This window comes from Bacillus sp. 491mf, assembly GCF_900112415.1.
Lineage (GTDB): Bacteria > Bacillota > Bacilli > Bacillales > Bacillaceae_G > Bacillus_A.
On the sequence record NZ_FOLV01000005.1, the window covers coordinates 1 to 57,671 of the forward strand.

Annotated in this window: 68 protein-coding genes and 1 pseudogene (1 of these 69 running past the window's edge); 15 read left to right on the forward strand and 54 right to left on the reverse strand. The window is 37.2% G+C overall.

Features of this window, described 5'->3' with window-relative positions:
• Nucleotides 1–197: 197 nt before the first annotated feature.
• A complete protein-coding gene (gene proI / locus BM211_RS07085) occupies nt 198–1,037 on the forward strand; it encodes a pyrroline-5-carboxylate reductase ProI (RefSeq protein WP_090996072.1) in 840 nt (279 codons plus the stop codon).
• Nucleotides 1,038–1,067: 30 nt separating this feature from the next.
• On the opposite strand, the gene sdaAA is transcribed toward proI, so the two are convergent.
• The 3 genes from sdaAA to rnz form a co-directional block, all read right to left on the reverse strand.
• Nucleotides 1,068–1,946: an L-serine ammonia-lyase, iron-sulfur-dependent, subunit alpha gene (gene sdaAA / locus BM211_RS07090; RefSeq protein ID WP_090996075.1), complete on the reverse strand. Its 879-nt coding sequence runs from the start codon at nt 1,944–1,946 to the stop codon at nt 1,068–1,070.
• A gap of 18 nt (nt 1,947–1,964) precedes the next feature.
• The gene (gene sdaAB, locus BM211_RS07095) at nt 1,965–2,624 is read right to left on the reverse strand and encodes an L-serine ammonia-lyase, iron-sulfur-dependent subunit beta (protein WP_090996078.1); all 660 of its coding nucleotides are present in this window, start codon (nt 2,622–2,624) and stop codon (nt 1,965–1,967) included.
• Nucleotides 2,625–3,081: 457 nt separating this feature from the next.
• Nucleotides 3,082–4,005, reverse strand: coding sequence for a ribonuclease Z (gene rnz, locus BM211_RS07100; protein ID WP_035429473.1), 924 nt, complete (start codon nt 4,003–4,005; stop codon nt 3,082–3,084).
• Nucleotides 4,006–4,194: 189 nt separating this feature from the next.
• On the opposite strand from rnz, the gene BM211_RS07105 reads away from it, so the two are divergent.
• Both BM211_RS07105 and BM211_RS07110 read left to right on the forward strand, forming a co-directional pair.
• Nucleotides 4,195–4,443: a DUF3932 family protein gene (locus BM211_RS07105; protein ID WP_090996081.1), complete on the forward strand. Its 249-nt coding sequence runs from the start codon at nt 4,195–4,197 to the stop codon at nt 4,441–4,443.
• Between the two features lie 266 nt (nt 4,444–4,709).
• Nucleotides 4,710–5,024 (forward strand): hypothetical protein, encoded by a 315-nt coding sequence (locus BM211_RS07110; RefSeq protein WP_090996084.1) that lies wholly within the window; start codon nt 4,710–4,712, stop codon nt 5,022–5,024.
• Nucleotides 5,025–5,303: 279 nt separating this feature from the next.
• Here BM211_RS07110 and BM211_RS07115 read toward each other — a convergent pair whose 3' ends face one another.
• A complete protein-coding gene (locus BM211_RS07115; RefSeq protein WP_090996087.1) occupies nt 5,304–6,542 on the reverse strand; it encodes a DNA polymerase IV in 1,239 nt (412 codons plus the stop codon).
• Nucleotides 6,543–6,675: 133 nt separating this feature from the next.
• On the opposite strand from BM211_RS07115, the gene BM211_RS07120 reads away from it, so the two are divergent.
• The 3 genes from BM211_RS07120 (at nt 6,676) to BM211_RS26720 (ending at nt 8,125) form a co-directional block, all read left to right on the forward strand.
• Nucleotides 6,676–6,876, forward strand: a complete 201-nt coding sequence (locus BM211_RS07120; protein ID WP_035429481.1) for a hypothetical protein — start codon at nt 6,676–6,678, stop codon at nt 6,874–6,876.
• A gap of 25 nt (nt 6,877–6,901) precedes the next feature.
• Entirely contained in the window at nt 6,902–7,822 is a 921-nt protein-coding gene (locus tag BM211_RS07125; protein ID WP_090996090.1) for an MBL fold metallo-hydrolase, read from the forward strand.
• Nucleotides 7,823–7,921: 99 nt separating this feature from the next.
• A complete protein-coding gene (locus BM211_RS26720; RefSeq protein ID WP_218160794.1) occupies nt 7,922–8,125 on the forward strand; it encodes a hypothetical protein in 204 nt (67 codons plus the stop codon).
• Here BM211_RS26720 and BM211_RS07130 read toward each other — a convergent pair.
• The gene (locus BM211_RS07130) at nt 8,103–9,221 is read right to left on the reverse strand and encodes a tripeptidase T (RefSeq protein ID WP_090996093.1); all 1,119 of its coding nucleotides are present in this window, start codon (nt 9,219–9,221) and stop codon (nt 8,103–8,105) included. The genes BM211_RS26720 and BM211_RS07130 overlap by 23 nt on opposite strands.
• A gap of 398 nt (nt 9,222–9,619) precedes the next feature.
• Here BM211_RS07130 and prli42 point away from each other — a divergent pair, with 398 nt between their 5' ends.
• Nucleotides 9,620–9,712 carry a stressosome-associated protein Prli42 gene (gene prli42, locus BM211_RS26380; RefSeq protein WP_090914459.1) on the forward strand — a complete coding sequence of 31 codons (93 nt, stop codon included), beginning with the start codon at nt 9,620–9,622 and terminating at the stop codon, nt 9,710–9,712.
• A gap of 26 nt (nt 9,713–9,738) precedes the next feature.
• Here the strand turns inward: prli42 and BM211_RS07140 are convergent, their stop codons facing one another.
• The 20 genes and pseudogenes from BM211_RS07140 to BM211_RS07235 all read right to left on the reverse strand — a co-directional run bounded on the left by BM211_RS07140 (nt 9,739) and on the right by BM211_RS07235 (nt 28,180).
• Nucleotides 9,739–9,978, reverse strand: coding sequence for a DUF3894 domain-containing protein (locus tag BM211_RS07140; RefSeq protein WP_035429487.1), 240 nt, complete (start codon nt 9,976–9,978; stop codon nt 9,739–9,741).
• 90 nt (nt 9,979–10,068) lie between these two features.
• Nucleotides 10,069–10,656 carry a L,D-transpeptidase gene (locus BM211_RS07145; protein ID WP_090996098.1) on the reverse strand — a complete coding sequence of 196 codons (588 nt, stop codon included), beginning with the start codon at nt 10,654–10,656 and terminating at the stop codon, nt 10,069–10,071.
• 17 nt (nt 10,657–10,673) lie between these two features.
• A complete protein-coding gene (locus tag BM211_RS07150) occupies nt 10,674–11,642 on the reverse strand; it encodes an aromatic acid exporter family protein (protein ID WP_035429491.1) in 969 nt (322 codons plus the stop codon).
• Nucleotides 11,643–11,968: 326 nt separating this feature from the next.
• On the reverse strand, nt 11,969–12,691 hold the full coding sequence (locus BM211_RS07155) for an amino acid ABC transporter ATP-binding protein (RefSeq protein WP_090996101.1): 723 nt from the start codon (nt 12,689–12,691) through the stop codon (nt 11,969–11,971).
• Nucleotides 12,684–13,343, reverse strand: coding sequence for an amino acid ABC transporter permease (locus tag BM211_RS07160; protein ID WP_035429495.1), 660 nt, complete (start codon nt 13,341–13,343; stop codon nt 12,684–12,686). The genes BM211_RS07155 and BM211_RS07160 overlap by 8 nt, the downstream gene beginning before the upstream one ends.
• Nucleotides 13,344–13,379: 36 nt before the next feature.
• Nucleotides 13,380–14,159, reverse strand: coding sequence for a transporter substrate-binding domain-containing protein (locus BM211_RS07165; protein ID WP_035429497.1), 780 nt, complete (start codon nt 14,157–14,159; stop codon nt 13,380–13,382).
• Nucleotides 14,160–14,393: 234 nt separating this feature from the next.
• A complete protein-coding gene (locus BM211_RS07170; RefSeq protein ID WP_141771607.1) occupies nt 14,394–14,807 on the reverse strand; it encodes a BrxA/BrxB family bacilliredoxin in 414 nt (137 codons plus the stop codon).
• A 144-nt stretch (nt 14,808–14,951) separates the two neighbouring features.
• Entirely contained in the window at nt 14,952–15,359 is a 408-nt protein-coding gene (locus BM211_RS07175; RefSeq protein WP_090996107.1) for a YjdF family protein, read from the reverse strand.
• A gap of 277 nt (nt 15,360–15,636) precedes the next feature.
• Complete coding sequence (locus tag BM211_RS07180; protein ID WP_035429499.1) at nt 15,637–16,098, reverse strand: NUDIX hydrolase; 462 nt, start codon at nt 16,096–16,098, stop codon at nt 15,637–15,639.
• Between the two features lie 77 nt (nt 16,099–16,175).
• Nucleotides 16,176–16,880 carry a DUF421 domain-containing protein gene (locus tag BM211_RS07185; RefSeq protein WP_035429500.1) on the reverse strand — a complete coding sequence of 235 codons (705 nt, stop codon included), beginning with the start codon at nt 16,878–16,880 and terminating at the stop codon, nt 16,176–16,178.
• A gap of 276 nt (nt 16,881–17,156) precedes the next feature.
• Nucleotides 17,157–17,408 carry a hypothetical protein gene (locus BM211_RS07190; RefSeq protein WP_090996110.1) on the reverse strand — a complete coding sequence of 84 codons (252 nt, stop codon included), beginning with the start codon at nt 17,406–17,408 and terminating at the stop codon, nt 17,157–17,159.
• A 177-nt stretch (nt 17,409–17,585) separates the two neighbouring features.
• Nucleotides 17,586–17,726: pseudogene (locus BM211_RS07195) on the reverse strand (DinB family protein); the annotation flags it as partial.
• 64 nt (nt 17,727–17,790) lie between these two features.
• Complete coding sequence (locus BM211_RS07200) at nt 17,791–19,104, reverse strand: dihydrolipoamide acetyltransferase family protein (RefSeq protein ID WP_090996113.1); 1,314 nt, start codon at nt 19,102–19,104, stop codon at nt 17,791–17,793.
• A gap of 15 nt (nt 19,105–19,119) precedes the next feature.
• Entirely contained in the window at nt 19,120–20,103 is a 984-nt protein-coding gene (bfmBAB, locus tag BM211_RS07205; RefSeq protein ID WP_035429503.1) for a 3-methyl-2-oxobutanoate dehydrogenase subunit beta, read from the reverse strand.
• Between the two features lie 13 nt (nt 20,104–20,116).
• A complete protein-coding gene (gene bfmBAA, locus BM211_RS07210; RefSeq protein ID WP_090996116.1) occupies nt 20,117–21,118 on the reverse strand; it encodes a 3-methyl-2-oxobutanoate dehydrogenase subunit alpha in 1,002 nt (333 codons plus the stop codon).
• A 70-nt stretch (nt 21,119–21,188) separates the two neighbouring features.
• On the reverse strand, nt 21,189–22,610 hold the full coding sequence (gene lpdA / locus BM211_RS07215) for a dihydrolipoyl dehydrogenase (RefSeq protein WP_035429505.1): 1,422 nt from the start codon (nt 22,608–22,610) through the stop codon (nt 21,189–21,191).
• A gap of 5 nt (nt 22,611–22,615) precedes the next feature.
• Nucleotides 22,616–23,719: a butyrate kinase gene (buk, locus tag BM211_RS07220; protein ID WP_035429506.1), complete on the reverse strand. Its 1,104-nt coding sequence runs from the start codon at nt 23,717–23,719 to the stop codon at nt 22,616–22,618.
• Between the two features lie 87 nt (nt 23,720–23,806).
• Nucleotides 23,807–24,907 carry a leucine dehydrogenase gene (locus BM211_RS07225; protein WP_035429507.1) on the reverse strand — a complete coding sequence of 367 codons (1,101 nt, stop codon included), beginning with the start codon at nt 24,905–24,907 and terminating at the stop codon, nt 23,807–23,809.
• Nucleotides 24,908–25,011: 104 nt separating this feature from the next.
• Nucleotides 25,012–25,911, reverse strand: coding sequence for a phosphate butyryltransferase (gene yqiS, locus BM211_RS07230; protein WP_035429508.1), 900 nt, complete (start codon nt 25,909–25,911; stop codon nt 25,012–25,014).
• 196 nt (nt 25,912–26,107) lie between these two features.
• Nucleotides 26,108–28,180, reverse strand: a complete 2,073-nt coding sequence (locus BM211_RS07235) for a sigma-54 interaction domain-containing protein (protein WP_035429509.1) — start codon at nt 28,178–28,180, stop codon at nt 26,108–26,110.
• Between the two features lie 138 nt (nt 28,181–28,318).
• On the opposite strand from BM211_RS07235, the gene BM211_RS07240 reads away from it, so the two are divergent.
• The gene (locus tag BM211_RS07240; protein ID WP_035429510.1) at nt 28,319–28,552 is read left to right on the forward strand and encodes a DUF2627 domain-containing protein; all 234 of its coding nucleotides are present in this window, start codon (nt 28,319–28,321) and stop codon (nt 28,550–28,552) included.
• A gap of 198 nt (nt 28,553–28,750) precedes the next feature.
• Here the strand turns inward: BM211_RS07240 and BM211_RS07245 are convergent, their stop codons facing one another.
• A complete protein-coding gene (locus tag BM211_RS07245) occupies nt 28,751–29,479 on the reverse strand; it encodes a glycerophosphodiester phosphodiesterase (RefSeq protein WP_090996119.1) in 729 nt (242 codons plus the stop codon).
• A 178-nt stretch (nt 29,480–29,657) separates the two neighbouring features.
• Here BM211_RS07245 and BM211_RS07250 point away from each other — a divergent pair, with 178 nt between their 5' ends.
• Nucleotides 29,658–29,804, forward strand: coding sequence for a YycC family protein (locus BM211_RS07250; protein WP_081904752.1), 147 nt, complete (start codon nt 29,658–29,660; stop codon nt 29,802–29,804).
• A 392-nt stretch (nt 29,805–30,196) separates the two neighbouring features.
• Here BM211_RS07250 and spo0A read toward each other — a convergent pair whose 3' ends face one another.
• The 14 genes from spo0A to accB all read right to left on the reverse strand — a co-directional run bounded on the left by spo0A (nt 30,197) and on the right by accB (nt 45,094).
• Complete coding sequence (spo0A, locus tag BM211_RS07255) at nt 30,197–30,991, reverse strand: sporulation transcription factor Spo0A (RefSeq protein ID WP_035429512.1); 795 nt, start codon at nt 30,989–30,991, stop codon at nt 30,197–30,199.
• A gap of 346 nt (nt 30,992–31,337) precedes the next feature.
• Complete coding sequence (gene spoIVB / locus BM211_RS07260) at nt 31,338–32,639, reverse strand: SpoIVB peptidase (RefSeq protein ID WP_035429513.1); 1,302 nt, start codon at nt 32,637–32,639, stop codon at nt 31,338–31,340.
• A gap of 119 nt (nt 32,640–32,758) precedes the next feature.
• Nucleotides 32,759–34,498 carry a DNA repair protein RecN gene (gene recN / locus BM211_RS07265; RefSeq protein WP_035429514.1) on the reverse strand — a complete coding sequence of 580 codons (1,740 nt, stop codon included), beginning with the start codon at nt 34,496–34,498 and terminating at the stop codon, nt 32,759–32,761.
• A 472-nt stretch (nt 34,499–34,970) separates the two neighbouring features.
• Nucleotides 34,971–35,420 carry an arginine repressor ArgR gene (gene argR / locus BM211_RS07270; RefSeq protein WP_028411221.1) on the reverse strand — a complete coding sequence of 150 codons (450 nt, stop codon included), beginning with the start codon at nt 35,418–35,420 and terminating at the stop codon, nt 34,971–34,973.
• A 155-nt stretch (nt 35,421–35,575) separates the two neighbouring features.
• Entirely contained in the window at nt 35,576–36,415 is an 840-nt protein-coding gene (locus tag BM211_RS07275) for a TlyA family RNA methyltransferase (protein WP_035429515.1), read from the reverse strand.
• 3 nt (nt 36,416–36,418) lie between these two features.
• Nucleotides 36,419–38,311, reverse strand: a complete 1,893-nt coding sequence (gene dxs / locus BM211_RS07280) for a 1-deoxy-D-xylulose-5-phosphate synthase (RefSeq protein WP_035429516.1) — start codon at nt 38,309–38,311, stop codon at nt 36,419–36,421.
• Between the two features lie 245 nt (nt 38,312–38,556).
• Nucleotides 38,557–39,450: a polyprenyl synthetase family protein gene (locus BM211_RS07290; protein ID WP_035429517.1), complete on the reverse strand. Its 894-nt coding sequence runs from the start codon at nt 39,448–39,450 to the stop codon at nt 38,557–38,559.
• Nucleotides 39,450–39,680 (reverse strand): exodeoxyribonuclease VII small subunit, encoded by a 231-nt coding sequence (locus BM211_RS07295; RefSeq protein WP_035429519.1) that lies wholly within the window; start codon nt 39,678–39,680, stop codon nt 39,450–39,452. Before BM211_RS07295 ends, BM211_RS07290 begins: the two co-directional genes overlap by 1 nt.
• On the reverse strand, nt 39,670–41,028 hold the full coding sequence (gene xseA, locus BM211_RS07300; protein WP_090996122.1) for an exodeoxyribonuclease VII large subunit: 1,359 nt from the start codon (nt 41,026–41,028) through the stop codon (nt 39,670–39,672). Before xseA ends, BM211_RS07295 begins: the two co-directional genes overlap by 11 nt.
• Before the next feature lie 27 nt (nt 41,029–41,055).
• On the reverse strand, nt 41,056–41,916 hold the full coding sequence (gene folD / locus BM211_RS07305) for a bifunctional methylenetetrahydrofolate dehydrogenase/methenyltetrahydrofolate cyclohydrolase FolD (RefSeq protein ID WP_035429521.1): 861 nt from the start codon (nt 41,914–41,916) through the stop codon (nt 41,056–41,058).
• A 179-nt stretch (nt 41,917–42,095) separates the two neighbouring features.
• Entirely contained in the window at nt 42,096–42,479 is a 384-nt protein-coding gene (nusB, locus tag BM211_RS07310) for a transcription antitermination factor NusB (RefSeq protein ID WP_035429522.1), read from the reverse strand.
• 347 nt (nt 42,480–42,826) lie between these two features.
• Entirely contained in the window at nt 42,827–43,219 is a 393-nt protein-coding gene (locus BM211_RS07315) for an Asp23/Gls24 family envelope stress response protein (RefSeq protein WP_035429523.1), read from the reverse strand.
• A gap of 22 nt (nt 43,220–43,241) precedes the next feature.
• Nucleotides 43,242–44,594 carry an acetyl-CoA carboxylase biotin carboxylase subunit gene (gene accC / locus BM211_RS07320; protein ID WP_035429950.1) on the reverse strand — a complete coding sequence of 451 codons (1,353 nt, stop codon included), beginning with the start codon at nt 44,592–44,594 and terminating at the stop codon, nt 43,242–43,244.
• 17 nt (nt 44,595–44,611) lie between these two features.
• Nucleotides 44,612–45,094 carry an acetyl-CoA carboxylase biotin carboxyl carrier protein gene (accB, locus tag BM211_RS07325; protein ID WP_035429524.1) on the reverse strand — a complete coding sequence of 161 codons (483 nt, stop codon included), beginning with the start codon at nt 45,092–45,094 and terminating at the stop codon, nt 44,612–44,614.
• A 564-nt stretch (nt 45,095–45,658) separates the two neighbouring features.
• On the opposite strand from accB, the gene BM211_RS07330 reads away from it, so the two are divergent.
• Nucleotides 45,659–45,871, forward strand: coding sequence for a hypothetical protein (locus BM211_RS07330; RefSeq protein WP_035429525.1), 213 nt, complete (start codon nt 45,659–45,661; stop codon nt 45,869–45,871).
• Nucleotides 45,872–45,875: 4 nt separating this feature from the next.
• Here BM211_RS07330 and BM211_RS07335 read toward each other — a convergent pair whose 3' ends face one another.
• From BM211_RS07335 to BM211_RS07375, 9 genes are read right to left on the reverse strand one after another with little or no spacing between them, the layout of a single operon-like run.
• Entirely contained in the window at nt 45,876–46,433 is a 558-nt protein-coding gene (locus BM211_RS07335; protein WP_090996126.1) for a SpoIIIAH-like family protein, read from the reverse strand.
• 12 nt (nt 46,434–46,445) lie between these two features.
• Nucleotides 46,446–47,084 (reverse strand): stage III sporulation protein AG, encoded by a 639-nt coding sequence (gene spoIIIAG, locus BM211_RS07340; RefSeq protein ID WP_035429527.1) that lies wholly within the window; start codon nt 47,082–47,084, stop codon nt 46,446–46,448.
• Entirely contained in the window at nt 47,077–47,706 is a 630-nt protein-coding gene (spoIIIAF, locus tag BM211_RS07345; RefSeq protein WP_090996129.1) for a stage III sporulation protein AF, read from the reverse strand. Before spoIIIAF ends, spoIIIAG begins: the two co-directional genes overlap by 8 nt.
• A gap of 12 nt (nt 47,707–47,718) precedes the next feature.
• Nucleotides 47,719–48,891, reverse strand: coding sequence for a stage III sporulation protein AE (spoIIIAE, locus tag BM211_RS07350; protein WP_090996132.1), 1,173 nt, complete (start codon nt 48,889–48,891; stop codon nt 47,719–47,721).
• Nucleotides 48,892–48,902: 11 nt separating this feature from the next.
• Complete coding sequence (gene spoIIIAD, locus BM211_RS07355) at nt 48,903–49,289, reverse strand: stage III sporulation protein AD (protein WP_081904754.1); 387 nt, start codon at nt 49,287–49,289, stop codon at nt 48,903–48,905.
• A 20-nt stretch (nt 49,290–49,309) separates the two neighbouring features.
• On the reverse strand, nt 49,310–49,513 hold the full coding sequence (gene spoIIIAC / locus BM211_RS07360) for a stage III sporulation protein AC (protein ID WP_020061584.1): 204 nt from the start codon (nt 49,511–49,513) through the stop codon (nt 49,310–49,312).
• A gap of 12 nt (nt 49,514–49,525) precedes the next feature.
• Entirely contained in the window at nt 49,526–50,041 is a 516-nt protein-coding gene (spoIIIAB, locus tag BM211_RS07365; RefSeq protein WP_035429533.1) for a stage III sporulation protein SpoIIIAB, read from the reverse strand.
• Nucleotides 50,038–50,961 carry a stage III sporulation protein AA gene (spoIIIAA, locus tag BM211_RS07370; RefSeq protein ID WP_035429535.1) on the reverse strand — a complete coding sequence of 308 codons (924 nt, stop codon included), beginning with the start codon at nt 50,959–50,961 and terminating at the stop codon, nt 50,038–50,040. The genes spoIIIAB and spoIIIAA overlap by 4 nt, the downstream gene beginning before the upstream one ends.
• Before the next feature lie 21 nt (nt 50,962–50,982).
• Nucleotides 50,983–51,264, reverse strand: a complete 282-nt coding sequence (locus BM211_RS07375; protein WP_035429538.1) for a YqhV family protein — start codon at nt 51,262–51,264, stop codon at nt 50,983–50,985.
• A 186-nt stretch (nt 51,265–51,450) separates the two neighbouring features.
• On the opposite strand from BM211_RS07375, the gene BM211_RS07380 reads away from it, so the two are divergent.
• The gene (locus BM211_RS07380; protein WP_035429539.1) at nt 51,451–51,771 is read left to right on the forward strand and encodes a hypothetical protein; all 321 of its coding nucleotides are present in this window, start codon (nt 51,451–51,453) and stop codon (nt 51,769–51,771) included.
• A 37-nt stretch (nt 51,772–51,808) separates the two neighbouring features.
• Here the strand turns inward: BM211_RS07380 and efp are convergent, their stop codons facing one another.
• The 4 genes from efp to BM211_RS07400 all read right to left on the reverse strand — a co-directional run bounded on the left by efp (nt 51,809) and on the right by BM211_RS07400 (nt 54,618).
• Entirely contained in the window at nt 51,809–52,366 is a 558-nt protein-coding gene (efp, locus tag BM211_RS07385; RefSeq protein ID WP_035429541.1) for an elongation factor P, read from the reverse strand.
• Nucleotides 52,367–52,386: 20 nt separating this feature from the next.
• Nucleotides 52,387–53,448 (reverse strand): Xaa-Pro dipeptidase, encoded by a 1,062-nt coding sequence (pepQ, locus tag BM211_RS07390; RefSeq protein WP_035429543.1) that lies wholly within the window; start codon nt 53,446–53,448, stop codon nt 52,387–52,389.
• Between the two features lie 3 nt (nt 53,449–53,451).
• Nucleotides 53,452–53,892, reverse strand: coding sequence for a type II 3-dehydroquinate dehydratase (gene aroQ, locus BM211_RS07395; RefSeq protein WP_035429545.1), 441 nt, complete (start codon nt 53,890–53,892; stop codon nt 53,452–53,454).
• A 240-nt stretch (nt 53,893–54,132) separates the two neighbouring features.
• Nucleotides 54,133–54,618 carry a YqhR family membrane protein gene (locus BM211_RS07400; RefSeq protein ID WP_035429548.1) on the reverse strand — a complete coding sequence of 162 codons (486 nt, stop codon included), beginning with the start codon at nt 54,616–54,618 and terminating at the stop codon, nt 54,133–54,135.
• A gap of 239 nt (nt 54,619–54,857) precedes the next feature.
• On the opposite strand from BM211_RS07400, the gene BM211_RS07405 reads away from it, so the two are divergent.
• Both BM211_RS07405 and BM211_RS07410 read left to right on the forward strand, forming a co-directional pair.
• Nucleotides 54,858–55,778: a DUF1385 domain-containing protein gene (locus BM211_RS07405; protein ID WP_090996140.1), complete on the forward strand. Its 921-nt coding sequence runs from the start codon at nt 54,858–54,860 to the stop codon at nt 55,776–55,778.
• A gap of 84 nt (nt 55,779–55,862) precedes the next feature.
• Complete coding sequence (locus BM211_RS07410; protein WP_035429552.1) at nt 55,863–56,267, forward strand: SA1362 family protein; 405 nt, start codon at nt 55,863–55,865, stop codon at nt 56,265–56,267.
• Nucleotides 56,268–56,296: 29 nt separating this feature from the next.
• On the opposite strand, the gene mntR is transcribed toward BM211_RS07410, so the two are convergent.
• Nucleotides 56,297–56,725 (reverse strand): transcriptional regulator MntR, encoded by a 429-nt coding sequence (gene mntR / locus BM211_RS07415; RefSeq protein ID WP_035429554.1) that lies wholly within the window; start codon nt 56,723–56,725, stop codon nt 56,297–56,299.
• 375 nt (nt 56,726–57,100) lie between these two features.
• Here mntR and BM211_RS07420 point away from each other — a divergent pair, with 375 nt between their 5' ends.
• Complete coding sequence (locus tag BM211_RS07420; protein WP_035429557.1) at nt 57,101–57,418, forward strand: PadR family transcriptional regulator; 318 nt, start codon at nt 57,101–57,103, stop codon at nt 57,416–57,418.
• 5 nt (nt 57,419–57,423) lie between these two features.
• Nucleotides 57,424–57,671, forward strand: the 5' portion of a protein-coding gene (locus BM211_RS07425; protein ID WP_035429559.1) for a DUF1129 domain-containing protein. It continues 424 nt past the right edge of the window; the window shows 248 of its 672 coding nt (coding positions 1–248); its start codon is at nt 57,424–57,426; the stop codon falls past the right edge of the window.

A 57,671-nucleotide genomic window follows, 5' to 3' on the forward strand; every position in this document is an offset into this window, starting at 1 on the left:
CCTATAAACTGTAGGGCAAGGTTATGTCCGAACAGTATAATCTACGCCTGTGGAGACTGTGTAAGACGCAGTGGGACACCCCACTACGCAACGGTCTATGAAACAGGAAGCCCCTTCTTCAATCAGACCGTGAGGTGGATAAGGAGGGGTTATTCACACAAACTATTCGCATACGCATAGTAAAAGGGGGACACATCATGTCAATACAAAAAATCGCTTTTGTCGGCGCAGGCTCAATTGCCGAAGCTACAATTGCTGGATTATTACAAGCCCAAGTTATAAAAGGAGAACAAATTGTTGTTAGTAATCACTCTAATAAAAAAAGGCTGCAAGAGTTGCATCATCGTTACGGTGTACATGGTACACATGATAGAAAAGAGCTGATTACTCACGCTGATATTATATTTTTAGCAATGAAACCGAAAGATGTTGTGGAGGCTCTTACTCCATTACGAGATTATATTACCAAAAATCAATTAATCATTTCATTACTAGCTGGCGTATCCACGACATCCATTGTCACTTTACTGAAAAAGGATGTTCCTATTATTAGGGCAATGCCAAATACATCATCAGCAATTTTAAAATCTGCTACTGCCATTTCTCCTTCTGCTCATGCAAAAGATGAACATATTATGCTTGCAAAAACGCTTTTTGAAACAATTGGTCTTGTGTCTGTTGTAGAAGAAAAGCATATGCATGCTGTTACCGCTTTATCAGGAAGCGGTCCAGCTTATATTTATTACGTTGTGGAAGCAATGGAAAACGCAGCAAAACAAATTGGCTTAGAGGAAACTGTTGCAAAATCACTTATTCTCCAAACAATGATTGGCGCCGCAGAGATGTTAAAAACAAACGAAAAGCACCCTTCTATATTACGAAAAGAAATTACATCGCCAGGAGGAACGACAGAAGCTGGCATTGAAGTATTGCAAAGCTTTCAATTTCAAGAAGCACTAATTCAATGTATTACAGAAGCAACAAAACGTTCTCATGAGCTTGGTGAAACGTTAGAGAAGTTTGTAAGTGAAAAATAAAAAACCTTGCTGAGTTAGCAAGGTTTTTCCCTATTCGCTTTTCTTCCCAAAAATTTCTTCCTGTAAACGACGGCCGGTCGGCGTTGCTGCAAGACCACCTTCTGCGGTTTCACGAAGTGCACTTGGCATCGTTTGTCCAATGCGATACATTGCTTCAATTACTTCATCACACGGAATAACACTCGTTACACCAGCTAATGATAAATCAGCTGCAATCATCGCATTTGATGCACCAGCTGCGTTACGTTTTACACACGGTACTTCTACAAGTCCTGCAACAGGATCACATACTAATCCGAGCATGTTTTTAAGTGCAATACTCATTGCTGTTGCTGCTTGCTTTTGTGTACCTCCAGCCAATTCAACAGCAGCTGCAGCTGCCATCCCACTTGCTGAACCAACTTCCGCTTGACACCCACCAGCAGCCCCGGCAATGCAAGCGTTGTTCGCTACAACCATACCAAATGCACCAGCTGTAAATAGAAATTCAATCATTTCTTCACGCGTTGGGTTTAATTTTTCTTTTAATGCAAATAGCACACCTGGTACCGTCCCCGCAGAACCAGCTGTTGGCGTTGCACAAATAATCCCCATTGCAGCATTTACTTCATTCGTTGCGACAGCTTTACTTACTGCATCTAAAATTGTATCCCCAGACAAACCTTTTCCACTTTTCATATACGCCTGTACTTTCACTGCATCTCCACCAGTAAGTCCAGTCGGAGATTTCACACCTTGAATTCCGCGCTCAACTGCTTTTTCCATTACAACTAAGTTTTTTTCCATACCAGCGATTACTTCTTCACGAGAAAGCTTTCTTGTTTCCATTTCACATTGAATCATAATCTCTGCAATTTTTACATTTTTCTCTTCTGCTTGTGCAACTAGTTCCGCTACATTCCGAAACATGATGTGTCCCCCCTGCTATTAATCCATAATTGTTACTTGACAAATATTTTGCTGCGCTTTAATTTCATCGATGATTTCATCTGCTAACAACTCATCTGTTTCAATAACCATTAGCGCTTTTCTTCCCTTTTCCTTACGCGAAACACTCATCATACTAATATTAATTTCGTGCTTTGCAAGAATAGATGTAACAGAAGCAATTGTTCCGAAACGATCATTATTTACAATTAGAAGCGCCGGACTTGTACCTGTTAACTGCAAATCAAACCCATTTAGCTCCACTACTTCAATTTTCCCACCGCCGATTGAACAAGCAACGACTTCAATTTCATCTTCATCTTTATATAAACGAATTTTCGCTGTATTTGGATGGACTGCTTGTGCTTCTTCTTCAATAAACGTAACGTTAATTCCACGTTCTTTTGCAATTTCAAGCGCTTGCGGAATGCGAGGATCATCCGTTTCAAATCCTAGTATTCCTCCTACAAGTGCTACATCCGTGCCATGACCTCGATATGTTTTTGCAAACGAACCGTATAACGAAATGGTAACGTTTTCTGGTTCATGGCGAAACAGTTGACGAGCAACTTGCCCCATTCTTGCTGCACCTGCTGTATGCGAACTAGATGGTCCAATCATAACCGGACCAATAATATCAAAAACTGAACGATATTTCATAATAGTTCCCCCTAAATCTTCATTACAAAAAAGTTACTTACTAATAGTCTATTAAATTGCTGTTTTCTTTGCTTTTGTATATGTTCTAATAAACTTATATAATTCATTCAAAACACTTATATAAATTATTCATTAAATTGACACACACCATCAGCTATCATAATATATAAGCGCTCTCTTGTCACTTGTTGATTTACTACTTTTCTTTACAAAAACAAACAAAATATAATCTTATACTGTACAATTATAATGAATACGCTTTCATTATAACCCCTTTTTTGCAGATTTTAAATTTTTTTATATTTCAAATTAAGGACATACTTTTTTTCACATATGCAGTTCAAGCGTAGTTTCTTCTTTTTATTTTAAAAACATTGGTATATCAACGCTTCTAAAACAAAAAGGAGTGTCACATAGTCAAAAATTCGACTTATGAGACAGCTCCATTGTTTTTTCGTTATCTTGATACGAGAAAACGTTTCAAGTCCGCTGCAATTTCCGTATTTGGAAATACTCGCTTTGCTTCTTCAAGAAGCATATTACATGCTTCCCCTTGATAACGAGAACTAATATGAGTTAGAATCATTTGTTTTACATTTGCTTGCATCGCAATATTTGCCGCTTGTTCTGTTGTAGAATGGTAATAATCATGAGCTTGCTGTGAATCTTCCGCACCGAACGTCGCTTCATGTACAAGTACATCAGCATCTTGTGCTAATTGAATACTCGCTTCGCAATAACGTGTATCTCCTAAAATTGTAATAATTCGCCCTTTTTGTGATGGTCCGATGAAATCCTGTCCACAAAGTACACGTCCATCTTCAAGCTCTACAGTTTCTCCATCTTTTAAACGCTTAAAGAGTGGTCCTGGTTTAATTCCTTCTTCTAATAATTTATCTACAAGAAGATGCCCTGGAATATCTTTTTCTACAATGCGATACCCAAAACATTCAATACCGTGTGATAATCGCTTCGTTTCCACAAGAAATTGTTTATCTTCATATACAATACCTTCTTCGGTAATTTCGATAATCTCTAGTGGGTATTTCACATGTGTTGTACTTACTGACAAGGCGACTTCAACAAACTGTTTAATCCCTTTTGGACCATATACAGTTAACGGCGTTGTCCCTCCTTGAAACGAACGGCTTCCTAACAAACCTGGCAGTCCAAAAATATGATCCCCATGTAAATGCGTAATAAATATTTTCTCGATGCGACGCGGACGCACTGATGTATGTAAAATTTGATGCTGCGTTGCTTCGCCGCAGTCAAATAGCCACGTTTCACCTATCTCTTCCAATAATTGCAAAGCTATTGCTGATACGTTTCTTCCTTTTGCCGGAACGCCAGCTCCTGTTCCTAAAAATACAAATTCCACGTTGCATCCTCCAAGCATTTCATAATCTCTATTGTTATCTTACGGAATATAAACAAAAATGGCAACTCAACTTTATATGAACAGCCCATATAGACAACTACACAAAACGAACGTTAACAATTTTTAAAAACACATTCATTCGTGTTTTGTAGTAAAATAATAGTATCATTTATAGAAGGTGGCTAAACCATGAAAGAAGCATTTCGTTTACAAACTGACTTTTCTTCTTCTTTTGATCGTTGGGTAAGTTTATTTATTTCTGAAACACCAGCAGAATTACAATGGTCTACGTTAAAAGAGTTAATTCATGAATATATAGCATTGCATACAGTTCAAACCGTACCAGAATATATCCCTTCTTCTATCACATATTATGCACAGCGCATTTCTACTCCAACCAATACAGACATTGTAATTTACGAAAGCTTTTCTATATAAAACATAAAAAGATATCGGCTTCCGATATCTTTTTATGTTTTATATGAATAGGAAATACAGATTAAGTGCAGTACTTATGCACACAAATCAATTATCCAAAAAACATTGATGCTGCCTCCGTTACCTTTTTATTTAAAATATTTAGGCAAGAAGAATATCAAATATTAACATAAGTTGCCATCATAAATCCTTATAAATATCAACAATATAAACCATAGGGAGTGGCGTTAATTATCTATCCCTAATTTTTTTACAAGGAGTCGAAAATGAACATTTTAAATTGGTTGATATCATTATTCAATTTCGGAAGAGGAACGCGCCGAGTGTTTCAATTATTTGGAATTAGACGAACTAATAGAAACTGGATTTGGATTTCTTTACTAGGTATAGGAACAGTTTTTGGATTAGTAGCAAGCCGAAACTTCAATATGATAACACCGTTGCAGCGGTTATTTCGGGACATGCAAAATAGAACAAGAGCAATTATGCCAACAAATTTAAACTTGGCAAGTATGGAAATCGCTAATGAAATAACTCCAAATAGCAAAAAAAGTACTAGTATTAACCAAACAAGAGTATAAGATTGATTACGTTTCTTAAGAAGAACAAATATACTAAAAATCTCGCAGAAGATATCTCCTGCGAGATTTTTAGTATATACAAATACATTTTCATTGTTCAACGTATAAATCGCTGCCATGTAGAATATAACATGATGACCTGCATTTCCCTTTATGTGGCAGGAAAGGGCCCCAACCGCTTTTATGCACAGCCAGACGCTCTCGTCCTCCTCTAAAAAAAGAGTTTTTATATCGGTTTTTAACTTGTATATATAGTACATAAACTTACATACGAATTTTTTATGTAAATTTATTCTCTAAATTTTGTTGAAATGTTCTCTCTTGTTGCCGAAGCAATTGACTACCAGGCTGAATAATCTTCGTTCCATATTTATCATTTAATTGCTCCATCACTGTCAAAAGTGGTTCTACTTTCGCATCTTCTTCAAATGAAAATAAATCAAGCTGCTTAATTGCTTCTGTTTTCCACTCTAATTCACAAGCAGTTATTCCAAGTAATCGGACAGGGTCACCATCCCAATGTTTTTTCCATAACCGTATTGTCGCCTGAAAAATATCCCGCCATTCCCAAACTGCATTTTCTAACATTTTACTGCGCGTAATCGTTCGGCGATTATAATATTTAATCGTAATTTGAATATTATATGCAACAAGGGTACGTTTTTGTAATCTCCTGCTAACAGATTGAGACAAGCGCTCTAACGTACTTAACAACTCCTGCTCTTCGTCTACATCTTTTGGCAGCGTTATAGAATTTCCAATCGTTTTATATTGCCCCATTTGACTTGGATCAACATCTCTATTATCGATACCATTTGCCCGTTGTTGTAAATCCAATCCATGATTTCCAATTACAGAACGAATAATAGAGGCTGTTCCAGTAGCTAAATCCCCAATCGTGTGTATATGTACATCTTTTAATTTTTCTGCTGTTTTCTTTCCGATCCCATGCATTTTCCCAACTGGAAGTGGCCAAAGCACCGCTTGTATATCACGTTTACGAAGTACTGTAATACCTAGAGGTTTTTTCATATCAGAGGCTGTTTTAGCTAGAAATAAGTTTGGAGCAATCCCAATGCTACACGGAAGTTGTAATTCTGTAAGTAATGTTTGTTGAATCATTTGAGCAATTTCTAACGGCGAACCGAGCCCGTAGCAATCTGTAATATCCAAATATCCTTCATCAATTGAGACTGGTTGAATTTTTTCTGTAAACCGTGCCAGAATTTGAAACAATGCAAAAGAAGCCTCTCGATATAACTCAAAGTTTGGATGTTTTATAATGAGATCTGGGCATAGCCGCTTTGCTTCCCAAACAGGCATGGTTGCACGAACTCCCTTCGCCCTTGCTTCATAACTACACGTTACAATAATGCCCTTTCGTTCTTTCGCATTGCCAGCTATCGCTAATGGTTTTCCTTGCAACGATGCATCACGGGCAATTTCAACAGATGCATAAAAACAATTCATATCAACATGTAAAATGACACGGCCATTTTTCGGATACATTTCACGCATCTTTCTCACCACCAAAGGAACGTTTGTTCTTTATTTTATCAAAAAACTTGTAAAAAAATCAATATTTAAAAGGATGGAATCGTTACTATATAGAAGTATGTCCACACGGGAATTTTAAGGAGGCAAAATAGAAATGACTACACATCTAAAACCCCTTTATCTCATTTTACTTTCTATTTTCTTTTTGTTACTCATCTATTTCCTACTTCCAATCATAGGAATTAATGCTTACTGGCTTCTTTCATCTCTATTGTCTTTTTCAACTTTGTACATTCTTCCATGGATTTTTCTGTACTGGTTTATTCGTCTTGTAAAGGCAATAGAATCAAAATAACGAACACACTTAAGGAGAGAAGAAAATGAACGAAGAATTTGATAGCAAACATTTTAGGCTCGAAAAAATTCGTAACGGGATCTATGCGGCAATTGCAAAAGAAGGTAGCGGTGCTGCAGCAAATGCTGGCTTTATTGATTTAGGGGATACAACTATTGTTTTTGATACATTTAATACCCAACAAGCTTCTGAGGATTTAAAATATGCAGCAGAAGCGATAACAAATCAGCCCGTTACTTGGGTAATCAACAGTCATTGGCACGGAGACCACATTCGAGGGAACCAAACGTTTAAAGATAGCACGATTATTTCAAGTGAAATGACATATGACAAAATGAAGACTACTCATCCATCAAGAATCACAAAACAAAAAAATGATATTCATGGTCTAAGAAATTATATTCAATCTTTACAGAACCAAGTAACGCAAACTTATGATATGAATTTAGAACATCAAATTAATTTTTTAAGTGAGTTAGAAATTTCATTACCTACACTCGAGTTAGTACTACCTCAACAAACATTTAAAGATGAAGTTATGTTCCTTGGAACGAAACGTAGTGCAAAGCTTTTCACATTAGGAGGGGGACATTCCCTTTGCGATGCTATGCTATACATCCCAGAAGATAAAGTGATATTCATGGGTGATTTATTATTTGTTGATTGCCATCCTACATTTTTTGAAGAATCAAATCCGCAAAATTGGATTCGTATTTTAAAAGAGGTTGAACGGATGGATATCGATATAGCTATACCAGGTCATGGCTCGGTAGGTACAAAGCTGAATTTCTTACAAATAATCGATTATATACATAACTTAACTGTCACTGCACAAAAACACAATGAGATCGAAACGATTCCGTTACCTAACGACTACAAAAATTGGCCTTCTCCGCAAATTTATCACCAAAATGTAAAAACACTAAAAGAACTATTGCATTGTTAAGCTGTACAAATCCATTTTAATTTTCCGACGTAAAAGCCGCGCTATGGAGAAAAAAATTGACTTGTACTCATTTTCTCCCTTTATTTTAAAATCTCGCATGTGGCAGGAAAAGGCCCTGACCGCTACTATGCACAGCCAGATGCTCTTGCCCATCTAAAAAGAAAAGGGTTTATATGTCTTTTTTCAACTTGTATTTATATGGCTGAAAATCATTTACGTAAAGCAATAAAAAACGCATGGGTTATTTCACCCATGCGTTTCAACTTGGTCGATTCTTTGATTACTTCGCTACTTCCTCAATAATCGCAACAACCAATTCTGCTGTTTTCACTAGTTCTTCAACAGGAATTTTTTCGTTTGTTGTATGAATTTCTTCGTAACCAATTGCTAAGTTTACTGTTGGAATACCGTGACCTGCAATTACGTTTGCATCGCTACCGCCACCGCTTTGGTGAAGTGATGGTGTACGACCGATTTTTTCAGCAGCACGTTTCGCAACCTCTACAACGTGGTCGCCATCAGCAAATTTAAATCCTGGGTACATTACTTTTACTTCTACTTCTGCTTCTCCGCCCATTTCTTTCGCTGTAGATTCAAATGCTTCTTTCATTTTGCGAACTTGCTCTTGCATTTTTTCGTCTACTAAAGAACGTGCTTCAGCAAAGATTTCTACATAGTCACAAACGATATTTGTTTGTGTACCACCTTCAAAACGACCGATATTCGCAGTAGTTTCAGAATCAATACGGCCAAGTGGCATTTTCGCGATGGATTTTGCTGCAATTGTAATTGCAGATACACCTTTTTCTGGTGCTACACCAGCGTGAGCTGTTTTCCCGCGAATGATTGCATTTACTTTCGCTTGCGTTGGTGCTGCAACAACGATTTCTCCAACTTTTCCATCGCTATCTAATGCATAACCATATTTCGCTGTAATGCGTTCACGATCTAATGCTTTTGCACCAACAAGACCTGATTCTTCACCAACTGTAATGATGAATTCTATTTTTCCGTGCGCAATGTTTTTCTCTTTTAACACGCGAATTGCTTCAAACATAGATGCAAGTCCAGCTTTATCATCAGCACCTAAAATTGTTGTACCGTCAGATACGATATAACCATCTTGAATAGAAGGCTTAATTCCTTTACCAGGAACAACTGTATCCATATGAGAAGTAAAGTAGATTGTATCTACGCCTTCTTTTGTTGCTGGTAATGTACAAACTAAGTTTCCAGCACCGTGACCAGTCTCACCCATTGTATCATCTTCAAATACTTCAACGCCTAAAGAAGAGAATTTTTCTTTTAACACTTTGCAAATCTCAGCTTCGTATTTTGTTTCAGAGTCTACTTGCACAAGTTCCATAAATTCATTCACTAAACGTTCTTGATTAATCATGAGAATGCGCCTCCTGTTATGTATGTAACAATGACTATTATAACAGAATTCTGGAAAAGTTTCGAAGGAGAAGATATATAAAGTGAAATTTTGATCAATTGAAGCTTTCTTTATCTCTGCTAGTTACAATTCAAATTTTACAGATAAAAAAGCGCTTTTTTAGGAGGGCGAGAGCATCTGGCCATGCATAGAAACGATCAGGACCTATTTCTGCCACGGGCAAGGATGAAAACCAAAGACGAAAGCAAGTACAGCTTATGTTTTATTACAACATAGCAAAGACTTATATGTTGAAAGGTTAAAATGCATTTATGTGGAAAATGTCTCATAATAGACCCTTGTACCAAATTTCGTTTGTATATACAATAGGATTAAGGAGATTCGCAAGGAGGATCATGATGAGTAAAAAAATGCAAAAAATTATGGTTTATGTCATGTTAATTTCAATGCTTGTTACAACACTGCTTACTGGCATAAGCATGTTTTGGTAAAAAAAGGGGGAGATATTTTCTCCCTTTTATGTTGTCATAATAATAACTCCTGCAATACTAAAGGCAATTCCCATTCCGAGCGAAAGAACAAAGTTTGGATATTGCTGCTCATAAAAAGCGCTTAGTGCAAAAGTAAAGTTAAGCAGAGCAATAGAAAAGACAGATAACGAAAATGGACATATATTAAAAGTTGCCAATATGAAAGTAATAATTGCAAGAGCACCAATTAAGAACTGAATGTATGGCAGTCTATGATTCGTATGCATCGTTGCAACTCCTTTTCATATAATCTTTTCTTATATTGTATTCACGAGAAGTACTAGTTCTCCTGATAGAAATTTTACTTTTTACTATCATTAACGCATGTTATATGTACACATGTCAAGACAAGATATAATATAGCAAAAAGCCAACATATACTGTTGGCTTTCTTCGTAAGCAATTGCACCCTTTTCTTTCGCAAGCTGCTCAAATGATTTTTTTGATTTTACAACCCATACTTTTGTTCCAATGGGGATAAGATCGTACAACTTCTCTACATCTTTGTTATGCATTCGAATACACCCCTGCGAAACATACTTGCCAATGGAGCTTGGCTGATTCGTTCCGTGTATCCCATATTTACTACCATCTGTACCCCTAGCATTAAAACCTATCCACCTTGAACCGAGCGGATTTGCCGGTGAACCACCTGGAATATTCTTCGCAATATAATACGGATTTTTCGCCTTCATCACAACATCAAATGTACCTTCCGGTGTTAAATCATTCGTTTTACCCGTCCCGACTGGAAATGTTTTTTGTACTTTTCCATCATAAATATATGCAAGTCGGTTCGTTTGTTTATTGACGATTATAAGTGGATCGCCAACACGCGGATTATCCCCGAGCGGCCAAAGAGGCGATAGGGAAATAAATAATAGAAATGAAAGAAGATATGGCATAGCTCATTCCGTCCTTCTTATATTAATTCTTTGATGTTATATTTCCCTATAAATTGACTTTTAATGAGTATAAATTGTTCTATTTCATAGACGAGCTGAACGAGCTTAGCACGCGTTTCAAATTCTTCTCGTGTTTCTGGGAGCGGCATTTCTCGAAAAATTTCTCGCATCTCTTGAAGCTGTCTTAATGATATAACCCCTGTACTTTCTGGGCGGATTGCATTCCCGACATTTTCAATTACATCCGCCACCATACCCGCTTGTTCATATGACCAAGATAACGAAGCAACTAGCGGCATAACTCTTTCTAAAATTTCAAACTGTTGCTGACGCATTTGAAAATAACGATAGTAATAATCATCTTCACGCATAAACTGATTTTCCAGCTTTATAAAAGATACTTCTTTTGCTCTCTCAAGTAATGTTACCGTTTCAATTAACTCTTTTCCATTCCACACACTTTCACGATTCCTTAAATATGCGGCCATTTCCAAAAGGATCGTTTTAAAATTCGCTTCTACTTTTTGTTGATACGCTTCCAACTCATTTTCAACGCTTGGCATGTACAAATTAATTAATAAAGCAACACTAATTCCAACCGTTAAAATGGCAATCTCATTTCCAACAATGGACCACGTAATTTTTTGCAATGAATATAAATGCATAACAATAACAGCGCTTGTAACAATCCCCTCTTGAATCTTAAGCATAACTGCACTTGGAATAAACAGAAGTAATAAAACTCCAAGTGCCAACGGTGTATATCCTATCGATTCAAAAATAAAAAATGCAAACACCAGAGAAAGTAAGCAAGCTACAAAGCGATGAATAGATACTTCTAATGATTTTCTTTTTGTATTTTGTACACATAAAATGACAAGAATGCCAGCCGTGCTACTAAACTCCAAATGAAGTAATTGAGCAATCCACACAGCCAAGGCAGTTCCAGCTGCTGTTTTCACTGTTCGATATCCAATTTTAAACATGTTAACGCTCCTATTATGTACTTTCAACATAACTACTCAGTCACTCTATGAAAAAACGATAGAAAAGCATCTTTTTAAATGGCCTGGGAGGGACTGGCTATGTATAGTAGCGGTCAGTGCCTTTTCCTGCCACTCGCAAAGTTTTAAAACAAAGACAGGCAGCGAGATGCATTGCCATTTTTATCTTCATGGTAGCAATTTATATGCCGGAAAATGAAAAATGAAATGTATGGCTGAGTAGTTACCTTTCAACATAAAGTAAGTATAAAGAAAAGGATGACATAATGTCATCCTTTTTCCCTTATTATTCACGTAACGTTTACATGTTACAACATTTTTTGCAAAAATTCTTGGGCACGTTTGCTTTCCGGTGCTGTAAAAAATTGCTCCGGCTTCGCATCTTCTACAAGTTTTCCACCATCTAAAAAGAGCACACGGTCTGCTACTTCTTTTGCAAATCCCATTTCATGCGTAACGATTGCCATCGTCATTCCTGTCGTTGCAAGAGATTTCATAACTTCTAATACTTCTTTCACCATTTCCGGATCTAGTGCTGAAGTCGGTTCATCAAATAGCATAACGTCAGGTTCCATTGCCAATGCTCTTGCAATTGCAACACGCTGTTTCTGTCCACCAGAAAGACGATTCGGATAGGCATCCTTTTTCTCAAGTAATCCCACTTTTTCTAATAATTCTTCTGCTTTTTTTACTACCTCTTCCTTTACGGTACCTTTTACAGTAAGAGGAGCATACGTTATATTTTCTAGCACTGTCATATGAGGAAATAAGTGAAAATGCTGAAACACCATTCCAACATGCTGACGAACTTCCATAATATTTGTATTCGGATTCGTTACATCCTGATCACCAATCAAAATTTGTCCACTAGATGGTACTTCTAATACATTCATGCAACGTAAAAACGTTGATTTCCCTGATCCAGATGGTCCAATAATTGCAACCACTTCACCTTGTCCAATTGTTGTTGTAATCCCTTTTAATACTTCGTTATTTCCAAATGATTTGTGAAGGTCATTAATTTTAATCACTTTTCTTCATTCTCCCTTCAACTGCTTTCCCAACGAATGTAAGAATAATAACAAGAATATAATAAATCATACCGACAAATAAAAGCGGCTCAAAATAAGACAATGTCTCACCGCCAACAATATACGCACGGCGCATTAAATCTGTTGCACCGATTACAGTCACAACCGCAGACTCTTTTGTTAATGTAACAAATTCATTTACTAGTGCCGGTAAAATATTTTTTAATGCTTGCGGTAAAATAATATTTCGCATCATTTTACCATATGGAATACCAAGTGCCATTGCCGCTTCTGTTTGTCCTTTATCAACCGCTTGAATTCCAGCACGAATCACTTCTGACATGTATGCGCCTGAATTTAAGCTAAATGCTAACACTGCTGCTAAAAACGCTGAAATATCATATCCTGTTATTTGCGGAAATCCGTAATAAATAATCATTAATTGTAGTACAAGCGGTGTACCACGAAAAAGAGATGTATAAAAATCAGCAATTATACTTAAAACTTTTATTCTAGCAATTTTACAAAGCGCTAATAACGTACCTAGCGCAAAACCAAGCAAAGAAGCAACCACAACAATTTTTAATGTAACTTCTAACCCCTTCAATATATATGGTATTGAAGGCGCTATTTGCGAAAAATCCAAGTTCATTTTCAGTCAGTCCTCTCCAGAAGAAGGAAAGGCGGCTTATTTATCGCCGCCAAACCATTTCTTCACTAATTTATCCATTTCTCCATTTTCTTTCATTTTCTTAATTACTTTATTAAATTCTTCTGTCTTATCACTATTTTTCGGAAGCGCAATTGCTGAACCAGCTTCATCTGCAGCTTCTGGAATTTCCACACTCTTTAACGCTTTATTTTTTTCTAAATATCCTTTTGCTACTGTATCTTCTAAAATAATTGCATCAAAACGTCCTGCTTGAATTTCTTGAATTAGTTCTGGTACACGATCACGTCCTTCAGATTGGAACGATACTTGTTTTTGTAAATCTTTCGCCTTTTCTTCTTGGATAGATCCTGTTTGTACTCCTACTTTTTTTCCTTGTAGATCTTGCAACGTTTTAATATTTGAACCTTCTTTAGAAATGATTACATTTTTAGCGACAAAATAAATTTCTGTAAAATCAGCATTTTTCTTACGCTCTGCTGTCGGTGTCATTCCCGCCATAACAAAGTCAACTTTCCCAGCCTCTAATGATGCTAACAGCCCACCAAAGTCCATATCTTTGACTTTCACTTTATAACCTAATTCTTTACTAATATAGTTCATAACATCGATATCAAAACCGATAATGTCTTCACTCTTTTTTGCATCCACGTATTCATACGGTTTGTAATCTGCAGACGTTCCCATAACTAACACTTTCTTTTTATTATCACTTCCTGCATTTCCATCCTTACTACAAGCAGTGAATATACTCATGATTAAAATAAGTGCAACTGAAATTGATAAAAACTTCTTCATTACTGTCCCTCCTAATTGATGCATATTTATTTATTTTATAGAATCTTTATTCGATGAATGTATTGTAGCAATAAATTTATTTTTATGCAATAAATAAAATAAAAATAAATTTATTTTTCTCTCCATAACGGAAATCAATCATTATACACTGCATAATTATATGCATAATGAACTTATTTTATGCATAAAAAAGAGCCGCTAAGATTATATTCTTAACGGCTCCAAAAACGCATATTACATTTCATCACAATGTTCTTCAAAATACGATTGTAATTTCGCAATAACTTGCATTGGCTCATGACCTTCAATTTCATGACGCTCAACCATCGTCATGATCTTTCCATCTTTCAATAGTGCAAACGATGGAGAAGATGGCGGATATCCTTCAAAATATTCACGGGCACGTGCTGTTGCCTCTTTATCTTGACCTGCAAACACAGTAACAAGATGATCTGGACGTTTATCATAATGAATAGAATGAGCTGCTGCTGGACGAGCAATTCCTCCTGCACAGCCGCATACAGAATTTATCATTACAAGTGTTGTACCTTTCTTTTGCAGTGCTTCCTCTACAGCTTCTAGCGTTGTTAATTCTGCATAACCAGCTGCCACGATTTCTTCACGCGCTTGACGAACAACGTCATTCATAAAAAAGTTGAAGTTAATCAAAGCTTTCCCTCCTCTTATATACCTATTTGTATATTACCAGTAATGATTTCGAAAACACAAGTAAACTTACTTGCTTTGCCATTAAGAAAAACGTCTTAGAGAAAGGACTCTAAGACGTTTTCCTTAATGACCACGATGCTTCTGTTTCGCTTTTTGCACTTTTAACGTACGCTTTTTTCGCTTTTCCATTTCTCGTATTTCTTTCAATTGCACTTGCTTTTCTTTCTTATGCACTTCATACGATAACTGAATCGCTTCTTGTGCTTTCGTAAACTTTGAAGTTTTTAATTCCCTTGCTGCTTGCCGAATCATGCGCTTTACATTTTTCGGACGCTTTTGCTGTTTCATTTCTACTCCGCATTTCGCATAACGATTAAAATACGGTAATAACGTATCATTTACAAACAAAAACACTTCTTCATCAGACGGTTCAGCACCAAAAATGTGCCGTACTGCATACAACTTCCCTTTTTCTTCTCGCTCAATCATTCCTACAAAATACTGACCGTCATGATATACTGTCAATTTCACTGACAGTCCCTCCTTTACAAGCATATTCAGAAATGCTGGACATCCCGGAGGGGAAGGTTACTGACATAAAGTGAAACTTTTAGCAGCACGATTTTTTGCTGCTAATTAGTTGAACCAATCGGGCTCTTACGGGCAGTTATCCCCTTCCCTCTTCGCTTTCTCTGAATCTTAAGGTAGGGGGCTACTGCCCGTTAGTAGCGGGATTAAAAAAATTATGCGTCCGGACTACCAACCGGAACTGTGTTTTCGCATCTCTTTCACCATTATATTACAATTTTCACTTATTTTGCATCATTTCTACATATACTTCAATCATTCTTTTATGCGATCCTACAATATACTCTGGCAATTCTGTAATCGGAAAAAACTTTACTTGTATCGCTTCCTCTTTGTTTACAGTAGGTTCTCCTTCATAATCATGCGTATAATATGCAGTCGTTACTGCTTGAAACTCGTCACCGTTTTCTAGTTTCACAAAATGTTTTGCACCTGAGAACACATTAATAAGCTGCAAATTCTTCACATGAATGCCTGTCTCTTCATACACTTCACGGTATGCAGTTTCTTCTGGTGACTCCCGCAGCTCCATTAATCCACCAGGAAGGCCCCATTTTCCATGCGGTTCTTGTCTTTGTTGTAATAATACTTCCCCATCTTTATTCAATACAAGAACAACTGAACCGACTAAAATTAACGGGCGATGACCAACTACTTTCCGTAATTCCTCCACATATCCCATTTCAACAAACCTTTCTTTTTATTTCCTTGTCCACACCATTGTATCATATGTATAAAATGGAAAAATGATCATTTTTTTTACTTTTTAAGCAAAATATTTATTTGTCCCTTTTCATCTACCGTTGCTAATTGAATCGATTGAATTGGTACTTTCTGCTTTAACTCGTCTTTTACCCACTCTTCTGTTTTTTCTATCAAAGCGAGAACATCCTTTTGAATATTCCCATTCTTTATTAAGATAAATGTAATAGGTGATTGTTCTGTGTATATTTTCATATCTTTTCGAGACACTGTTTCATGTGCCGCATATTGAAATACAGAAACAACCCCACTTGCTTCCCATAAAGCTAGTTTTACTGTTTGAATATCTGTTATACCTTGCAATCTCAGCTCAGAAAATAAATACTCGACTGTAATCCGCGCTTTCTTTAAATTATTTAACTGAACGGAACCATTATGTATAAGAATAATGGGTGCAGGCTCTAAAAACCGTCTCCACCGATCCCACTTTAATGTCAAAATAGAACTTACTATATGAAGTACGACGAGAATAAACGATGTAATCATAGAACCCAAAAGACCTACTTTTTCATCAGACAATGCATTCGTTAGATTTCCCTCTAATAATAGCACGAGAATAAGATCTAAAAAACGAAGCTGGGCAATAGAGCGTTGTCCCATCGCTTTTGCCACAATAATTAAAAATATATATGCCACTATAGCACGGAGCATCCACTCGAAACTCGAAAGATGCTTTGCTCCTTCAAATATGTGCATATGCATAATAGATGGCACCCCTTAATTAAATTCCTCCTTTTAGTTTGCGTTTAATTATATTGTCTATGTAAAAAACATTATAAAGTTTCAACTATAACCCCGTTCTAAATTTAGGACGAGGTTAAAAATATAGTTGTTTACTCTTGATGTAAGATACTTCACTTCACTACACTAAAAAATATAACAATACAGTCGTTTAAAAATCTAAGTTTTATTCAAAAAATAACATCCGATTATTAAACCCTCCAACATTGTTTGCGAACTACAAAGTAAAGGCTTAGTTTATTTACTTTTATTTTTATCAAATTTCTCATTACCACGTTTAAAGTTACCCGTAATTTTAGCTAACAATAACTGTACTGCTGTTATATTATCTTCAACCTCTTTGATTCTTGCTATAAGACGCTCTGCCTCCCTATCCTTAACAATTTTAATTTGTTTACCTTCGTAATAGATTATTACCGTTCCTTTTTTCGTTATTTGATGGGCAAAAGGTTCTTTACTTAATCTATTTTGTTTATCTATTTCGCTCATTGCACCGTCTCCCTACTTATTTTAGTTTCGAACATTACATTCAAAAAAATCAGTTTGTTCACTTGTTTTCTTTTAATATTTTATTCACAGTTTGTGTTAACTAAGACATAAAGGGAGATGGATTTTCATTTCTCTTCTTACACTAAATGGCCCGATTGCGAAATTGGCAAAGGCAGTCTAATTATCGAATAGCCCTCTTCCTCTCAAATTTGCGGAAACAGGCTCCTTACCTATTTCACGTGCCCATATAGATAACTGACCGATATGGTGAATTTCTTGAACAATGACATGACGTATGATCTCTCCGTGTGTACATTCTGGAGCGACTTATATGGAGAAATTGAATATGTAAAAAAGCCCGCCAATTGGCGAGCTTTTTTCATTAATATACAGAAGTATTATCTGCAGATGTATTTTCAAGAATTTCTTTTACGCGTCCTAAGAACTTACCGCAAATGAATCCGTCTAATACGCGGTGGTCAAGGGATAGGCATAAGTTAACCATATCACGTGCACCGAACATACCGTTATCCATAATTACTGGACGTTTCACGATAGATTCTACTTGTAAAATTGCTGCTTGTGGATAGTTAATAATACCCATAGATTGAACAGAACCAAATGATCCTGTGTTATTAATCGTAAATGTTCCACCTTGCATTTCGTCAGCTTTTAATGATTTCGTACGTACTTTTGTTGCAAGTTCAGTAATTTCACGAGCGATACCTTTAATTGTTTTCTCATCAGCATGCTTAATAACTGGAACGAATAATTCATCGTCAGTTGCAACTGCGATCGAAAGGTTAATATCTTTCTTCTGAACAATTTTATCGCCAGCCCACATAGAATTAATTTGTGGGTATTCTTTTAAAGCTTGTGCAACAGCTTTTACGAAGAATGCAAAGAATGTTAAATTAAAGCCTTCACGCTTTTTAAATTCACCTTTAATTGAATTACGGTATGAAACAAGATCTGTTACATCCACTTCAATCATCATCCAGGCGTGTGGTGCTTCATGTTTACTGCGTAGCATGTTTGCAGCAATTGCTTTACGAACACCAGTCACTGGGATTTCAATATCTCCAGGTACTGTTGGTACAGATACCGGTTTTGCCACTTCTGCTTTAGGAGCTGCTGGTGCCGATGCAGCTGCTGCTTTTGGTGCTTCTTGTGTAATTGGCGCAGCTTCTTGCTTCGCACCTACTTGTGGAATATTGCCAGACTCAACTAATGTTAAAATATCTTTACGTGTAATACGACCATTTGCTCCTGTACCTACTACTGCATCTAGGTCAATATTATGTTCACCTGCAAGCTTTAATACAGCTGGTGAAAAACGCGGTTTACCATCAGTTGGTTGCTTTGCCTTCGGTGCTGATACCGGTGCAGCTACCTCTGCTTTTGGCGCCTCTTTCGTTTTCTCTTCTACAGCTGTTGCAGCTACTTCATTTGCTCCCTCAACTTGAATCATACAAATCACTTCACCGACAGCTAGTGTATCACCTTCGCCAGCGATTAATTCTGTTACAACCCCACTGAAAGAGGAAGGTACTTCCGCATTTACTTTATCTGTCATTACTTCTGCAAGTGGATCATATTTATTTACGTGATCACCAACAGAAACAAGCCACTTACTAATTGTACCCTCTGTTACACTCTCCCCAAGCTGAGGCATTGTAATTTTTTCTACAGCCATGTATAGTCCCCCCGATTAAAATTCCGCAAGTTCGCGCATTGCTTTTTCAACTTTATCTGGATTCACCATAAAGAATTTTTCCATTGTTGGTGCATATGGCATTGCTGGAACGTCTGGACCTGCAAGACGAGCAATTGGTGCATCAAGATCAAATAAGCAATTTTCAGCGATAATTGCCGCTACTTCACTCATAATGCTTCCTTCTTTATTATCTTCCGTTACAAGAAGAACTTTACCTGTTTTTGAAGCTGCTTCAATAATTGCTTCTTTATCTAATGGATATACAGTACGTAAATCAAGAACGTGAGCAGAGATGCCATCTTGTGCTAATTTTTCAGCAGCTTGAAGAGCAAAGTGAACACATAATCCGTATGTAATAACAGTAATATCGTCACCTTCACGTTTTACGTCTGCTTTTCCAATTGGTAATACATAATCATCTTCCGGCACTTCACCTTTAATTAAGCGATATGCACGTTTATGTTCAAAGAACAATACTGGATCTTCATCACGAATTGCTGCTTTTAATAAACCTTTTGCATCATATGGTGTAGAAGGAATTACAATTTTTAAACCAGGTTGGTTCGCAAAAAGTGCTTCTACAGATTGAGAATGATACAATGCACCATGAACACCGCCGCCAAATGGTGCACGGATTGTTACTGGGCAAGTCCAATCATTGTTAGAGCGATAACGAATTTTTGCTGCCTCGGAAACAATTTGGTTCACCGCTGGCATAATGAAGTCAGCAAATTGCATTTCTGCAATTGGGCGCATTCCATACATCGCTGCACCGATTGCTACCCCAGCAATTGCAGATTCTGCAAGTGGTGTATCAAGTGCGCGCATTTCACCAAATTGATCATATAATCCATTTGTCGCTTTAAATACGCCGCCTTTTTTACCAACGTCTTCTCCTAATACAAATACTTTCTCATCGCGTTCCATTTCTTCGCGCATTGCTAATGTAATCGCGTCAATATAAGACATAACAGCCATGAAACGTTCCCCCTTATTCCGCGTATACGTGCTTTAATGCAGACTCTGGATCTGCATACGGAGCATTTTCTGCATATTCTGTTGCTTCGTTTACGATATGCATGATATCATCTAACATTTGTTTTTCAGATTCCTCTGTTAAAATGCCTACTTCTTTTAAGTAATTTGCAAATGTATAGATTGGATCTTTTTTCTTAGCTTCTTCTACTTCTTCTCGGTCACGATAAACACGATCATCGTCATCACTAGAGTGTGCTGTTAAACGATAAGATACTGTTTCAATTAATGTTGGACCTTCACCACGGCGTCCGCGATCTGCTGCTTCTTTTACAGCTTTATATACTTCAAGCGGATCATTTCCGTCTACTGTGTATCCTGGCATACCATAACCGATTGCACGGTCAGATACATTTTTACATGCTAATTGTTTTTCAACAGGAATCGAGATTGCATATTTGTTATTTTCACACATGAAAATAACAGGTAACTTGTGTACTCCAGCAAAGTTTGCACCTTCATGGAAATCACCTTGGTTGGAAGAACCTTCACCAAATGTAACAAATGTTACTAAATCTTTTCCTTCCATCTTTCCTGCTAACGCAATACCTACTGCATGTGGTACTTGCGTTGTAACTGGTGAAGAACCTGTTACGATGCGATTTTTCTTTTGTCCAAAGTGTCCAGGCATTTGACGTCCGCCAGAGTTTGGATCTTCTGCTTTTGCAAATCCAGATAACATAAGCTCTCTCGCTGTCATACCGAATGCTAACACCACACCCATATCACGATAGTAAGGTAGTGCGTAGTCTTTTTCACGATCCAGCGCAAACGCTGCTCCTACCTGTGCGGCTTCTTGTCCTTGACAAGAAATTACAAACGGGATTTTCCCCGCGCGGTTTAATAACCACATACGCTCGTCAATTTTACGTGCGAGTAACATCGTGCGATACATTTCTAATACTTGCTCATCGCTTAATCCAAGCTCTTCATGGCGTTTTTCTTTTACTTCAGCCATTTTAACACCCTCCTAAATCCTTTTTACCCCGCTCTATTATAAAGCAAGAACAATACACTCGCTATTTCTTTTAGCCGTGTAACGCTTTCCCATCAACTGCTAACGCAGCTTCACCAATCGCTTCTGATAATGATGGATGTGGATGAATTGTATGTGCAACTTCCCAAGGTGTTGCGTCTAATACTCTTGCAAGACCTGCTTCTGAGATCATATCTGTTACGTGCGGTCCAATCATATGAACACCAAGAATATCATTTGTTTCTTCATCAACAACAAGTTTTACAAAACCATCAGATTCTCCATATACAAGCGCTTTACCGATTGCACGGAATGAGAATTTACCTACTTTTAATTTGTAACCTTTTTCTTTTGCTTCTTGCTCTGTTAAACCGACAGAAGCAACTTCTGGGCTGCTATATACACATTTAGATACCATCGAGTAATCAATTGGCATCGGTTCTTTTCTAGCAATATGTTCAACCGCTACAATTCCTTCATGTGAAGCAACATGTGCAAGTTGTAGGCCACCAATTACATCACCAATCGCATAGATGTGCGATTCTTTCGTTTGATAATATTCATTTGTTTGAATGTAGCCTTTTTCAACAACGATATCTGTATTTTCTAAGCCGATATTTTGTGTGTTTGCTTGTCTACCGACAGATACAAGCATTTTTTCAGCTTTAAATTCTTTATTTGCACCATTCAATTCAGCTTGAATCGTTACACCGTTATCTTTTACTAAAGTTTCTGGTAACACTTTTGCACCAGTTACAACTTTAATGCCTTTTTTCTTAAGCAAACGTTGCATTTCCTTAGAAACATCTTGATCTTCAAGCGGCAAGACGTGTTTTGCATATTCAAGTACAGTTACTTCTACGCCGAAATCTGCAAGCATAGATGCCCACTCAATACCAATTACGCCGCCACCAACAATAATGATAGATTTAGGAAGTGTTTCCATTTTCAGGGCGTGATCGGATGACATGACATATTCACCATCAAGTTCAAGTCCTGGTAAAGAATTTGGACGTGATCCTGTTGCAACGATTACATTTTTCGGAATAAGCATTTCATTCTCTTCTCCGCTTGCTAATTCAACAGAAATCGTACCTGGCATCGGTGAGAAAATAGATGGACCTAGAATACGACCAATTCCTTCATACACATCAATTTTCCCTTGCTTCATTAAATGCTGAACACCTTTATGAAGTTGGCTAACGATTTTTTCTTTACGTTCTTGTACTTTTGCAAAATTCAATTCTACATTGCTTGTTACAACGCCGAATTCTTCACCTTTTTTCGCAGTTGCAAAAACTTCAGCACTGCGAAGTAACGCTTTACTAGGAATACATCCTTTGTGTAAGCAAGTACCACCTAGGTTTTCTTTTTCAACAAGCGCTGTTGTTAATCCTAATTGTGATGCACGAATAGCAGCGACATATCCGCCTGTACCACCGCCAACGATGACTAAATCGTATTCTTTTGCCATATCACTCAACCCCTAGCTACTGTTTCTTTTTCACGCAGTGCATACTCTTTTGCAGTTTCTTCATCACGAAGTACACGAAGTGCACCTTCTGCTAATGCTTGTAATTCATCTTCACCCGGATGCACAATAACATCTGCAATCCAATGAACACGTTCTTTAATTTCATCAACAAGAATTTTACTGTATGCAAGCCCGCCTGTTAAAACAACGGCATCTACTTTACCATGAAGAACTGCACTTGCCGCACCGATCTCTTTTGCAACTTGATATGCCATTGCTGTATAAACAAGCGTTGCTTCTGGATCGCCTTGTTCTACCATTTTCTCTACTTTAATTGCATCATTTGTACCAAGTAAGCTTACTAAGCCACCTTGTCCAACGATTTTTTTCATCATTTCATCACGGTAATAGTCGCCAGAGAAACACATTTCTACAAGCTGACCTACTGGAACCGTTCCTGCACGCTCTGGGCTGAATGGTCCCTCTCCATTTAAACCGTTATTTACATCAATAACTTTTCCTTCTTTATGAGAACCAACTGAAATACCGCCGCCCATATGTGCAATGATTAAATTTAAATCTTCATATTTACGATCAAGTTCTTTTGCAACTGTACGAGCTACTGCTTTTTGGTTTAGCGCATGAAAAATACTTCTTCGCTCCATGCCTGCTATCCCACTAATACGAGCAATATCTTCCATTTCATCTACAACTACTGGATCGACAATAAACGATGGAATGTTAAGTCCAGAAGCAATTTCATACGCTAAAATCCCACCTAAATTAGAAGCATGATGGCCACTATAACCATTTTTCAAATCTTCTAGCATTGCTTCGTTTACTGTATACGTACCGCCTTTAATCGGACGAAGTAGTCCGCCGCGACCACATACAGCATTTAACTTAGAAATATTAATGCCATGAGAATGAAGAACCTCTAAAATAGTTTGCTTACGAAATTCATATTGATCAATGATACGCTTATATTTCCCAATCTGTTCTTCATCATGACGAATTGTTTCTTCTAAAACAGGTCTTTCATTATCAAAAACACCAATCTTCGTAGATGTGCTACCAGGATTAATGACAAGAATTCGATTCACGGACAAGGCTGCTCCCTCCACCATTTATTCAGAAAGACAGTAGCAACTGCAAAATGAAGTCGCTACTGCTTTCACATTTATTTTTTCTATGAATTAGCGACGGCTTAAAATATTATGGCCGTTACTTAAAAATGTGCTGCGTGTATTTTTTAAGCTTGCGATGCGCTCTTCAGCAAGACGATCTGCTGCTACATATGTTGGCACACCATCACGTTTTGAAATTGTGATTACTTTTTCAATTGTGTCATAAATTGCTTCTACACGTTTTAATGCACGCTCTCTATTGTATCCGTATAACTCGTCCGCTACGTTAATTACACCACCTGCGTTAATTACATAGTCTGGTGCATATACGATGCCCATTTCATGAACGATATCACCGTGACGATCTTCTTTTAATTGGTTATTTGCAGAACCAGCAATTACTTTCGCTTTTAATTGTGGAATTGTATCATCGTTTACTGTTGCCCCTAATGCACATGGTGCATAGATGTCACATTCTACACCGTAAATTTCATTTGGCTCAACAGCACTTGCACCAAATTCTTCTACAGCACGTTGTACTGCTTCTTTATTAATATCTGTAACGATTAATTTCGCACCTTCTGCATGTAGGTGTTTGCATAAGTGATAAGCTACATTTCCCACACCTTGAACAGCAATTACTTTACCTTCTAAGCTATCTGTACCAAACGCTTCTTTTGCAGCTGCTTTCATACCAACGTATACGCCGTAAGCAGTTACTGGAGATGGGTTACCAGAAGAACCGAATGAAGGTGAGATACCTGTTACGAAATCTGTTTCTTCATGAATAATGTCCATATCATCTACAGTTGTACCAACATCTTCAGCTGTGATGTAACGACCATTTAATCCTTGAATGTAACGACCTAATGCACGGAACATTGCTTCGCTCTTATCTTTGCGTGGATCACCGATAATAACTGTTTTTGCACCACCTAAGTTTAAACCAGCTGCTGCATTTTTATATGTCATACCTTTTGCAAGACGTAGAGCATCTTCAATTGCAGCTTCTTCAGAGTCGTATGTCCACATTCTTGTTCCGCCAAGAGCTGGTCCAAGAGTTGTGTCATGAATTGCAATAATTGCTTTTAATCCTGATTCTTTATCTTGACAGAACACTACTTGCTCGTAATCGTAAGTTTCTAAGTATTTGAAAATTTCTAATGTCATTATAATTTCCCCCTTGATATGTTTACCCTTTTCAATTTTAGTCCGTTATATCGGATTCATTTCCTTAACCATAAATGAAAATAAAACATGTGTTGCAAGAAAGTTTATTTAGAAGCAGTCGTAACTGCCAATGCTAATGAATACACTTTTGTTTCTGCTGAATCTGCACGAGATGTTAACACAATCGGTGCTTTCGCTCCAGCGATAATCGCTCCTACTTTTGCATCTGCAAAATATACAAGCGATTTATATAATACATTTCCAGCTTCAATTGTTGGGACGAGTAAAATATCTGCTTTACCAGCTACATCGCTTTGAATTCCTTTATGCTCTGCTGCAATTTGTGAAACAGCAATATCTAATGCAAGTGGCCCGTCAATGATACAATTTTTAATTTGACCCCGGCGATTCATTTGCGTTAACATTGCTGCATCAATCGTTGCTTGCATTGCAGGATTCACAACTTCTACAGCAGCAATCGGAGCTACTTTTGGTACTTCTACTCCTATTGCCCGGGCAACTTCAACTGCATTTTGTGCAATCGCCGCTTTTTGCTGTACATCTGGAGCGATATTCATCGCTGCATCTGTCACGATGATAAAGCGATCGTAATTCGGTACTTCAAAAGTTGCAACGTGTGATAATACACTGCCTTTGCGAAGACCCCATTCTTTATTTAATACTGCTTTCAAAATGTTAGCTGTTGGAATATTACCCTTCATAAGTACGTCCGCTTCTCCACCTCTTACAGCCTTTACCGCTAATTCAGCAGCTTCTGCGCTAGATGTAGTAGAGATTACTTCAATATGTTCTGAAGGTCCTAATCCATGCTCTTGTAACATACTTATAATTGTTTCTTGATTTCCATATAGACGAAATTGAGCTAACTGTAATTGTACAGCCTTTGCAACGGCTTCAATTACTTCATGATCTTCAGCTACTGCAACAGCAACTGTTTTTTTCGGTTGCTTTGCTGCTTGATCAATTAAAGTTTGTAACTTCATATTTTGTAATCAACCCTTCCTCGTCGTCCCTCGCTTATATTAAAAGCAAATAGCGTGCCAACTTTTTAATTTCGTTTAAATATTTTTGAAAACGCATTCAAAACGTAGAAAAATCAACATTTTGTAACTACACAAAAAATTCTGTCTAATATTGTCGCATTATGCACACCACGCAAAATATTGCGTGGTGTGCAATTTATTGCATGCCATTTTTTGCACACTCGTACTTTTCTAACTTATAATATAAATTCCGAACCGAAATCCCGAGCGCTTGTGCTGTTTTTGTTTTGTTCCCGTTAAATCTAGACAAGTACTCATGAATTATATTCCCCTCAAATTCAGCCACTAAATTTTCAAGAGGCCTTTCTTCTATTTCAGGAAGTAAATTACTCCCAATAAGTTCATGTTGTTCCTCATGATGTAACGGCGGTAAATGATGAACATCGATATACATCTCGTTATAATTCATAAAAATAATTGCTCGTCCTAAAATATTTTCAAGCTCACGCACATTTCCCGGCCAATCATATGATTGTAAGTACTGTACCGCTGCTTCCGTTAATCCCTCAACATTACGTCCGTAATCTTGATTAATCTTTTGAATTAATCGCTCGGCAATTTCACTAATATCTTCTTTACGCTGACCAAGTGATGGAATATGAATCGGAATTTTATTTAACCGATAATATAAATCTTCCCGAAAATCACCATCTAAAATTGCCTTTTCTAAATTCACATGTGTTGCAGCAATCACTCGAACATTAATTGGAATCGGCTTCGTACCTCCAACTCTCACAATTTCCTTCTCTTGCAACACACGAAGTAACTTCGCTTGTGTATTCGCAGACAATTCTCCTATTTCATCTAAAAAAACACTTCCATTGTTCGCTTCTTCAAAAAAGCCTCGTTTCCCCCCGCGACGCGCTCCTGAAAACGCACCTTCTTCATAACCAAACAGTTCACTCTCTAATAACGATTCAGAAATTGCTGCACAGTTTACACGAACAAACTTATTGTACTTCCGATTGCTGCCATTATGAATAGCATGCGCAAACAATTCCTTTCCAGTTCCTGACTCTCCCCGAAGAAGTACTGTCGCTGGTGTATTCGCCCCTAGTTTCGCTTGTTCAATCGCTACCACAATTTCCTCTGACGTTCCAACAATATCGTCGAATGAATACTTTGCTTCCAACGTACGAATAATTTGTCTCGCCCTATTTAATTCGTCTGTTAATTTTTGAATTTCGGATACATCGCGAATTACTCCGACACTCCCTTTTAAAATCCCATCAACAATAACCGGAGCTACGTTTACAATAACATCTCTCTTTTTTTGCCCAATTTTCATATGAATACCACGCACTGCCCGGCGTGTCCGCAGCACCTTCATATGCATACTTTCTCCTTCTACAATATCCGTTGTCGCCGGCTTACCAATAATATCTTCTTCTGAAAGACCCGTTAATTTTGTATAAGCCGGGTTAATCACAAGTCCTCGTCCTTGTTCATCGACAACAGAAATTGCTTCTTCAGAAGAATGAATAATCGCTTCTAGCAATGTTTGAATTTCTTTTAAATCCGTTACTTCTTCGGCCAAATTCACAATTTCAGTAATATCTTTAAAAACTGCAAACGCCCCTTGCACCTCTCCAATTTCATTTAAAATCGGAATACGCGTTGAAATAATTTTCTTCCCATTATCTAACGTTAACTCTTGATTAATCTCAATTTGTTTCGTACGAATAATTCGAAGCAACTTACTTGTTGGAATCACTTCTAAAATGTATTTATTAACAACTTCTTCTCTTTTATATCCCGTCATCCGTTCCGCACTTTTATTGAATAATAGTACATGCCCTTCTTTATCAACCACAATCATACCGTCGTGTGTGGAATTTAAAATAAGATCCCGTTGCTGCGTTTGATCTTTTAATTGCCCGATCAACCTTTCCTTTTCATGCGCAAGCTTCACACCAATATTCGCAACATTCCCTGGGACAAGTAGCGAATCTTCTTTTTTCTTCACCAAAACTTGTTCATACACACTATAATCACCTGTCATATCAAATATGACGTCAACATCCTCACGCACAAACAATTCCCAATTACTCCCGGTGGGGATATAAAGACTCTTTGCAAGTTGAATTCCCATTGCTTTTTCATTAATATCTACAATTGCAACTACTTCAAATATATTCGATTTTTGTAGCAGTCCTAGAATCGCACTACCTCCAGCACCCGCTCCAATAATTAACGCTCTTTGTTTCATATGCTACCAATCCTCCCGCAGCATCTCTGCAAAATTTTTCACACCTTTATCTTACTTCTTCCAAAACCTCTTGACAAACGAACATGAATTATTACATCATTTTTTATATACCAAATTTTCAGAAAAGGAGTCTTCCTTATGCAACGTTATCTCGCTCTCCTATTTGCAGTTATCCCGATTTTACTAGCTGTAGTAGGCATTAAACTGATGAGAGATACTGTCTTCGGCATTCTTTTCTCTCCTATCCCTGCCTTATGGCTACAATTTGTAATTGGAGTACTCTGTTTTGCGATTGGTTTTTATATCTTTGGCGGCTTCGTTTTATACCGCGACCGAAAACGAAATAAAGTACAAGCTCGATTTCGAAGATAAAGTGAAACTTCCATTCGAAGGCGCTTTCCCTTCGAATGGTTAGTTGAACCAATCGGACTTTTACGGACAGTTAGCACACATCTTTCTTCTTTAGAAATGCCGAAGTAGCACACGGATAGCGCAATAGAATTCTTCACCTTGAAATACCTCACAATTTCAAGGTTCTAAAAAAAATGAGACCTTCACTGAAGAAAGGTCTCATTTTTTACCTTGTAATAGTCCTTTTGCACGCTCTGGATAGTCTGTAATAATAGCCGTCACATTCATCTTAAAAAACTTCCTCATCACGTCCTCATCATTGATTGTATATGGACGGACAGCTACACCATTTTCCATCGTTAACTCTACAACTCCATCCGAAATATACTGGTAGTTCGGATGAATAGCACTCGCTCCCATCTTTTCGGCGTAAGCCCAAGGGCTATGTAATCCATCCTTGTATAAAATCGCCGTCTCAATATCAGGAGCCATCATATGACACTTTTTCATACTATAATGATTAAAAGAAGATAGAATCGTTCGCTCCTCCATGCTATATTTTCGAATTAGTGTAATTACCTCTTCCTCTAAACCAGGGTACGGCACCTTATTATTCTTAAATTCAATATTAAGAATAAGTTTGTTTGTTTTCAGCCACTCTAATACTTCCTCTAATAAAGGAATGGGCTGCACACCGACCTTATCATAAAATGTATAACTCGCATCTAACGCACGTAAATCTGTATATATATAATTTCGAACAGCACCTTTTCCATTTGTCGTTCGATTTACTGTCTCATCATGAATGACGACAATTTTATTATCTTTTGTGAACTGCACATCTAATTCAATTCCATCAGCCCCAAATTTCTCCGCCGCACGAAAAGAAACCATCGTATTTTCCGGATACGTCCCCGCGGCTCCGCGGTGCCCAAAAATAAGCGTCATCTTCTCACCTCAAATTTCCTCACACTTTAAAAGTTAGCACAAAATCATTGCAGGTTGTAAATGAAACAATCTATTTTCCATACGGCATTTACATAACCTTATGAGCTACCACTAGCAATTCCCCTACAATAATGCTTATTTCACTTTATGTTATACTATACAAAAAGGAGGTACTGTTATGAGACCATTACAACTTTCACCAGAGACAGCTATTAAATTATCTAAAGCTCTCGGCGTTCCACTTGAACAGCTTATGCATATGCCTCAGCATATTTTAATTCAAAAACTCGTTGAATTAGAAAAACAAAATCAAGAGAAAGAATAGGCAGTCCTGTTATGTACAGGACTTTTCTTATAAAGTGAAACTTTAATCAGCGGGGGATTACCTCTTATTCATTACGACAATGACTTATAACACTTAAATATTCTATCTGTTCAAAAGAAAACCTCTAATAGCACTAGCGAAATACAAAAAAGGACAACAATACTAATCTGTACCCTTTCCTTAATAATATTTTATTTATCGCCAACGCCATGCAATAGTTGTATCTTCTATTGAACAATATAAAAACACCGTCTTCCATTGATTTGTATTTTTACAAACCAATAAAAGACGGTGTTTTTTAAACTATATTAACGTTATTTGTTGGTAAGAAAAGAAGTGTATAGGTAACTTTCCATTACCACTAAACATTAAAAACCTTATATTATCAACAATTAACTCGCCTTATGTTCAAGCCTCAACTTATCTGCAACCATCGCGATGAATTCGGAATTCGTCGGTTTCGCTTTTGACATGGATACTGTATAGCCAAATAAAGAAGAAATGGAATCAATATTCCCACGGCTCCACGCAACTTCAATCGCATGACGAATCGCACGTTCCACACGACTCGCTGTTGTATTATATTTCTTTGCGATATCTGGATATAGTACTTTTGTAATGGATCCAAGTAATTCAATATCGTTATAGACCATAGAAATCGCTTCACGCAAATACATATACCCTTTAATATGAGCTGGTACGCCAATTTCATGAATGATACTTGTAATGCTTGCATCTAAATTTTTTGGTTTTCCATCAGACGTTGTTACAGAGCGAAAAGCTGGTAGCGGTCGTTTAATAGTAGTGCTTGATTTCCCACTAACTTGACGAATATGACTTGTTAAATTTTCCATATCAAATGGTTTCAAAATAAAATATGACGCCCCCAAATCAACAGCCTTTTTCGTCACATCCTCCTGTCCAAATGCTGTTAACATAATAACATTTGGCTGTTTAAAACGATCAATATGACGCATTTTTTCTAGTACTGCGAGACCATCTAAATGTGGCATAATAATATCGAGAACGAGTACATCTGGTTGTCTCTCTTTTAATAAATTTAAGCACTCTTGACCATTATACGCTACACCAATCACTTCCATATCATCCTGTGCAGCAACATAACTTTCTAACATCGATACAAGTTCCTTATTATCATCCACGAGACACACTTTAATTTTCTCCACAGCTTTTCCTCCCTACTAATGGTTTCTCCCGGCAAAAAGTATTTCCTTCTAGACTACATGAATTGTTCGACAATTATGTGAAAATCCCCTTTAAAACTTTCTTAAATTCCGAAAAAATCACAAAAAAACATTTTTATCGTCCATTTCTTATTGTTCTTTTACATATTCCATCATATGATTACAGCCGAATATACATACTCTACTTTTATTTTACAACAAAATCCACCCGTTGCGAAACTTTTGTAACATTTCAACGGCTTAACAAGAAATTTTTTTATTAATAAGAAGATTTTTCCTTCTTTCTTCTCCATTTAAAAGTAACAAAAAAAGCAAGCTGAATACAAGTTCAGCTTGCTTTTTTCTGATCCGTATAAATATTAATTCCCGCTTCATGTAACATCCACTCAATATGAACACCATATCCAGATGTTGGATCATTAACGAATACGTGCGTTACAGCTCCAACTAATTTCCCATCCTGTACAATAGGACTACCGCTCATTCCTTGTACGATCCCACCTGTTTTTTCTAACAAGCGCTTATCTGTAATTTTTACAACCATTCCCTTTGTTGCAGGGAACTTTTGCGGAACTGTACTTACAATTTCTATATCGAACGCTTCTACTTTATCTTGGTCAATAACTGTCAAAATTTTCGCAGGCCCTTCTTTTACTTGATGAGAAAGGGCAATCGGAAGCGCTTCATCCATAATCCCATTTTTCATTTCTGTATTTAACTTACCAAAAATACCAAATGGACTATTCGTTGTAATATTACCAATAACTTCATGATCTGGTGAAAATTTCGCTAATTTTTCACCTGGATCTCCATTACTACCGCGTTCAATTGATGTTACTGTCGAACGGACAATTTGTCCATCTTCAACTTGAATTGGTTTTTTCGTATCATTGTCAGAAATCACATGACCAAGCGCGCCATATTTCATTGATTCTGGATGAATAAACGTCATTGTCCCAATACCTGCAGCTGAGTCACGAATATACAATCCAATTCGATAAGACTGTTCCCCACCATCTTTTTGCGGAGATAATTTTGTTCGAATATATTTTCCATCTCTTAACAAAACAAGATTAAGCGATTCTCCCGTTTTCCCGCTATTATGAATAAATGGTGCAATATCACTCATTCGTTCAATTGTCTTACCATTTATTTCAGTAATCATATCCCCAACTTGTACACCCGCAAGCTCACCAGGAGATACTTTCCCTTTTTCTGTTTGAATTAAATGATGCCCTACAACAAGTACCCCTTTTGCATTTAATTTCACACCAATTGATTGCCCGCCTGGAATTACTTTAAAATCTTTTAGTACTTTCACATTTACTTTTTTCACAGGTAATCCTGCAAGCTCATAAACCATATCGGCTTCTCCACTTTGATGCGTATTTAGTGAAATTGTTTTTTCACTAGCACGCCCAGAAGCAATCGTAAAAACCGTTTCATCAGTTGATTTTGTTTGAAATACAGGCAAAGAAGATACTTTTGAATCTTGATTTTGAAATATAACAAGTTGCTTTGGAAATGAAATAAACTCACGAATCGGTTTATAACATCCGATAAAGACAAGTGAAACAAGGAGACAGATCCCTATGATTTTTCGAAATTGCTCTAATTTCAATCTTTTCACTCTCCTCGCTCCTAACCCACATTCAGCCAAGCGGCTTCATTATTTAATGTCTCCTTGCCACCCTCTCTTTATAACCGGAAGAATTAAGAAATCCATGCTGTTAATAAAAAAGCTATCCATTACTGGATAGCTTCTGCTGCTTGTTTAAAACGATGTGCCTGCGAGAGCAACTCTCTAGCATGCTCCGTCGTTAAGTCAGTAATTTCCACACCAGATATCATACGAGCAATTTCTGTTACTTTATCATCTTGACTAAGTACAGCAACAGATGTAACCGTGCGTTCATTCGCAATTTGTTTACGAATAAATAAATGAGAATCTGCCATGGACGCAACTTGCGGTAAATGCGTAATACATAGCACTTGCGAATTGACAGAAACGCGATAAATCTTTTCAGCAATCGCCTGCGCAACACGTCCACTTACCCCAGTGTCTACCTCATCGAAAATAACAGAGGCAACTCCTTGATGTTTAGAGAAAATACTCTTTAACGCCAATATAATACGGGATAATTCCCCTCCTGAAGCAACTTTAGAAAGCGGCTTTAACGGTTCCCCTGGATTCGTGGAAATATAAAATTCTACATTATCATACCCATCTTGTGTCATTTTGACAGGAGCTCCCTCAACTAGCGGATCGTCAATTGTTCCTTCTTTTTTCTTTATCATCACTTCGAATTTTGTTTTTTCCATGTACAGCTCTTTCAACTCTTGATGAATAGCCGTTGTTAATCGATTCGCAAGATCATGACGCATGTCACTTAAGATAATCGCCTCTTTCACTATAAGCTGTTCGATTTCCTTTAGTTTCTTTTTCGTCGTTTCAATGTGTACATCTTTATTTTCAATCGTAAATATCTCTTTTTCAATTTCATCTGCATACGCTAAAATCTCTTCTACAGTATTTCCATATTTACGCTTTAACATACGAATTTCATTTAAACGTGTTTCAATTTCATCTAAACGATTTGGATCGTATTCCATCATATCTAACTTTTCGCGGAGCTGATACGCTACTTCTTCCAATAAATAATAACTATTTGCGATCGCATCATAGCTTTCTTGATATGCAGTATCCAAATCCGTAATGTTCTCCATTTGATTCATTGCATTTCGAACATGATCTAAACCAGAACTGTCTTCCGTTAAAGCACGATACGAATCACCCAATGCTTTATAAATCTTTTCGAAGTTCGAAATCTTCAATCGTTCTTCTAATAAATTTTGTTCCTCATCTATTTTTAAATCCGCATTTCGAATCTCTTCATGTTGAAATTGAATTAAATCTAGACGATGTGCCATTTGTTGCTCATTCTCTGTTAAAGATTGCAATTGCTTTTTTAATTGCTCATATTCCCTATACATACTTTGATACTTTTCTAGCTGAACTAAAATATGATCTCCCTCAAAATGATCAAGCATAAATAAATGGCGGTCTTCATTCATCAAATCTTGCGTTTCATGCTGTCCATGAATATCGACAAGCGTTTTTCCAATTTCCTTTAACGTACTTAATGTAACAAGCTTTCCATTGACACGGCATACACTTTTTCCATTCACAGAGATATCCCGCTTTAAAATGATCATGCCATCTTCAATTTCAATATCAAGTTCTTCTGCTTTCATAACACAAGGATGCTGTTCATCTTCAATATAAAACAAACCTTCAATTTCAGCTTTATCTGTCCCATAACGGACAAATTCCGCTGAACCACGTCCCCCAACCAGAAGACTAATCGCATCAATAATGATGGATTTCCCTGCGCCCGTTTCACCACTTAAAACCGTGAGCCCTTTTTGAAAAGAAATGTTTAATGATTCTATAATAGCAAAGTTTCTAATCGATAATTCCGATAACAATGCCTCATTCACCTCGTTATTTCATTCACACTCCGCATGGGAGGCTTAAACTATTCACACATTCATTCTTCTATTACTTCTTTTTGATGAAGAATATGTTATGTAACCTGCTTCATTGTACCAAACATTTGTTTTTATGGTCAATGTATCAATAATGATATTCCCATGTAGAAAAGTATATTTTCACATACTCTATAAATCCATTTCGGTTGTTCAACCTATACATTACGGTTATACGGAACAAAATATGATATGCTCTCGTTTTCCCTCTTGGTTTTACCGCCGTGCGTGGCAGAAAAAGGCCCTGACAGTTTCTATGCATGGCCAGACTCGCTCCGTCTCCCCTAAAAGAAAGAGTTTTTTATGTCCATTTTTTCAACTTGTATTGATAAGTTTTTCTCTTTCTCCATAACAAAAATATCTTGCCTACTTTTTACTCTTTTGAGTAATAAAGTAGACAAGATTCTTTTTGTTACAGCATATTTAAAAAGCGATTCGATACAACCCCTGTATCTTCAGGTGTACGGCAAATAATTAAACACGTATCATCACCGCAAATTGTGCCAATAATTTCATCCCATTCTAAATGATCAATCAGCGCACCGAGAGCATGCGCATTACCTGGCAATGTCTTTAACACAAGCATATGACCAGCTGTATCTAATTTAACAAACGAATCAACAAGATTGCGTTTTAGTTTTTGAAGTGGATTAAAACGCTGATCGGCCGGTAAGCTATATTTATACCGTCCATCATGAAGTGGTACCTTTACTAAATGTAATTCTTTAATATCTCGTGATACCGTTGCTTGTGTTACATTAAAACCTTCATTACGTAAAATATCCACTAGTTCGTCTTGTGTTTCAATTTCTTTATTTGCAATAATTTCTCGAATTTTAATATGGCGCTGCCCTTTATTCATATTTTTGCACCTCGCACTATCTCTTACCGTAGTTTTACCATTGTTATACTTCACTTATTTATGTTAACGTATAATCGGCTACTTGTACATAATTGTTTTTACAATCGTTATACAATTCTAACTTTCTATATGTGTAAAAAGAGGAACAACAATTGTTATTCCTCTTTTCCTTTTTTCTTTAAGGCTTCGTGAGCTTCTGTCACAACTTCCTCCGCTTGAACAGGTGATTGATTTTCTCCTTGTTCACGCTCACCATGCCATTTTAAATGTATTAAAAATTCAATGTTTCCATCTCCACCTGTAATTGGAGAAAATGTTAAGTTTTGAACATCGTAACCTTCAGCCAGCGCAAAATCGACAATCATTTCTATCACCGCTTCATGCACTTTACGGTCTCGAACAATTCCCTTTTTCCCAACTTGCTCTCGCCCAGCTTCAAATTGCGGCTTAATAAGCGCTGCAACATCACCACCAGGTGTTAACATCGTTTTCAATACAGGTAAAATTAATTTTAATGATATAAACGATACATCAATGCTTGAAAATTGTGGTAATCCTTTTTGCAAATCAGCAGGTGTTACATAACGAAAATTCGTCCGTTCCATTACGACAACACGCTCATCCTGTCTTAATTTCCATGCAAGTTGGTTATAACCTACATCTAAAGCATATGATAGCTTTGCACCATTTTGCAAAGCACAATCCGTAAATCCACCCGTTGATGAACCAATATCGAGCATAATCTTATCTTGCAAATCTATATGAAACGTCTCTAACGCCTTTTCTAACTTATATCCACCACGGCTTACATAACGCATTACTTGTCCTTTTACTGTAATTTCTGTATCTTGCGGTATTTTTTCACCTGGCTTATCTAGACGCATTTCATTTGCATATACAAGACCTGCCATAACAGCACGCTTCGCTTTTTCTCTTGTTTCAACAAGTCCTCGTTCTACTAATAGTACATCTACTCGTTCTTTTTTTCCGCTCATTTGTTACGCCCTTTTTTGTTTTAATGGAATCATTGTACAAATGCGTTCAACAACGGCATCTGTTGTTAAGTCAATTTCTTCAAGAAGTTTAGAGACACTGCCATGTTCAATGAAATGGTCTGGTATACCCATACACTCAATTAGCGCATTATGGTATCCATGCTCACTTGCAAACTCTAACACACCAGAACCAAACCCTCCAATTAAACATGCCTCTTCAATTGTTAAAATCGGCATATTCTTTCCTAATAGCTCATGCAAGCACGCTTCGTCCATTGGCTTAATAAAGCGGGCATTCACAACCTTTACAGAAATCCCTTTCTTCTCAAGTAATTCTGCCGCTTCCATTGCCATCGGAATTGTCGTACCAAATGTTAAAATCGCTGCTTGTGATCCCTCGCGAATTGTTTCCCATGTACCGATTGGAATTTCTTTAAACTCTTCATCCATAGGCACACCAAGTCCATTTCCACGCGCGTAACGAAGCGCAATTGGTCCATCTTCGTAATTGATTGCTGTATATACCATATGTTGACCTTCATTTTCGTCTTTCGGCATCATCAAAACAATATTTGGAAGATGACGTAAAAATGCAATATCAAATATACCTTGATGCGTTTCTCCGTCAGCTCCTACTAATCCCGCTCTGTCAATCCCGAAAAAGACATTTAAATTTTGGCGACATACATCGTGAACAACTTGATCATAAGCGCGTTGTAAAAATGTAGAATAAATCGCTAAAAACGGCTTCATGCCTTGCGTTGCTAAACCAGCTGCCATTGTTACTGCGTGCTGCTCAGCAATCCCAACATCAAACATACGATTTGGGAATTCTTTTGCAAATTTTTCAAGCTTTGACCCAACCGGCATTGCTGGCGTCACAGCAACGATGCGCTGATCATTCTTCGCTAATTTACGAACTGCTTCACTAACAACTGAACTCCATGCTGGCGCAGCTTCTTTCGGCTTTACGAAATCACCAGACTCAATTTTGTACGGTCCTGTACCATGCCAAGTTCCAATTACGTCACTTTCAGCTGGCTTATAGCCTTTTCCTTTTTTCGTAATGACATGAACAATAACAGGCCCTTTCGTTTTCTTAGCATATTGAAGATTTTCAAATAAACTTTCATAATCATGACCATCAACAGGCCCTAAATATGTAAAGCCTAGCTCTTCAAAAAACACACCAGAAACGAGTAAATATTTCAAGCTATCTTTTACTTTTTCAGCCGTTGCAGCTACTTTACCACCGACAGCTGGAATTTTCTTTAATAAGTATTCTAGTTCATCTTTTACCCATTGATATTTCCCTGCTGTACGTAAACGTCCAAGTACGTTATGCAATGCTCCAACGTTCGGTGCAATCGACATTTCATTATCGTTTAAGATAACCGTCATATCTGTTTGTTCATGTCCAATATGATTGAGTGCCTCAAGCGCCATTCCGCCTGTTAATGCACCATCGCCAATAATCGGAACAATGTACTCTTTCGTTTTCTTTAAATCACGAGCAAGTGCCATTCCCATGGCAGCAGATAAGGAAGTAGAGCTATGTCCCGTTTCCCATACATCATGTTCACTTTCACAACGCTTTGGAAAACCACATAAACCTTTATATTGTCTTAATGTGCCAAATTCCTTTGCACGCCCCGTTAAAATTTTATGTACATAGGATTGATGTCCTACATCCCATAAAAATTTATCTCTTGGACTATCGAATACTTTATGCAAAGCAATTGTGAGTTCTACTACACCTAGATTTGGAGCAATATGTCCACCTGTTTGAGAAAGCTCTTCAATTAAAAACTTTCGAATATCTTCGCTTAACGCTTCTAGCTCGCTTATAGACATATCCTTCAAAAAACTAGGATTTTGAATTTGCGTCAGATCCACCAGGATCACTCACTTTCGTTTCATAATCTGTCATCATGGCAACCGTAAAATATAGTTGCACTTAATTGTATTACAAAAATCAAGCATACTCTTTATTTTATACGATGAAAAAAGAGCCGCTAACACAAAGTGATAACGGCAATGTAATCTACGTATATTTTTGCCAATAAAAAGAAAAGAAAAACCTTTGTCTACATTTATACCATAAAATCCTGAATGGCTCAACAAATGAAAACATTCTTATACTAGTGGTTGCGCTTTGCAATTAAATCACAAATGACTAACAAATATTCATCTTGTAATCGTAATGAAGAAATGGCATCCTTTGCTTTCGTAATTGTTTCTTCTAAAATTTGCTTCGCTTCTTCTACTGTAAATAATGTTGTATATGTACTTTTTTCATTTGTCATATCGCTTCCGACCGGTTTCCCAATTTCTTCTTCTATTCCTTCTACATCTAGAATATCATCACGAATTTGAAAAGCAAGTCCGACATTCTTTGCAAAGGCAAGTAATTTTTCTTGTTGCTCAGCCGTAGCCCCCGATAATAACGCACCAGCTAATACAGCAAATTCTAATAAACGTCCGGTTTTATTCTTATGAATATATTCTAATTCACGGAGGTTTAATTGCTTCCCTTCCGCTTCCATATCCGCAACTTGCCCACCGACCATTCCTTCCGGTCCCGCTGCTTTAGCGAGCTCTAGTGCGATGCGTAGTTTTGTTTCGGAAGTAATTTCTTTATGGTCTTGCTCTGTTACGACTTGGAATGCATATGTTAATAACCCATCACCAGCTAGTACTGCCATCGCCTCACCGAACACTTTATGATTTGTTGGTTTCCCGCGGCGTAGGTCATCATCATCCATACAAGGTAAATCATCATGAATTAAGGAGTATGTATGAATCATTTCTAATGCGCAAGCTGTACCTATCCCTAACTCTCTATCTTTTCCAAACGCTTGTAGCGTCGCAAATAAAAGTAACGGACGGAGTCGCTTTCCGCCCGCTTCTAATGAATACACCATCGCCTCGCGCAGCACCTTTGGACATTGCAAGGCATTTGCATAACGCACAAGATTTTCCTCTACTAATGCTTTACTATCTTTCATAAAAGCATCAAAAGTTAAATGCGTCATTATACTTCCTCTCCTAAAGTAGAAAACGGACGAAGTTCACCATTTTCACCAAGTATGACAGCCATTTGTTCTTGTACATCTTTTAATTTTCCATCGCAAAGTTTAGAAAGCTCCATACCTTCTTTGAAATACGAAATTGCTTCCTCAAGCGGAACATCACCTTGCTCGAGCTTGGAAACAATTTGTTCAAGCTTTGCAATCGCTTCTTCAAAGCTCACTTTATTTTCCATCGCCTAGTTCACGCTCCTCTATTCCCCATACATTACAGTCTAATACACCATCTTGAAGCTGTACTTTCACTTCAGCTCCAAGCTCAATTTCTTTTATGCTTTTTAGCACCTGTTTCTCATTATTATAAACAAGACCGTAGCCTCGCATCATCACTCTAAGCGGACTTAACGTTTCTAACTTCTCTATCGCTCTTGTAAAAGCAAACTCTTTTCCTTGCAATAGAGACTGCATTTCACGTTGCAATTGCTTTTGCAATGTGTCTAACGCAATTTTCGTTTGTTCAATTTTTTGCGTGGGATGATGCTTTCCTAAATAAAATGACAATTGTTGAAGTTGATTCGTCTTCTTTTCTATGTAACGCTCTTTCGTTTGTATCAACTTATCAATTGTACGATCCAATTGTTCTTCCTTTTGCTCATACAATTGCTTTGGATAACGAAACGCATATGATTTTTGCAGTGCTTGCAAATGTTCCTGCCTAGAGTTCATCATCTCACGCATCGCTCGTGTCAAGCGAAGTGTACGCTGCATCACTTTTTCTTCTAATTCAAGAATATGAGGGACTGCCAGTTCAGCTGCCGCTGTTGGCGTTGGAGCTCTTAAATCCGCAACAAAATCTGCAATTGTAAAATCTGTTTCATGTCCTACAGCAGAAATGATTGGAATTTGACTCACAAAAATTGCCCGGGCCACTGTTTCTTCATTAAACGCCCACAGCTCTTCAATCGAACCTCCGCCGCGTCCAACAATTAACACATCGATATCATGCATTTCATTTGCCTGTTCGATAGCTTGCACAATTGAGGGGGCTGCAAACTCCCCTTGTACTAAAACTGGAAATACAATTACGTTTCCAATCGGATAACGGCGAGCAATTGTCGTCATAATATCCCGAATTGCCGCACCCGTTGGTGAGGTTATCACACCAATTGTTGTCGGATACGCAGGAATTATTCGTTTATATACTTGTGAAAACAGCCCTTCTTCTTCTAAACGAGCCTTCAATTGCTCATACGCTAAATGAAGATTCCCTACTCCATCTGGCTGCATATCCTGAATATAGATTTGATATGAACCACTTGCTTCATAAACAGAGATTTTTCCTTTTACAAGCACTTTCATCCCGTCTTCTGGTCTGAACTTTACATTGCGATTATGACTCGCAAACATGACCGCAGCAATTCTTGCATTTTCATCTTTTAATGTGAAATACATATGACCGCGGCTATGATATTTAAAATTTGAAATTTCTCCTTTTAACCAAACAGACTGCAAGTGAGGGTCATACTCTATTTTAGTTTTCATATAACGAGTTAACGCTGTAACGGTTAAATATTGCTTTTCCATTTCTCTCTCCTCATAGCCGCCCTACAATTACTTACAAACAACACCTGCGCGCTGTGCAGATAATACTGTATTTTCTAATAGCATTGTAATCGTCATTGGGCCTACGCCTTTTGGTACTGGTGTAATGTGACTTGCAACGTTTAATACATCGTCAAAATCAACATCACCGCACAGTTTTCCAGTTTCTAAACGGTTTACTCCGACATCAATTACAACTGCGCCTTCTTTTACGTAATCAGCTGTTACCATTTTCGCTCTTCCAACTGCAACAATTAAAATATCAGCTAATTTCGTTAATTCTTTTATATTCGCTGTTTTTGAATGACAATATGTAACTGTTGCATTTTCATTTAAAAACAGTTGTCCGACCGGTTTTCCAACAATATTGCTTCGTCCAATAACAACAACGTGTTTCCCTGTAATATCAAGATTTGTTTCTTTTACTAATTCTAAAATACCATGCGGTGTACATGGAAGGAACGTATCTTGTCCTGTCATCATACGACCAATACTAATTGGGTGGAAACCATCCACATCTTTCTCAGGAGAAATTTTTTCAATGATAGCTTTCTCTTCAATATGGTTTGGCAACGGTAATTGCACTAAAATACCATGAATACGATCATCATTGTTTAAGCGGTCGATTTCCGCTAATAAACGATCTTGTGTAATTGAATCTGGAAATGTAATTAACTCAGAATAAATTCCAACTTGTTCGCAGCCTTTTTCTTTTCCCTTTACATACGAATGAGAAGCGGGATCGTCTCCGACTAAAATAACAGCTAATCCTGGTACAATTCCTTGTTTTTTTAGTTCTGCAACGTTCTCTTTTAACTGTGATCTCTTTTTCTCTGCAACTTCATTTCCTTTGATGATTACTGCTACCATATCAAAATTCCCCCTTTTAAAATTACAAAGCTACTTTTTCTCCCGCTCTAACGGGCAGTATAGCTCCCACATTAACATTCTGAAAAAAGAAAGAATAAAGATGAAAGATAACTGCCCGTAAAAGCCGTTTTGACAAGAACTTTCTTGAACGGGGATGAAGTTCCCCGCCCAAGAAAGTTTTACTGTACGCTAGATAAAACGCCGTTAATAAAACGACGAGATTCCTCGTCCCCATATGCTTTTGCAATTTCAATTGCCTCATTAATAGACACGTTATGTGGAATATCTTCCATGTATTTCATTTCATACACAGCAATTCGTAAAATGCTGCGATCAACAATGCTAATGCGTTCTAATTTCCACTTTTTTAAATTTTGGCGAATAAGTTCATCAATTGCTTCTTTATGCTCTACACAGCCGAAGACAAGCGCTTCTAGAAATTCATTTGTATTTTCGCCTTCTTCAAGTGTGTTTTCTACTGCTGCTTTCGGATTGTAGTCTCCGGTAATATCCATTTGATAGAGTGCTTGCATCGCTCTTTCTCTAGCCGTCCTACGTTTCATTATAACTCTCCTTTGTGCTTCAAGTCTTTCTTATGTTTTGTTATATTATTATAATTTATAAGCCATCGAATTACTTATTCTTTATAATTTTTGCTCAGCTTTCAATCTTATAATACAATGATAATACCACAATTTATCGTTTCATACACGAGTTCCCTCACGGAAAAATAATAAAAAGATTAACTTCAGGTTCCATATCATACCACAATGTACGTTTTTTTAAAAAACACAAGTTCACCTTTAGGGATTTTTTATTTTTCCAAATAATTTAATATTTTTAAAAATTTAATTTTGAAGAATACAAACGATAAAAAAGGTGCCCGAATCACAAGGCACCTTTTTCAGTATTACACTGGCTCAATTTCTGTCTTTGGTGTCTCAAATGTTACACCAACGATATGAACGTTTATTTCTTTCGGTTCAAGACCTGTCATTGTAAACAGCGCTTGACGAATATTATCTTGAATGTTTTGTGCAACAACCGGAATTGCAACACCAAAATACATTAATACGTAAACATCAACGATAATATCATCGTTTGCTAATTCTACTTTTACGCCTTTTCCATGATTTTTCTTTCCTAACTTCTCAACAACATCTGCTGCAAAGTTACCACGCATTGCTGCTACGCCTTCTACTTCAGAAGCAGCAATTCCTGCAATTACTTCAATTACTTCCGGTGCGATTTCTACTTTACCAAGAGTTGTATCTTGTCCCATGTCTAACATATGATCAGCCATGAAAAAACCTCCTTTAAATGTATCAGTGCGCCGTTAAATCATGCTGTTCTAAAAACTTCGTATTAAATTCCCCTTGTACAAATTCAGGGTGGTCAAGAAGTTGTAAATGAAACGGAATCGTCGTATGTACACCCTCAATGACGAATTCACTTAGCGCTCGTTTCATTTTCGCAATTGCTTCTTCACGTGTTTTACCATAAACAATAAGCTTTGCAACCATCGAATCGTAATAAGGTGGAATCGTATACCCAGGATATACAGCTGAATCAACGCGAATACCAAATCCTCCTGGCGGTAAATACATTTCTACCTTTCCTGGAGATGGCATAAAGTTTTTGGCAGGGTTTTCCGCATTAATTCGGCACTCAATTGCCCAACCGTTAAATTGTACTTCTTCTTGCTGCAGTGATAACTGCTCTCCTGATGCGACGCGAATTTGCTCTTTAATAAGGTCTACTCCCGTCACCATTTCAGTTACAGGATGCTCAACTTGAATTCGCGTATTCATTTCCATGAAATAGAAACTTTTCGTTTTATATTCGTAAATAAATTCAACTGTGCCAGCACCTGTATAATCTACTGCTGCCGCTGCTTTCACTGCCGCTTCTCCCATTTGTTGACGAATGGTAGCATCTAAAGCTGGAGATGGTGACTCTTCTAGCAGTTTTTGCAAACGACGCTGAATTGTACAATCACGCTCTCCTAAATGAATGACGTTACCATGATTATCTGCCATTACTTGAATTTCTACATGACGGAAATCTTCAATATACTTTTCTAAGTATACACCAGGGTTTCCAAAAGCGGTACTTGCCTCTTGCTGTGTAATTTGAATTCCTTTTACAAGCTCTTCTTCTGTACGCGCAACGCGAATTCCCTTTCCGCCGCCGCCCGCTGTTGCTTTAATTATAACAGGATATCCAATGTTCTCTGCAAGTGCTACTGCTTCTTCGATATTTTTAATTATTCCTTGTGAACCCGGTACAATCGGAACCCCTGCTTCCTTCATTGTATCACGTGCAACGTCTTTTGTGCCCATTTTTGAAATAGCTTCTGGGCTTGGACCGATAAAAATCAAGTTACATTCACGGCAAAGTTCTGCAAAATCAGCATTTTCTGCTAAAAATCCATATCCAGGGTGAATTGCATCACAACCTGTTAATTTTGCAACGCTAATAATGTTCGTTAAGTTTAAATAGCTTTCCTTCGATACAGTTGGACCAACACAGTACGCTTCATCCGCAATTTGTACATGCAGTGCTTCTTTATCTGCTTCAGAATAAATTGCAACTGTTTCAATATTCATTTCTTTGCATGCACGAATAATTCGTACCGCAATTTCCCCACGGTTGGCAATTAATACTTTTTTAATCATCATTCTAGACTCCCTTATTATGCTTTTACAAGAAATAGCGGTTGTCCATATTCAACAAGCTGACCGTTATTCACAAGAATTTCAACGATTTCTCCATTTACTTCTGCTTCAATTTCATTAAAGAGTTTCATTGCTTCTACGATACAAACAATTTTTCCTTCTGTTACGCGATCTCCTACATTTACATATGCTGATGCATCTGGTGATGGAGATGCATAGAACGTCCCAACCATTGGAGATGTAATTTTAAGTAAGTTCTCATCTTGTAATACTTGTTTCTCTTCTTGCTTTGGAGCCTCAACTTGAGCTGGCGCAGCAACTACTTCTGGCGCTATAACTTGTACAGGTTTTTGCACTACTGGAGCCTGCTGCACAGCAATTACTTCATTGCCACGCTTTTTCATCTTAATTGTCGTACCATCTTTTTTGTATTCAAATTCATCAATATTAGAATCATCAATTAACTTAATTAACTCACGAACTTCTTGAATTTTAAACATGTAAAATCCACTCCTATATACTTGTTTTTCCTGTTGTAACAGCTCAATAAATACCATTCACTGAATCCAGCTAGAACAGTCAATCATAAACTCTTTCTCGTACTATCAATGAAAAACTACTATGAAGTTTCATACTATATAAATACAAATTAAAAAATCGACATAAAACCTTCTTTCTTTTTATGCGGGCGAGAGTGTCTGGCCACGCATAGAAGCGGTCATGTTGTACGCTGCATAACAGCGACTTGTATGTCGGAAAATCAAAATGCATTTATATTTATATTCATCTTACGATAAATATTTTCAACATTCCAATTTTATTTTTTCTGTATGATGTATGAAAATCCCTGTCAAAATGACAGTATGATATTCTTGTTACCTAGTAATAATACCAAGTTTCACTCGAAATTGGCAAGACCACTTCCGAAAAAACACTCCATTCCCTTTATTTATAGTTTGTATATTTTTAACTAAATAATTGAAGTTTATTTACATCCACTTCATATTCCCTTCATATAAAAATAGTATCGTAAAGGTGAAATCAAATACAGTGAGGTGTGAGACGTGAACATTTGGCTTATTCTCTTTCTACCAGCTGTTATTATTTGGGGCGCGGCACTCTGTATTCAAATGAAATGTGGAAAAAGTAATCGCCTTTGTCAAGAACCAATGATTTTTCATTCACAACAAATTTCTCCTATAAAAACAACAGAAGCGGAACTGCAATTGCTTGATGAACTTCTAATGGATAAAAAAAGCTATCGAAAAAATCGATAGCTTTTTACTTTGCTATTTCATATCGAACATCTGCCATTAAACCTGTCTCACTTTTTACAAGTTGTATAATACTATTTGCTTCTTTTGCAGAAAGTTTTGTTGCTTTTACTGTCACTTTTATATCATTTCCATCTGTACGTACAAGCGTGTCTTTAAAACCGCCTTTTGTTTTAATTAAAGTTTCCAATAACGTTTCTTTCGCTGCCAAATCAGTCAATGCATCAAATTCAACTTTTGCTTTATTTTTCTCGTCTGCAGAAGCGTTTGTTGAATTCATTACATCTTGCAATTTTTCTTTCACTTCACTGCGCTGATCCTCCATTTTCAAACGAAGTGCTGTGAAACTATCATCACTAGCAGAATGACTCGTTACTTTTCCTTCTTTCTGGCTTGCTTCTTTTTTACTAGTTTCCTTTTCAGAGCCTTGCTTTTCCTTCGCTCCCTCTCCTGATGACGTTGTTACAACCTTTGTTTTATTATCCGGCGTCATCACATAGTATACCGAAAGTACAATAACCAAGCTTAGCATTGTTAATAACCAAACTGTTTGTTTTTTTAGCACTTTATTTCCTCCCTAATTCTTTTTTGGTAAGACGGATACACGGTGACTTGGAACTTCTAACATACGCGTAACAGCCTCTATCACCATCTGTTTCACTTGTAAATTATCCACTCCTTTCGCAACAACAAGAACGCCGCGAACTTTCGGCTTATTTTCTCGAAGTATAATCGGAGCTTCTTTATCACCTTGACGGACAATTACTGTTTTCTCATCTGTCGATTCATCTCCAACTTTTCGCTTTCCGCCTTCTTTATCTGTTTCATCTGTCGTTTGCGATCGTTTCACTGTATTTTTATCAAGTATTTTTTCTTCTGATGAGTCAAGATTAATTTCAATTGTTACATCTTTAACGCCTGCAACACTTTCTAACGCTTCTTTTAATTGTTGTTCATATTCTTTTTCGTATTTATCAATGTTAGACTTGTTGTCACTATTCTTTTGTCCAAATGTTGGTACATCTTTTGGTTGTTCTGTTTGCGATTTAAGAACAGGTACTTCTGGTTCTTTTGCTTGGAAAAGATTACTAGAAAACATAAGGATGATCCCAACTATGAGTAAAATAATTAAAAACTTTGCTGAAATTTTTTTCTCTTTCTCGTCTTTTTCATTTCCTTTAAAAAGATTGCGAAGAAATTGAAATTTATTATTCATTTACTTTGCCTATCCCCCCTTCCACCTGAATCTTAATTTTGTTCTCTTCTAGTTGCCATTTGTTTGAGAAAAATTGTTTCATTTCAGCTGTATTTTGTTCCGACGTCTTTTGAGGTTCTTTCGAGTTAATTTCTACCTTTTGGATTGTTTCAATAGCTCCTGTTCGACTTCGTTCATTTGCCTGAAGTAATACAACAACAGACTGAATATCCTGCTGGGATTTCACTTCCTTTTTGTCTTCTGGTACTTTTATCTGCATACTCTTAACGGCCATACCATATTGTTCTTCTAGTTCTTTTCCAACTTGTTTTTTCATTTGGACAGCCATCTGTTCTAAAATATATGCACGTTGTGAGGCTTGTATTTCTTTTTTCTTTTCACTAATTTCATTTTCTATGGATCCGTTTTCCATATACTTGTTCTGACTAGCATTTGCAATCACATCTTGAATATCTGTTTGAAATAGTTTAAATAGGGGAGTTAATATTAGAACGACTAGAAGCAAACTTACAACAAATTTGACATACTTTTGTAAATTTGAATTAGGAAGTAACATATGAAGCATCGTTGCTAACAAGAGAAACACAATGATATTTCGAATCCATTCCACGACAAACTGCAACCTTCTCAACTCCTAACGCATCATTAACGTAATATTTCCAGCTGCGATAACAATCGTGATACTTAGAAAAAACATAAATGATACAATAGCCAAACAAGCAAACACGTATATAATGCTTCTTCCAATAATATCTAGGCATTGAATAATTGCTCCTCCACCGACAGGTTGCAATACTGCTGCTGCAAATTTATAAATAAATGCAATGCAGAAAATTTGAATCGCAGGAAAAGCAACGATAAGTAATAAAATAACAACTCCAACAATCCCCACTGTATTTTTTAATAAAGCCGATGCACTAAGTACAGTGTCTGCTGCTTCAGTAAACATGCGACCGACAACTGGGATAAAGTTTCCTGTTACAAACTTTGCTGTTTTCACAGCAATTCCATCCGCTACCGCTGTCGCCGTTCCTTGTACAGAGAGCACACCAAGAAAGATTGTTAAAAAAATCCCAATGACGCTAACGCTAACATTTTGCAGCAGCTTGGACAATTTTGTGACTTTATATTGATCGCTCATTGTACTGACAATACTTAAAATTGTAGCAAGAAGAAGAAGCGGTAAAACGATATAATTCATAAGCATTCCGCTCGTATTCATAAGAAAAACAATAATGGGATGAAAGAAAGAAACAGATACAACACCGCCGCCTGTCGCAATGAGCGCCAATAAAATTGGGAGGAGTGCTAAAATGAAATCAATCATTGTTTGAATGGTTTCCCTTGTATATGTCATTACAACGTAAAAGCTGTTTAAAGCGAAAACGATAAGTACCATATATACAACAGCATCCGCTATTTTCCCAACGCTGCTTTTCGCAAAAGCAGATTGAAGCGACTGCAAAAGCGCACTAAAAATAGTAAGCATTATAAGTGTCCCAAGTAGCTTTCCGTTAGCTACTAATTCATGAAATAAATACTTTAGTAATCCAATCATCCACTCTTTAATCGAAAACTCTTTTTCCCCTTTGACGAACTCCATAAAACTTCCCTTTTGACTTTCCGGTAAATATCCGCCGTACTTCGCAACAAGATCATCCCAGTATTTCTTTACATCCTCTATCCCAAGCTTTCCAAGTTGTTCATCTATCACGTTATGTTCCGGGGGAGAGGCTTGTACGATAATGGGAAAAGAAAAAAAGAGGAAAAAAGCAAACAAAAGCTTCATTCCAAACGGGCGCACAATTCATCCCTCCTTTATCCAGTCGGTAAAAAACCAAGAATCGTTTCAATTACAACCGTTAATATCGGAATCGCCATCACTAAAATTAAAATTTTTCCCGCTAATTCAATTTTTGAAGCGATCGCTCCTTGCCCTGCATCTTTCGTAATTTGTGCACCGAATTCTGCAATATAAGCAATCCCGATAATTTTCAGCAGCGTTTCCACATATACATTGCTAACTTTCGCTTCATTTGCAATGCGCTCAATCATCGTTAAAATAGAATGAATTTGATCAATTACAAGTAAAAACATAACGCTACTAACAAATACAATAAACATTGAAGTGACACTCGATTTATGTTGATTCAATACCGCCGCCAAAAAAGTCGCTACGAGTCCAAGCCCTACAATTTGTAATATTTCGATTCGAATCGCCCCCTTTACTGAAAAAGAAAGACGCTTTTAATCTTGTCAAATAAATTGTTAATTAAAAAGGCAACTTGGAATAAAATTACGACAAAGCCAACGAGAATCACCCAGTTGGCAATATCTTCTCGTTTTAATTCTTTCAGCACAGTATGAATAAAAGCTAGAATAATGCCAATTCCTGCAATTTGAAAGATTAACCCAACGTCGATTGACATCGCCTTTCCCCCTTACAACAATAAAATAACGATAAGTAATCCTGCTAATACTCCTAAACTTTTCATCATCTTTTCGTACTGAATTTGCATTTCTTTTGCTTCTCCTTCTTCTCTCTCTAAATGAGTAATACATAAACGAATATGCTTTTGCTGTGACTCACGATCGTGTTGTCCTAACGTTTCTCCAAATTGTTGTAAAATCTCATATTCTGTTTGCTTCAATGCTGTAAGTTTCCAATTTTCTTGTAAGCTATCCATCCATGCCTCCCGAACCGTTTGCTCTCCCTTTTCTAATCGTTCATGAAAACTATCGAATAACCAGTTCAGAGGCTTTGGCATTTGTTTTACAAGACGTGCAGCTGCTTCTGACAACGGGGTATGTCCATACATAATTTCCGCCTCAAGTGATTGCAGAGCTGCCTTTAATAACCTTAGTTGGCGAGGACGCTCACTATATTTCTTCGCATATGAAAAACCAAAAAATGTTGATACAGCCACAATAAGTGCCGCACCAAAAAATTTAATCATCCGCTCAGCACCTTCTCTCCGCGGCGAATCGGCTTTCCGCTGCCATCCTTCATATTCATAATCGTTCCGGGTCCTTTTATTTTCGAAAGCTCAATAAAGCGTTCAAACACGCCTAGTTCTATAATTTCCCTTAACGAAGGTCGTTTCAGTATGTCTTCATGTCCTTGTCCATGCACACTCGTAAACAATTGAACACCAGCATGAACTGCTTCCATAATTGCTTCGCTATCTTCTGGCCGGCCAATTTCGTCAACAATTAATATATCGGGACTCATTGAGCGAATCATCATCATCATACCTTCTGCTTTTGGACATGCATCTAGCACATCCACCCTTGTTCCAAACTCATATTGCGGCACACCTTTCACGCACCCCGCAATTTCTGATCTTTCATCCACAATGCCAACTTTGCAAGACGGGATATGTTGCCTCGGAACACCTGCACTTATGAGACGTGCTACATCACGCAGTAACGTTGTTTTCCCTGTTTGCGGCGGACCGATAATCATTGTATTTAGCCAATGCTTATCATATAAAAAGGGGATAAGCGGCTCAGCAATCCCCTTTTTTTGCCGAGCAATCCGAACATTAAATGACGCCACATCCCGAATCATTTTCACTGCACTCTTTTCCATAATGACTTTGCCCGCTAAACCAACGCGATGTCCTCCGCGCAGTGTAACATACCCTCGCTTTAATTCTTCTTCCATCGTATAAAGTGAATATTGACTCAGCTTATTCAGCAAATACGCTGCATCTTCTCTCGTCACAATGTAGTTATAAAAATGCGCTTCCCCGCGCGCAATACATTCAAGCGGCCTTCCAATCCGGATCCGTATTTCTTCCAACCCGTCATCTTCTTTATAGTCCTGTATAAAATGTTCGATTTGCTTTGGTAACATCTCTAATACTTCTTTCATAGCTCTCTCCCCATCACATCGCTATTTCAGTACCGCAATAAAAATACAGCCAATTCCAAGCGCCAAAAAAAACAATTTCAAAAAAGAAATTTCATTCGTAACGCTCGCAATGCCAATTGACATCGTTACAATCAAAACGGTTGGACCTACAAATGCAAGCATGCCATTTACGAACAATGCTTTTTTGGCATCATTGAAATACAACATAAGCAAAGCGGCGAAAATCTCCATGCTACCCGAAAAAATTCTAAGGAGCGCCATTACGAGCACAGACGTTTCAAATGCCGCTAGCCACTGTTTCATCCTCTCACCTTCTCTCGTTATCCTGCACACATATATCCTGCTCAAACAAGATGAAAGAGTACGTTTGTACAACCATATGCACAGGTTGTCTATTTCAGAAGTGAAAAAGGAATTTTTTGATTATTAAATAAAGTTAAGTCGTTTTTTTGTGAAAATATGGTATATTAAGATAAAAAGGAGAAATATATGAAAATTCTAAAAATAACTATTACACTCATTTTAGAAGTAGCTCTTATTTTCTTATTTGCTAAATTTGTTAATTGGACATTCATGGAAAGTTTCTTTTTAGGGAGTTTGGCCATTTTCGGACTCACTTGGCTGTTTCTTTTAAATATGAACCGAAACGCAAATGTGGACCGTGCCATCACAAAAGGGGTGACGGGGCTTGACGGCGGAGAAGTAACACCTTTTCAAATTCGAATGAATCCTTATATGATTGGGACCCTTCTACTGCTTACCATTAGCTTTATTATAACTGTCATTCAATACTTACCTTATTTCACATAAAAAAACACTCGTGGATCCAATCCACGAGTGTTTTTCATTACGCACGAGAAACGTATTTTGATTCTCCTGTGTTAATAATAAGCATTTCACCTTCATTAATGAAGATCGGCACTTGTACAACTAGACCAGTTTCTAATGTAGCTGGTTTTGTTACGTTAGAAGCTGTATCACCTTTAATACCCGGTTCTGTTTCAACAACTTTTAACTCAACAGTGTTTGGAAGTTCTACACCAAGTACTTCGCTTTGGTATGTCATGATTGCGACTTCCATGTTTTCTTTCAAGAATTTTAATTCATGTTCGATTTGCTTTTCACCAAGTTCGATTTGCTCGTATGTTCCGTTGTCCATGAATACATGAGCATCACCGCTTGCATATAAATATTGCATACGACGGTTTTCGATATGTGCTTTTTCTACTTTTTCACCAGCACGGAATGTTTTTTCTTGAACAGAACCTGTGCGAAGGTTACGTAATTTAGAGCGAACGAACGCAGCACCTTTACCTGGTTTTACGTGTTGGAAATCGATAACCTGCCATAGGCTGTTGTCCACCGCAATTGTTAATCCTGTACGAAAATCATTTACTGAAATCATGCAAAAAATCCTCCTGTGTATTACAAAATGATAAGTTCTTTTGGAGATTTAGTTAACACTTCATTACCTTCAGCTGTTACTATAATATCATCCTCAATGCGAACTCCGCCGACATTTGGAATATAAATTCCCGGTTCTACAGTGACTGCCATTCCTGGCTCAAGTACCGTTTCAGAGCGGAAAGATAAGCTTGGTGCTTCATGAATTTCAAGACCAATTCCATGACCTGTAGAATGCCCGAAATATTCACCATATCCTTTTTCAGTTATGTAGTCACGTGTTAGCGCATCTGCTTCACGACCAGTTAAACCAGCTTTAATACCGTTTACACCACGCAATTGCGCTTCTAATACGATATTATAAATTTCCTTTAACTTATCAGACGGCTCACCTACTGCAATTGTACGAGTAATATCGGAACAATATCCTTTATAGTAAGCACCGAAGTCTAATGTCACAAAATCTCCCTTTTCTATCAATTTTTCAGATGCCACGCCGTGCGGCAATGCTGAACGAAGTCCCGAAGCAACGATAATATCAAACGAAGAAGAAGTTGCTCCTTGCTTTCTCATGAAAAATTCAAGTTCATTTGACACTTCAATCTCAGATACTCCCGGGCGAATAAATGATAGAATATGCTCAAAGGCAGCATCTGCAATCTGTGCAGCTTCCTTTAATATCTTAATCTCTGAATCAGTCTTAATCAAGCGTAACTTTTCTACAATACCAGAAGTTGCAACAAATTCTGCATTCACTTCTCCTTTATACGCCGTATAAGAACTGTATGTAAGTGTATCTTGCTCAAAACCAAGCTTTTGAATTCCTAAGTCTTTTACTTGTTTTGCAACTTCTTCAATAATCGTACCTGTATGCTGTACGATTTCATAACCAACCGCTTGTTTTTGCGCTTGTTCAACGTAACGGAAATCTGTAATGAATAAAGCGCGTTCGCTTGAAATTAATACAACGCCTGCTGTACCTGTAAAGTTTGTCATATATCTACGACTATGTTGATTCGTTAATAAAATACCATCAATACCCGCTTCCCCAAATGCACTTCTTAATTTTGTAAGTTTTTCCATGAATTACGCCTCCCGAATTTTCTCCACTAATGCAAGTAACGCTAAATGATAGCCATACAAACCGAATCCTACAATCTGTCCCGCTGTGACCGGCGCCGTAACAGATACGTGGCGAAACGATTCGCGTTGATGAATATTTGAAATATGTACTTCAATAACAGGAATCGAAACACTTGCAATTGCATCACGAATTGCATAACTATAATGCGTAAATGCTCCTGGATTTAGAATAATCCCTCTATATGTACCCTCTGCCTCATGAATGATATCAATAATGGCACCTTCATGATTAGATTGGAAACACTCTAACTCTACTCCCAAACTCTCTGCTTGTTGCTTCATATCTGTTTCTAACGACGCTAACGTCCCCGTACCATATACATTAACCTCTCGTACACCGAGACGGTTTAAATTGGGACCGTTAACGAGGAGCAACTTCTCCATATATCTAACTCCTTAATAAAAAATATATATAAATCCAAATTAAAAACCTGACATAAAACCCTTTTCTTTTTAGATGGTCGAGAGTGTCTATTCATGCGTAGAAGCGGTCAGTTCCGTTTTCTGCCACATGCGATATTCAAACAAAGAGAGAAAGTAGCAGGTTACTTTTTGCTTTGCATGGCAGCGAATTGTGTGTCGGAAAGTCAAGTTGGACTTATATATAATATTCTATCACACCCCTCACTTATTTGAATAGTTTGTCTTTTCCTCATCTGTTGCACTAGCATTGTTATTCACTTCAAACGAAACGGAGTAGCCAATAAAAACGCCATATAAAATAAAAATACATGCTGTCGTTACAATCGTTTCCTTAGGCATTTCCATCATGCTTTTTATAACTGGTGCAACAGGTGGAATTACAAAGAATAATAATCCCCACCATACAAGCCCATATATAATACCTGAAATTAGACCTTCAAACTTACTCAAAACTGCTTTATATATAAACGCCACAACAACTGAAAGTATCCCCATACATATAATACCAGCTATATTTCCCCATACCCCTTCTTTCCAATCTCCAAGCGCAAACGGAAGTAACAAATAATTAGGTCCTGGGACAGTAAAAGAAAAAATATGAAGAAAATACCAGACGGCTCCCCAAAACAAACCTCCAAACACACCAATTTGGACAATTTTTTCCGTGACAGATTGTTCTTGTTTCACATCTACACCTCCGCCTACTAGTATGTCCGAAACTTATTTAAAGCATGTTTAAATACTGCGAAATTTGTCTATAAAAAGAATAGAAAATGTCCGCTTAACCTGCCGATTTTCCTTGTCAGAAGTGCACTTTTGTCGATAAAATAAAGGAAACTGTAGTGATGTCATACAATATAATGACATCACCCAGAGTCATTACCTCTCTTCTGATAAGAGAGAAACAAATACAGGTTGGTGTTGACATGGCAGAAGAGACAAAACAAATCTACGGCGGTCAAGCGGTAGTAGAAGGAGTTATGTTTGGCGGTAGAGAATATACTGTTACAGCAATTCGTCGTAAAGATAAATCTATCGAATTTTATCGATTACCTCGCGTTCGTAATAAAGTATCATCTATGTTTAAAAAAATTCCTTTCCTACGCGGAATCGCAGCAATTATTGATGCGAGTGCAAACGGAGCAAAGCATTTAAATTTTGCTTCAGAACGCTTTGATGTAGATCCTTCAGAGGATGCACAATTCGCACACAAAAAAGAAGAACAGTCAAAGTTAACGATGATACTTAGCGTTGCAGCAGTCGGTGTTTTATCATTTATCTTTGGAAAAGTGATTTTTACGGCAGTTCCTGCACTTTTAGCAGAACTAACAAGACCTGTTTTTCCATCTCACGCAGGGCAAATCATTGTTGAAAGCGTTATTAAACTTATGCTATTGCTTAGTTACATTTACTTTGTTTCATTGACTCCACTTATTAAACGTGTGTTTCAATATCACGGAGCGGAACATAAAGTAATTAATGCCTATGAGAACAATCTTCCATTAACAGTAAAAAACGTACAAAAACAAACCCGTCTCCATTATCGGTGCGGCAGCAGTTTTATTTTATTTACTGTTATTATCGGAATGTTTGTATATTTTCTCGTTCCAACTGATCCTCTTTGGGTTCGCGTTTTAAATCGTATTTTACTTATCCCTGTAGTGCTAGGCATTTCATTTGAAGTGTTGCAATTTACAAACAGCTTACGAGGCGTTCCAGTGCTCCGTGCACTAGGATATCCTGGCCTATGGCTTCAGCTGTTAACAACGAAAGAACCGACAGATGATCAAGTAGAAGTAGCCATTGCATCATTTGAAGAACTACTGCATCTAGAAGGAAAACAATAATAACTTTTTCGTAATGTTATTCAATTCCTTAGCCTTTCGTTAATAAACTAATTAAAATATCTTTCTTTTTAGGAGGTGTTCCTTATGAACGGTCGCTCATTTATGTTCGCCCTATTTGTTGTAATTGTTGGATTGGCAATATTTAGCCTTGTATCATTCACAATTGAAGACCCAATGGGAGTTGTAAGAAAAATTTTGATCATGCTCATTGTTGTTGGTGTCTTTTATTTACTTTATAAGATGCTTACAAGTTCGAGCAGTTCAGCTAATAACTCACAGTCTTCCTACAAACGTGCTGCGAAACAATCGAACCGAAAATATGGAAAACAAAATGTAACACCCCTAAGCAATAATATGTTAAAGAAAAGTGCTTCCGATACGAAAGGAAAGAAAGGAAAAACTTCCTTCCTAAAACGAAAGAGAAAGCAATCCCATTTAACAGTTATTGAAGGGGAAAAAGGTAAAAAGAAAGACCGCGCTTCTTTTTAAGAAGTGTGGTCTTTCTTTTTTATCGTTTCTTACTGCGTTTGTTCTTCATTTGTCTTTTGAACGCCACGAAGCTTCTCAATGCGCCCTTCATCTTGCTCAAAATACTGCACTAAATCGCCAATACGATCGATGGCTTCCCAGCTTAAATGATGTTCAATTCCTTCTACATCATTATAAATCTTACTTTCATCCACACCAATAATACGCATAAACTGTTCTAACAATTCATGACGATAAACAAGGCGCTTACCAATTTTTTTCCCTTTAGTTGTTAATACAAGCCCTCTATATTTTTCATAAATAAGATATTCATCTTTATCAAGTTTTTGAACCATTTTTGTTACAGAGGATGGATGTACATTAAGCGCTTCAGCAATATCAGATACACGGGCATATCCCTTTTCTTCAATTAGCAAATAAATTTGTTCGATATAATCTTCCATACTAGGAGTAGGCATCGTTTTCCTCCATCCAATTCAGTTTATAAATTCCGTACTAAGCAATCAATAAAATGATACAACAGAAAGGATATTGTGACAAGGGGATAAACAACCTCATTTTCCGCAACACATTAAAGAACCTGCGTTATTTATGTAAGTTCTTTTATGTAAAATATTGATAAATCTAACCTCTCATTGTTTCTTCTAATCTCGTCGGTTCATCTTTTGGATAAAGATATTTTCCAATTCGGTATCGTGCTTTGTATTTGGATAACGCTGCTGGATTACTTTTTTATGACTTCCCAACCCAGTAACTTGCAAGGCAAGTTACTGGGTGCTATAATTCAAACAACAACTACCTTGCAAGGCAAGTTACCAGGAGGTGGTAAAGTAATGCACAGTCAAATGCTAAAAGGTGTGCTTGAAGGATGTATTTTATATATCATTTCGCAAGAAGAAGTGTATGGGTACGAACTCAGTACGAAATTACATCAACACGGCTTTACATTCGTAAGTGAAGGGAGTATCTATCCTCTTTTGTTACGTATGCAAAAAGAAAAACTCATTGAAGGCACATTGAAAGCCTCCAGCCTTGGACCAAAGCGCAAATATTATCACGTCACAAAAAAAGGCTTTGAACAACTGGAGGAATTTAAAAAAAGCTGGGATATGGTATCAAGCACGGTAAATGGTTTGTTAAAGGGAGAGTGAAATGGATGAAGGCGAAAGACATGGTTGAACTCAATAATAAAAAGCGTGAGTTATTAACAGTGGAAAATGAAGCAGCTTATGGGGATATGCTTGTATACCTTCGATTAGCTGACGTTCCAGAGCAGCAAGTAGAAGAGCTATTACTAGAAATTTTAGATCATCTTCTTGAGGCGCAAGAAGATGGGAAAAATGCTTACGATGTTTTTGGGAGTAATCTACAAAATTATTGTGACGAATTAGTTAGCGCATTACC

Coding starts and splice junctions, on each gene's coding strand:
- BM211_RS07250 (WP_081904752.1), top strand. CDS start 29,658: ATGAGACCATTACAACTTTCACCAGAGACAGCTATTAAATTATCTAAA.
- accB (WP_035429524.1), bottom strand. CDS start 45,094: ATGTTTAAAATTCAAGAAGTTCGTGAGTTAATTAAGTTAATTGATGAT.
- spoIIIAC (WP_020061584.1), bottom strand. CDS start 49,513: ATGTCAATCGACGTTGGGTTAATCTTTCAAATTGCAGGAATTGGCATT.
- BM211_RS07140 (WP_035429487.1), bottom strand. CDS start 9,978: ATGCATACGAATCATAGACTGCCATACATTCAGTTCTTAATTGGTGCT.
- BM211_RS07165 (WP_035429497.1), bottom strand. CDS start 14,159: ATGAAGAAGTTTTTATCAATTTCAGTTGCACTTATTTTAATCATGAGT.
- BM211_RS07110 (WP_090996084.1), top strand. CDS start 4,710: ATGAACATTTTAAATTGGTTGATATCATTATTCAATTTCGGAAGAGGA.
- BM211_RS07245 (WP_090996119.1), bottom strand. CDS start 29,479: ATGACGCTTATTTTTGGGCACCGCGGAGCCGCGGGGACGTATCCGGAA.
- BM211_RS07315 (WP_035429523.1), bottom strand. CDS start 43,219: ATGGCTGATCATATGTTAGACATGGGACAAGATACAACTCTTGGTAAA.
- accC (WP_035429950.1), bottom strand. CDS start 44,594: ATGATTAAAAAAGTATTAATTGCCAACCGTGGGGAAATTGCGGTACGA.
- yqiS (WP_035429508.1), bottom strand. CDS start 25,911: ATGAAGTTACAAACTTTAATTGATCAAGCAGCAAAGCAACCGAAAAAA.
- aroQ (WP_035429545.1), bottom strand. CDS start 53,892: ATGGAGAAGTTGCTCCTCGTTAACGGTCCCAATTTAAACCGTCTCGGT.
- BM211_RS07150 (WP_035429491.1), bottom strand. CDS start 11,642: ATGTTTAAAATTGGATATCGAACAGTGAAAACAGCAGCTGGAACTGCC.
- lpdA (WP_035429505.1), bottom strand. CDS start 22,610: ATGGCAAAAGAATACGATTTAGTCATCGTTGGCGGTGGTACAGGCGGA.
- BM211_RS07410 (WP_035429552.1), top strand. CDS start 55,863: ATGAACGGTCGCTCATTTATGTTCGCCCTATTTGTTGTAATTGTTGGA.
- spoIIIAB (WP_035429533.1), bottom strand. CDS start 50,041: ATGATTAAATTTTTTGGTGCGGCACTTATTGTGGCTGTATCAACATTT.
- BM211_RS07405 (WP_090996140.1), top strand. CDS start 54,858: ATGGCAGAAGAGACAAAACAAATCTACGGCGGTCAAGCGGTAGTAGAA.
- BM211_RS07170 (WP_141771607.1), bottom strand. CDS start 14,807: ATGAATGACGTTGTTCGTCAAGCGCGTGAAGAAATCGTGGCAGCTGGT.
- spoIIIAG (WP_035429527.1), bottom strand. CDS start 47,084: ATGAATAATAAATTTCAATTTCTTCGCAATCTTTTTAAAGGAAATGAA.
- sdaAA (WP_090996075.1), bottom strand. CDS start 1,946: ATGTTTCGGAATGTAGCGGAACTAGTTGCACAAGCAGAAGAGAAAAAT.
- xseA (WP_090996122.1), bottom strand. CDS start 41,028: ATGGAAAAGCAATATTTAACCGTTACAGCGTTAACTCGTTATATGAAA.
- sdaAB (WP_090996078.1), bottom strand. CDS start 2,624: ATGAAATATCGTTCAGTTTTTGATATTATTGGTCCGGTTATGATTGGA.
- BM211_RS07375 (WP_035429538.1), bottom strand. CDS start 51,264: ATGAAACAGTGGCTAGCGGCATTTGAAACGTCTGTGCTCGTAATGGCG.
- BM211_RS07295 (WP_035429519.1), bottom strand. CDS start 39,680: ATGGAAAATAAAGTGAGCTTTGAAGAAGCGATTGCAAAGCTTGAACAA.
- bfmBAA (WP_090996116.1), bottom strand. CDS start 21,118: ATGGCTGAAGTAAAAGAAAAACGCCATGAAGAGCTTGGATTAAGCGAT.
- BM211_RS07275 (WP_035429515.1), bottom strand. CDS start 36,415: ATGAGCGGAAAAAAAGAACGAGTAGATGTACTATTAGTAGAACGAGGA.
- argR (WP_028411221.1), bottom strand. CDS start 35,420: ATGAATAAAGGGCAGCGCCATATTAAAATTCGAGAAATTATTGCAAAT.
- BM211_RS07130 (WP_090996093.1), bottom strand. CDS start 9,221: ATGATTAATCAAGAACGTTTAGTGAATGAATTTATGGAACTTGTGCAA.
- BM211_RS07200 (WP_090996113.1), bottom strand. CDS start 19,104: ATGGCTGTAGAAAAAATTACAATGCCTCAGCTTGGGGAGAGTGTAACA.
- BM211_RS07180 (WP_035429499.1), bottom strand. CDS start 16,098: ATGGGATATGTGGAGGAATTACGGAAAGTAGTTGGTCATCGCCCGTTA.
- proI (WP_090996072.1), top strand. CDS start 198: ATGTCAATACAAAAAATCGCTTTTGTCGGCGCAGGCTCAATTGCCGAA.
- BM211_RS07190 (WP_090996110.1), bottom strand. CDS start 17,408: ATGAGCGAAATAGATAAACAAAATAGATTAAGTAAAGAACCTTTTGCC.
- BM211_RS07235 (WP_035429509.1), bottom strand. CDS start 28,180: ATGAAACAAAGAGCGTTAATTATTGGAGCGGGTGCTGGAGGTAGTGCG.
- BM211_RS07290 (WP_035429517.1), bottom strand. CDS start 39,450: ATGACGCATTTAACTTTTGATGCTTTTATGAAAGATAGTAAAGCATTA.
- BM211_RS07125 (WP_090996090.1), top strand. CDS start 6,902: ATGAACGAAGAATTTGATAGCAAACATTTTAGGCTCGAAAAAATTCGT.
- folD (WP_035429521.1), bottom strand. CDS start 41,916: ATGGTAGCAGTAATCATCAAAGGAAATGAAGTTGCAGAGAAAAAGAGA.
- BM211_RS07420 (WP_035429557.1), top strand. CDS start 57,101: ATGCACAGTCAAATGCTAAAAGGTGTGCTTGAAGGATGTATTTTATAT.
- prli42 (WP_090914459.1), top strand. CDS start 9,620: ATGAGTAAAAAAATGCAAAAAATTATGGTTTATGTCATGTTAATTTCA.
- bfmBAB (WP_035429503.1), bottom strand. CDS start 20,103: ATGGCTGTTATGTCTTATATTGACGCGATTACATTAGCAATGCGCGAA.
- BM211_RS07185 (WP_035429500.1), bottom strand. CDS start 16,880: ATGCATATGCACATATTTGAAGGAGCAAAGCATCTTTCGAGTTTCGAG.
- BM211_RS07120 (WP_035429481.1), top strand. CDS start 6,676: ATGACTACACATCTAAAACCCCTTTATCTCATTTTACTTTCTATTTTC.
- mntR (WP_035429554.1), bottom strand. CDS start 56,725: ATGCCTACTCCTAGTATGGAAGATTATATCGAACAAATTTATTTGCTA.
- pepQ (WP_035429543.1), bottom strand. CDS start 53,448: ATGGAAAAACTTACAAAATTAAGAAGTGCATTTGGGGAAGCGGGTATT.
- BM211_RS07160 (WP_035429495.1), bottom strand. CDS start 13,343: ATGAACTTGGATTTTTCGCAAATAGCGCCTTCAATACCATATATATTG.
- spoIIIAA (WP_035429535.1), bottom strand. CDS start 50,961: ATGAAAGAAGTATTAGAGATGTTACCAAAGCAAATCGAACATTTTATA.
- BM211_RS07115 (WP_090996087.1), bottom strand. CDS start 6,542: ATGCGTGAAATGTATCCGAAAAATGGCCGTGTCATTTTACATGTTGAT.
- BM211_RS07105 (WP_090996081.1), top strand. CDS start 4,195: ATGAAAGAAGCATTTCGTTTACAAACTGACTTTTCTTCTTCTTTTGAT.
- nusB (WP_035429522.1), bottom strand. CDS start 42,479: ATGAAACGTAGGACGGCTAGAGAAAGAGCGATGCAAGCACTCTATCAA.
- BM211_RS07380 (WP_035429539.1), top strand. CDS start 51,451: ATGAAAATTCTAAAAATAACTATTACACTCATTTTAGAAGTAGCTCTT.
- BM211_RS07145 (WP_090996098.1), bottom strand. CDS start 10,656: ATGCCATATCTTCTTTCATTTCTATTATTTATTTCCCTATCGCCTCTT.
- efp (WP_035429541.1), bottom strand. CDS start 52,366: ATGATTTCAGTAAATGATTTTCGTACAGGATTAACAATTGCGGTGGAC.
- BM211_RS07240 (WP_035429510.1), top strand. CDS start 28,319: ATGCAACGTTATCTCGCTCTCCTATTTGCAGTTATCCCGATTTTACTA.
- BM211_RS07225 (WP_035429507.1), bottom strand. CDS start 24,907: ATGACATTAGAAATTTTCAAATACTTAGAAACTTACGATTACGAGCAA.